Raw genomic sequence first — 57671 nt, forward strand, 5'->3', positions numbered from 1 at the left:
GACACGATTTTGCTCCCCGAACTCACGGCAGCATAATCAAATAACTGACCCGCACGGTGTCGAGGCAAACTCCACCACTCAGCGGGACGTAACCGGGCCTCCCGGGTTTCCGCGCTCAAAGCCGCTCCGCTTTTCATGCTCCCAGCCTATGACCGGGCACCGACAATTTAGACCAGCCAGCTGTCGCGTCGACGCCCATCCTGTTTTCGCCCGGTTCATCAGGACCCACAGCTTTCTGTTGGGCGGTCTTGGCAATAGTCCCAGTGCGCCCAAAGCCCCGTCGTTTGCAGGGCCGGAGCAGCTCAAGTCCATCCGGTAGCCGGGCCGAAGCCCCCATGGAATTGAGGGCCCGACCCCTCGCCGACAAACGGCGCTAACGGCTCCTCTGCTGCTCAGCAAACCGGGCGATCACCCTGGAATCAGTTTTATGGAACGTTCGCCAGTCGGTGTCGACGTCGACCCAGCGCGCGGGTTGGCCAACCTCCGGCACGAGTTCTGTGGCCGGGTCAGCGATCGCCCAATAGGACAGGTTCAGCGTCGCTGACCAGTCCTTTCGATACGAGCGGGCAGCCGCGAAAGCCGGGCGGTCGGCGGCAACGATTTCGACGCCGGTCTCTTCAGTAAGCTCGCGAAGTGCGCCCCCTCGTGGGGTCTCATCCGGTTCCACTTGTCCGCCTGGCGGTACGAGGCCTCGCCAGCGATGCTGAACAACGAGGATGTGCCTGAAGTCCGGCGTGAACACCCACACATCGGCTGCCAGCGGGCGCGGATCCCTATGCCAATCCGACTGGAACCAGCACTGGAGTCCCTCTTCTGCGATGTGCGCCATCGGCATGTCCCGGATGGCCGCGTCAACAGCTCGCTTGTCGTGCACTGGAACCTCCGTTTGGTTGTAACGAGCGGCAGTTACGGGCAACGCGACGTGCAGCCCCAACACCTACCCCCTACAGCACGTCGACGCCGTCAAGGCGCAGCTGCACCGGATCGTCGGTGCGCCTGGCTGCGGCCGCCGCCTTCACCGCGCGCATCGCTTTGGTCGTGTCGGTGGCCTGGGCATACGGAATGAACAGCAGGGTCCGGACGTCTTCGCCGCTGCGCCGGCCTGCGCCGTCCGGCGGTGACCCGATGCCGGCCGTCGGTGACCCGCCCCCGCCGCCACCTCCCAGCGGCGCCGGTCCGGCCGACCGCAGCACGATACCCTGATTCGCCAGCGCCAATTCGACGGCCCGGCTGAAATGTTCGACGGCGGTCCGGCCGCCGGTAACGGACGCAATCCTGACCGCCGGCGGCAGCGACAGCTCCTGCCGTAGCGCGAGTTCGCGTCCGGCGAACCCTGCGGGGTCCCAGCGCAGCAGCGCCCCGACACCGGCCGTGTCCTCGGCGGTGATGACCACCAGGCCACCTTCGGCCGCGGGACGGACCAGGGCGGCAGCGTTGAACCAGCGCCGCACGGCGTCCTCCCCCGCCCGCAAGTTTTCCCGGCGCAGCAGCGAGTCGCCGTCGAGCAACAGCGCTGCAGCGTAGCCGCCGGCAGCGACCGGCTCGGCCCCGACGGTGGCAACAACCAAAGCCTTTCCGTCGGGGACCGTGGCGAGGACGCGGTCCCCGGACGACGTAATGACGGGCTTGCCCGGAAACGCCCGGCCCAGCTCCTCGGCCGTCCGCAACGCTCCCGTGGCACCCCGGCGGAGCCGGTCTCCGTTGCAGTGCACGCAGCGCCACCCAGGAGCGGCCATCGAGCACCAGCGGCAGACCGGCAACGCGGCGCTGCCCGCCGGTCCGGCGATCGCCAGCGGCCCGTTACAAGCGGTACAGCGGACCGGTTCGCGGCAGCGTTCGCACGCCAGCGACGGGGCGTAGCCGGCCCGCGCCACCTGAACGAGGACAGGACCACGTTCCAGGCCCTCTTTTGCCGCCCGCCACGCGGCCCCGGGCAACCGCGCAATCCGGGCAAGCGGGTCGCGTTCCTGCTCAAAACTGTCAGCGGTGTTGAGCACGCGCGGCACGCTGCGGCGCAGCACGGCGCGCCCCGCCGTGACCGGGCTGGCCCAGCCGGACTCCACCAGCCGCTGCGTCTCGGTACTGCGGGTGTGACCGGCGAACAGGCAGGCGGCTCCTTCGTGCGCCGCCCGGAGCAGTAGCACTTCACGCGCGTGCGCGTAGGGGGAGCGCTGCTCGATGTGAAGGTCGTCGCCGTCATCCCAGCAGACCACAAGGCCCAGATTATGCACCGGGGCGTAGGCGGCGGAGCGGGTGCCCACTGCGACGCCGGCCGCCCCGCTGAGCACCCGCAGGAAACTGCGGTACCGCGGGGTCTGGCCGTCGTCGGCGGTGAGCCGGGCGACGTCCCCGGCCGGAAGGCGCTCCAGAAGGGCCGCCTCGGCCCGGTCTAGATCACGGTAGTCCGGCACCACGACGACGGCGCCGCGCCCGGAGCGGCGGACGGCGGCGACCGCCTCGGCAACCAGCCGGGGCCAGCCGCGGGCACCGAACCCCTGCAGGGCGCTCAGTACGGCGCGCGGGGACTCCCCCGCAGCCAGGTGCTGCAGGAACGCCGGCCCGTTGTGGTAGTCCGCCCAGCAGGACGCTGTGGCATCCGCTATTGCTGCAGGCGCGGTGACGGTCCGGTCGCTGGCGGCGTCGAAGAGCGCAGGGTCCAACAGTCCGCCGGGCGCGAAGTCCTTTTCCAGTCGCGCCATGCGGGGCGGGACGGCGACGCGCAGCACGTCGCTGACGGTTCCGGCGTAGCGGGCTGCGACCCTCCCCGCCAGTTCGGCCACCGCGGGCGTGAGTACCGGGACCGGGGACAGGACCTTGTACAGCGGCACCAGGGCGTGGCCCGCGTCGGAGTCCGCTGTCCGTTCGAGCAGGTAGCCGCCCAGTTCCTGGCCGCTGAATTTCACCTTGACCCGGACGCCTGGCCGGGCAGCTGCGTCGAGCCCGGCCGGCACGCTGTAGTCGAACGGCCGGTCCAGGTGCGGGAGGGACGATTCCAGCAGCACCCGTGCCACCGGCAGTTCCGCGGCCAGGGGCGGCCCCGCGGCAGCCGCGGAGGCGGGGAACCCGTGCAGCAGTGAGAGCTGGAGCGGTTCATCCGCCGCCGACGCGCCGCCATGGGATGCAGTCATGGCGTCTGCCTCCCTTCAGCGGCTGGTCGGGTATTTCAGTGCGCGGGCACGTGGTCGATCGACGCAACGGGCAGTTTGCACGAGCGGTTAAGACTGTAGCCAGGCCGCCGTTCAGCGGTCTGGCTACAGCACATCACAGGGCAGCGACATTTTAGGGCAGTGACATTTTACGGCAGTGACATTTGGCATCACGGCCGGCACCTACGCGTTGAAGTAGGCCTTCAGCGCGTCGACCCGGTCGAGGCGTTCCCAGGTGAAGTCGGGATCATCGCGGCCGAAGTGGCCATGCGCGGCCGTCTTGGCGTAGATCGGCCGCTTGAGGTCAAGCGCGTCTATGATGGCGCGGGGACGCAGGTCGAAGATCTCGGCGATCGCCGCACTGATCCTGGCCGGGTCGACGGTTTCGGTGCCGAAGGTCTCCACGTACGTGCCCACCGGGCGGGCCTGCCCGATCGCGTACGCAATCTGGATTTCGGCGCGCTTGGCGAGGCCGGCGGCCACCACGTTCTTGGCAACCCAGCGCATCGCGTACGCGGCCGAGCGGTCCACCTTCGACGGGTCCTTGCCGGAGAAGGCACCGCCGCCGTGCCGGGCCATGCCGCCGTAAGTGTCGACGATGATCTTGCGGCCGGTCAGGCCGGCGTCGCCCACCGGGCCGCCGATCACAAAGGCGCCCGCCGGGTTGAGGATGTTCCGGGACCGGGAGATGTCCAGGTTTGACAGTGCCATGACCGGGTTGACCACGTGTTCGGCGAGGTCCGCGCGCAGCTGGTCGAGGCTGGCGCCTTCGGCGTGCTGGCTGGAAATCACGACGGTCTCGACCGAGACCGGACGGTCTCCGTCATAGCCCACGGTCACCTGCGTCTTGCCGTCGGGCCGCAGGTAGTCCAACATCCCGGACTTGCGGACCTCGGTGAGCCGCTCGGACAGCCGGTGCGCGAGCCAGATCGGGACCGGCATGTAGGACGGGTTTTCGTCGCTGGCGTAGCCGAACATGAGGCCCTGGTCGCCGGCGCCCTGGAGGTCGTAGTCATCCTCCTGGCGGCCTTCACGGGCTTCGAGCGAGTTGAATACGCCGCCGGCGATGTCGTTGGACTGCTGGCCGATGGAGACCGAGACACCGCATCGGGCCCCGTCGAAGCCGTTCGCGGAGGAGTCGTAGCCGATCCCGAGGATGGTCTCGCGGACAATCTGCGGGATCTCGACGTAGGCGTCCGTGGTGACCTCGCCGGCCACATGGACCAGGCCGGTCGTCGCGAGGGTCTCCACGGCAACGCGGGACTCCGGGTCCTTGGCCAGGAGGGCGTCGAGGATTGAGTCGCTGATCTGGTCACAGATCTTGTCGGGGTGTCCTTCCGTCACCGACTCGGAGGTGAAGAGCCGAAGAGCGGCGGGCGTGGACCCGTGGAGGTCTGGGATGTGCAGCGGTAAAGTCACTCAACTACCTTACTGGTTGGAAAACGGGCGTCCGGCGGCGTGTGTCCCCCTGCTAAGGAGACCTTGATTACGGCAGCGCTCAAGCAGGCCGGATAAACCGGCTCAACTCGGCGCTGATCCGGTCAATCACGGCAGCGGCGACGTCGGACTTGGAACCCGACGCCTGTTGGGGTTCGGAGCCGGACCGCGAAAGGATGACCACCTCGTTGCTGTCCTGGCCGAAGACCCGGTCCATCCCCACTTGGTTGACCACCAGCAGGTCGCAGGCCTTGCGGCGCAGCTTGGCCGCGGCGTATTCGAGGACGTCCCCGTCGGCGTCGCCGGTCTCGGCCGCGAACCCGACGATCAACTGGTTCCGGGACGCGGCGTCACGGACCTCGACGAGTTCACGCAGGATGTCCGGGTTGCGGACCAGCGAAATCACGGGGTCGGCGGCGTCGTCACGTTTCTTGATCTTGGTGCCGGAGACGTCGGCCGGCCGGAAGTCCGCCACCGCGGCGGCCATGATGACGACGTCGGAATCCGCGGCGGCGTGCAGGGCGGCCTTCCGCAGTTCCAGCGCGGTCTCGACCTGCACCAGTTCGACGCCGGCGGGTGCCGGGACGTCCATGTGCGCTGCCAGCAGCCGGACCCGGGCGCCGGCCGCACGGGCGGCAACAGCCAGCGCAACCCCCTGCTTGCCGGAGGACCGGTTGCCCAGGAACCGGACCGGGTCCAGGGGTTCGCGGGTGCCGCCGGCGCTGATCGTCACGGTGAGCCCGGCCAGCGGCCCGGCCCCGGAGGCAGAGGGTGAAACGGATTCCAACGCCGACAGGTCCGGTGAGGCGGGGACCGCGGAAGCGCCGGCCAGGGCCAGCGCGGCGGCGAATATCGCCGCGGGTTCGGGCAGCCGGCCCGGACCGGAATCCTCCCCGGTCAGCCGTCCGGTGGCGGGCTCAAGCACGGTGACACCCCGGCTGCGCAGGGTTTCCACGTTGGCCTGGGTGGCCGGATGGCGCCACATTTCGGTGTGCATGGCCGGTGCCATCAGCACCGGGCCGCCCGCCATCAGCAGCGTGTTGGTGAGCAGGTCGTTGGCCTGGCCGGTGGCGGCGCGCGCCAGCAGATCGGCCGTAGCCGGCGCGACGACGATCAGATCCGCCTCATGGCCGAGCCGGACATGGTTGACGGTGTGCACCTCGTCGAAGACGCTGTTGCTGACCGGGTGCCCGGAGAGGGCCTCCCACGTGGCAACACCGACGAACCGGGTGGAGGCGTCGGTGGGTATGACGGTGACGTCATGGCCGGCTTCAGTAAAAAGCCGGAGGAGCGACGCCACCTTGTAGGCGGCAATCCCTCCCCCGACTCCGAGGACTATGCGCACGTGACCTCCGTCAGGCAGCGGAGTTATTACTCTGCTGCGGGTTCGATCGGCGTGGAAACGAGCTTGCCTTCGTTGATTTCGCGCAGCGCGATCGAAAGCGACTTCTCGTTCAGCTTGGTGTCGACCAGCGGGCCGACGTACTCGAACAGGCCCTCGTGCAGCTGGGCGTAGTAGGCGTTGATCTGCCGGGCGCGCTTGGCACCGAAAATCACCAGTCCGTACTTCGAATCGGCAGCCTTCAGCAGCTCGTCGATCGGCGGGTTGATGATGCCTTCAAGGTTCGTGGACACGAATTCTCCAAATTCTAACGGGCCGATCCGACCCGGCGGTTAGTGCGGGTGCGGGGTCAGCCCCATGAGTGAAACAAGCTCATCCGCTGCCCGGCGAACGTCATCATTGATGACGGTGTGATCGAACTCCGGTTCAGCGGCTAGTTCTACTTTACCGGTTTCCAGTCGACGTTGCTGTTCCTCGGCCGATTCCGTGCCACGGCCCACTAGACGGCGCACCAATTCTTCCCAGCTGGGCGGGGCGAGGAAGACGAACTGCGCGTCCGGGACGGCCTGCTTCACCTGGCGTGCGCCCTGCAGGTCAATCTCCAAAAGCACCGAGCGGCCCTCGGCAATGGCCGCATCCACAGTGCTCTTGAGGGTGCCATACGTATTCTGCCCGTGCACCACGGCCCATTCCAGGAGTTCCCCGGCTGCCACGAGGGATTCAAACGCGTCCTTGGACTTGAAGTAGTAATGCACCCCATCGACCTCCCCAGGCCGCGGCGGGCGGGTAGTGGCCGACACCGAAAGCCAGACTTCGGGATAGTTGTCCCGAATATAGGTGGATACGGTGCCTTTGCCGACAGCCGTCGGACCGGCGAGGACTGTCAGTCCCGGTTTCTTGCTCACGTATTCCTTTGGGCGGTGGGGGGAGCTCGGCGGACCAAGCTATTTCTCGTCTATAAAATCTACCAGCGCCCGGCGCTGGTGTATTCCCAGGCCCCGGAGCCGCCGTGAGGCGGCGATGCCAAGCCGGTTCATGATGGCCGCTGCACGCACCTGGCCGATCCCCGGCAACGCCTCCAGCAGTTCAACCACCCGCATCCGCGCGATCGCCTCCTCCGTCTCCCCGGCGCTGAGCAGCTCCGCGACGGACAGTTCCCCGGACTTCAGCCGCTCCTTGGCCGTCGCCCGGGCTGCCCGGGCCGCGACGGCCTTGTGCAGGGCATCGGCACGCTCCTGCGGTGTGAGGGATCGTAAGCTCACTGAGGTCCTCCCTGCGTAGCTGTCCCGAACCTACCGTCTGGCGCCCCCGGAAATCAATCGAACGACGACGGCGCCGACGCCCGGCTACGCGGCGCGGAGTGCGTCGAGTGTGCGTTTCGCCGCGGCGCGCAGGCCCGGCAGCTGCGGGCCGGCGCCGAGGATGTCACGGCTGGAGGTACCCAGGACCTGGCCGTAGGCACTGCCGAAGGTGCGCCGCAGGTCGGCCGCCGTGCCGCCCTGCGCGCCGAGACCCGGCGCCAGGATGGGGCCGCGGACAGCGGCGAGGTCCAGGTCGAGGTCCGCCAGCGCGGAGCCGACGGTCGCGCCGACGACGAGTCCCACCGACCCCAGTTCACCGGCATACCTCAGGTTCTCGGCGGCCGCGGCCCGGGTGATGCGCCGGGCCACCGAGTCGGCGCCGCCGGCGTGCTGCACGGACGCGCCCTCGGGGTTGGAGGTCAGTGCCAGGACGAAGACGCCGCGGCCGGTCTGCGCCGCGAGGTCCAGGGCCGGCCGGAGCGATTCGAAGCCCAGGTACGGGCTCAGCGTGACCGAGTCCGCGGCCAGGGCCGAGCCGTCGCGCAGCCACGCATCCGCATAGGCGGCCATGGTGGAGCCGATATCGCCGCGTTTGGCGTCGGCGATGCTGAGCACCCCGGCGTCCGCGGAGGCGGCCAGGACGCGTTCCAGCACGGCCATGCCGGCCGAGCCGTGGCGTTCGTAAAGTGCCACCTGCGGTTTCACTGCGGCAGCCAGGGATGCCACGGCGTCGAGCACGGTCAGCGAGAAGCGTTCCAGCCCCGCGGCGTCGTCGTTCAGGCCCCACCGCTGCAGCAGCGCCGGGTGCGGGTCAATCCCTACGCAGAGCGGGCCCCGCTCCGCCATGGCCCGGCCCAGCCGGGAGCCGAAGGGCTCCCGGCCGGCAGACGCGGCGCTGCCGGCCTCAGGCATGCTGAGGCACTCCGTCCGCGGCGGCGGCGGCCTGCGCGACCCGCTCCTGGGATGAAGCCAGGGCGGCAGCGTGCTCCTGCAGGCTGGTGACCGACCATTCGTAGGTCCGCATCGCCTCAATGGCCTGGACGGCTGCGTTGAACTCGGCGACCGTCGTGATGCACGGGATGCCGATCGAGGTCGCGGCGGCGCGGATTTCGTACCCGTCGCCGCGTGCTTCGCCGCCGGAAGGGGTGTTGAAGACCATATCGATCTCGCCGGCGACGATCAGGTCTGCGATGGTGCCTTCACCCTCCGCGCTGGAGCCTTCGGCGACCTTGCGGACCGTGCTGGCCTGCAGGCCGTTGCGGCGCAGCACATCGGCTGTCCCGCCGGTGGAGACGATCTCAAACCCGAGGTCCGAGAGGCGCTTGACGGCCATAATGATGGCCCGCTTGTCCCGGTTGGCGACGGAGACGAAGATCTTGCCCTCGGTCGGCAACGCGTTGTTGGCCGCCGCCTGGCTCTTGGCGAAGGCGGTGTCGAAGTGCTTGTCGATGCCCATGACCTCGCCGGTGGAGCGCATTTCCGGGCCCAGCAGGGAGTCCACAACCTTACCCTCAGGGGTGCGGAAGCGGCTGAACGGCAGCACCGCTTCCTTGACCGCCACCGGGGCGTCCAGCGGCAGCGTGGAGCCGTCGCCGGATTCGGGCAGCACCTTGTAGGCGCTGCGCAGCTGGTTGATGGTGACGCCGGTGCCGATCAGGGCCGCCGCCTTGGCCATCTGCACGCCGGTCGCTTTGGACACGAACGGCACGGTCCGGGAGGCGCGCGGGTTGGCTTCGAGCACGTAGAGCACATCGGAGGCGAGGGCGAACTGGATGTTGATCAGGCCGCGGACGCCGACGCCTTCGGCGATGGCTAGCGTGGCCGTCCGGACCCGGTCGATCACGTTGTTGCCCAGGGTGATCGGGGGCAGCACACAGGCCGAGTCGCCGGAGTGGATCCCGGCTTCCTCGATGTGTTCCATGATGCCGCCGAGGTACAGGTCCTTGCCGTCGTAGAGGGCGTCGACGTCGATCTCGATAGCGTCCTCGAGGAACCGGTCGATCAGCACCGGGTGGTCGGGCGTGATCTCGGTGGCGTTGGCGATGTAGCGGGAGAGGTTCGGCTCGTCGTAGACGATCTCCATGCCGCGTCCGCCCAGGACGTAGGAGGGGCGGACCAGCACCGGGTAGCCGATCTCGTCCGCGATCTTCTTGGCGTCCTCGAAGGAGACGGCGGTGCCGTTTTTCGGGGCGACCAGCCCGGCCTTGTCCAGGACACGAGAGAAGGCGCCGCGGTGCTCGGCCAGGTCGATCGCCTCCGGGGACGTGCCGAGGATCGGCACGCCGGCGTCGGCGAGCTGCTGCGCGAGCTTGAGCGGGGTCTGGCCGCCGAGCTGAACGAACACGCCCATCACGCCGCCGGTGCGCTCCTCGGCCGCGATGACCTCCAGCACGTCCTCGAGCGTGAGCGGTTCGAAGTACAGCCGGGTGGAGACGTCGTAGTCGGTGGAGACGGTTTCCGGGTTGCAGTTGACCATCACGGTCTCGTAACCGGCCTTGCGCAGCGCCATCGAAGCGTGCACGCAGGAGTAGTCGAACTCGATCCCCTGGCCGATCCGGTTCGGTCCGGAGCCGAGGATGATGATGGACGGCTTGGCGTGCAGCGCCACCTCGTCCTCCTGGTCGTAGGAGGAATAGTGGTACGGCGTGTACGCAGCGAATTCGGCGGCGCAGGTGTCCACGGTCTTGTAAACCGGGCGGATGCCCAGGGCCTGCCGGACGCCGCGGACGACGTCCTCCGAGTGGTGCGTCAGGGCGCCGATCTGCTCGTCGGAGAAGCCATGCCGCTTGGCGCGCTGCAGGATCTCAGCGCTCAGGGCACTGGAGCGGCGGATCTCCTGGGAGATCTCATTCAGGAGCTGGAGCTGGTCCAGGTACCACGGGTCGATCTTGGTGGCCTCGAACAGCTGCTCCACGGTGGCGCCGCCTAACAGGGCCCGCTGGACCTGGTGCAGGCGGTCCGTCGTCGGACGTTTGGCCTTTTCGATCAGCTCGGGGACTTCCCATTCCGGGACCGGGCCGAAGTCCAACTGCGAGCCCTTCTGTTCCAGCGACCGCAAAGCCTTCTGTAGCGCCTCGGTGAAGTTCCGGCCAATCGCCATGGCCTCGCCCACCGACTTCATAGTGGTGGTCAGGGTGGGGTCCGCTGCCGGGAACTTCTCGAAGGCGAAGCGCGGGACCTTGACGACGACGTAGTCGAGGGTCGGCTCGAAAGAGGCCGGCGTCTTCTGCGTGATGTCGTTCGGGATCTCGTCCAGGGTGTAGCCGAGCGAGAGCTTGGTCGCGATCTTGGCGATTGCAAAGCCGGTGGCCTTGGAGGCCAGGGCCGAGGACCGGGAGACGCGGGGGTTCATTTCGATCACGACGACGCGGCCGGTGTCCGGTTCGACGGCGAACTGGATGTTGCAGCCACCGGTGTCAACGCCGACTTCACGGATGACGGCGATCGAGATGTCGCGCAGCCGCTGGTACTCGCGGTCCGTCAGGGTCAGGGCCGGGGCGACCGTGATCGAGTCGCCGGTGTGAACGCCGACCGGGTCGAAGTTCTCGATCGAGCAGACCACCACGACGTTGTCGTTCTTGTCCCGCATCATCTCAAGCTCGTACTCCTTCCAGCCGAGGATGCTCTCTTCGAGCAGCACCTCGGACGTGGGGCTGTACTGCAGGCCCTGGCCGACGATCCGGCGCAGGTCGTTTTCGTCATAGGCCAGGCCGGAGCCAAGGCCGCCCATCGTGAAGGAGGGCCGGACTACCATCGGGTAGCCCAGGTCTTCGGCCGCGGTGAGGGCCTCCTCGATGGTGTGGATGATGTGGCTGCGGGCGGATTCGGCGCCGCAGCGTTCCACGACTCCCTTGAACTTCTCGCGGTCTTCGCCGAGCTCGATCGCGGCGATGTTGGCCCCGATGAGCTCCACGTTGTACTTCTCCAGCACGCCGTTCTTGTCCAGGGCGATCGCAGTGTTGAGCGCGGTCTGGCCGCCCAGGGTGGGCAGGATCGCGTCGGGGCGTTCCTTGGCGATGATCTTCTCGACGACCTCGGGGGTGATCGGTTCGATGTACGTGGCGTCGGCGAACTCCGGGTCGGTCATGATGGTGGCCGGGTTGGAGTTGACCAGGATGACGCGCAGGCCTTCGTCCTTGAGGACACGCAGTGCCTGGGTGCCGGAATAGTCGAATTCGGCCGCCTGGCCGATCACGATCGGGCCGGAACCGATGACCAGGACGCTCTTAAGGTCAGTTCTCTTGGGCATTACTTCTTGTCCTCAGTCTGGGATTCGGTGGCAGTCTTTGGGTTTGTCTCGGTCTTTGAAGAGGTGCCCTCCATCAGCTCGATGAAGCGGTCGAAGAGGTACGCGGCGTCGTGCGGGCCGGCGGCTGCTTCGGGGTGGTACTGGACCGAGAAGGCGGGGATGTCCAGGCAGTACAGGCCCTCGACGACGTCGTCGTTGAGGCTGACGTGGCTGACCTCAACCCGGCCGAAGCGCTCCTCCGGCGCCTGCGTGGCGCCCTCGAGCGGTGCGTCGACAGCGAAGCCGTGGTTCTGCGAGGTGATTTCGACCTTGCCGGTGCGGCGGTCCATGACCGGCTGGTTGATGCCGCGGTGGCCGTAGCGGAGCTTGTAGGTGCCGAATCCCAGGGCGCGGCCCAGGATCTGGTTGCCGAAGCAGATGCCGAAGTAGGGCAGCTTGGCGTCCAGTACGGAGCGCAGCAGGTTGACCTGGTTGTCGGCGGTGGCGGGGTCGCCGGGGCCGTTGGACATGAACACGCCGTCTGGGTTGACTGCCTGGACGTCGGCCAGGGTGGCGGTGGCCGGCAGGACGTGGACCCGGACGCCGCGTTCCGCGAAGCGGATCGGGGTCATCCGCTTGATCCCGAGGTCGATCGCGGCGATGCTGAACCGCGGTTCGCCGTCCCAGCCCCAATCGCCGGGCTCGACCGTGTACGCCGTTTCGACGCTGACTTCCTCGGCGAGCCGGGAGCCTTCCATCGGCGCGCTGGCCAGCACGGCCGCCACGAGTTCCTTGTCCGTGGAAGCTGCGGCCTCGCCGGAGAAGATGCCGGCGCGCATGGTCTTGTGTTCGCGCAGGTGCCGGGTGATGGCGCGGGTGTCGACGCCTTGGATGCCGACGATGCCCTGGTCGACGAGTTCCTCATCGAGGCTGCGTTCCGAGCGCCAGTTGGACGGCCGTCGGGCGGCGTCGCGGACGATGTAGCCGGCCACCCAGATACGGCGGGATTCGGCGTCGTCCTTGTTCACTCCGGTGTTGCCGATGTGCGGCGCGGTCTGCACCACGAGCTGGCGGGCGTAGGAGGGGTCCGTGATGGTCTCCTGGTAGCCGGTCATGCCGGTGGCGAAAACCGCTTCGCCCAGCGCGGTGCCGGTGGCGCCGTAGCTGCTGCCGCGGAAGATCCGCCCATCTTCGAGGACGAGCACGGCGGGGGTGGATGCTGCTGCCGCGGGTGGCGCGTCTGTCACTGCTTCTTCTGTCACTGCTTCTTCTGTCACTGCTTCTTCTGTCACTGCTTCTTCTGTCACTGCTTTGGCTATCACTTCGTTGGATTCCGTCACGTCGTTACTTTCCACTATCGGCTTCTGCCCGAGGGGCTGCGGAGATCAATTCTTGGAGGGCGGTCAGGAGCACGGTCTTGTCCTCGGCCCGGCGGGTGCGGAAGCCGGTGTCCAGCTCCTTAGCTCCGAGCATCCAGCTGACCACCAGGAGTCCGTCCTTTTCGACGAATTTTCCGGCCATGCCGCTTTCCTGCCGGACTCCGGTGAGCCGGCCGGCCGGGATGAAGACCGGGCCTGCGCCCGAACGGTCGAACAGCACGCCTTCGGGATGGACGCTGAGTTCGGCATTGCTGCGCAGGCCGAGCCGGTGGACAGCGATCCGGTCCAGCCAGTCGCCGGCCGTGGTCGAGGCGACATACTGGCCGTCGGCGCCGGCCAACGGGGCGCCCAGCTCGTCGGGCACCGGGGGCAGCGGCTCGACGTCGCCCTGGCGGCGCAGCCGGTTCCGCCAGCCGATCCCGATCAGGGCCAGCACGACGGCGATCCCAACCAGCGTCAGGACGAGGGAGAGTTCCTTGACCATCAGGGCCGGCCCGCCGCTGCGGTGGCAGTGTTCCCGGCGGAGTCCGCGGTCTCCGGGAGCCACCGGTACGGGGTGTTGAGTTTGCCGTCCAGGACGGTCGGATGACCCTTGAAGAAGGTGGCCATCACCTTGCCCGGGAGTTCCCGGCCGGCAAACGGAGAGTTACGGCCCATGGTTGCCATCTTAGAAGGGTCTACCGTCCAGCGCGCAGCCGGATCCACGAGTATGACGTTGGCGGGTTCGCCGGATTCCAGCGGCCGGCCCTGGTCCGCCAGCCGGCCGATGGCGGCGGGGGTGGTGGAGGTCACGCGGGCAAAGCCGTCCCAGTCCATCAGCCCGGTGTCGATCATGGTGTGCTGCACCACCGAGAGGGCGGTTTCCAGTCCGGTCATGCCCATCGCGGCCTGCGCCCATTCGCATTCCTTGTGTTCGCTGGGGTGCGGGGCGTGGTCAGTGCCGACGACGTCGATCGTGCCGTCCGCCAGCGCGGAGCGGAGGGCCTGGACGTCCTGGTCGGTGCGCAGCGGCGGGTTGACCTTGTAGACCGGGTCGTAGCTGCGGACCAGTTCGTCGGTCAGCCAGAGATGGTGCGGCGTGACCTCTGCCGTGACGTTGATGCCGCGCGACTTGGCCCAGCGGACAATCTCCACGGAGCCGGCCGTGGAGACGTGGCAGACGTGCAGCCGGGATCCCACGTGCTGGGCGAGCAGCACGTCCCGGGCGATGATGCTTTCCTCCGCGACGGCGGGCCAGCCCGTCAGGCCGAGCACCGCAGAGACGACGCCCTCGTTCATTTGCGCCCCGGCGGTCAGGCGGGGTTCCTGCGCGTGCTGGGCGACGACGCCGTCGAACGCCTTGACGTATTCCAGGGCGCGGCGCATCAGGACCGGGTCGCTGACGCAGACGCCGTCGTCGGAGAAGACCCGGACCCGGGCGCGGGAATCGGCCATGGCGCCGAGCTCGGCGAGCTGTTCCCCTGCGAGGCCCACGGTGACGGCACCGACCGGGCGGACGTCCACCCAGCCGGCGGCGCGGCCCAGGCTCAGGACCTGCTCGACGACGCCGGCGGTGTCCGCCACCGGGGTGCTGTTGGCCATGGCGTGCACGGCGGTGTAGCCGCCCAGGGCCGCCGCGCGGGTGCCGGTCTCGACCGTTTCGGCGTCCTCGCGGCCGGGTTCGCGCAGGTGCGTGTGGATGTCCACCATGCCGGGCAGAGCCACTAGCCCTGCTGCCTCAATGACAGTGGCGCCCTCGGCGGGCAGGTTCTGGCCGCGGCCGGCGATCAGGCCGTCGCGGATCAGCAGGTCTTCGGCGGCGCCGCCGAGGATCGAGACTCCCCGGATGAGGTAGGTGCCGGTGCTGCCGGTGTCCTGGTGCTGTGATGCCATCAGTGGCTCTCCTTGGAGTCGGCGAAGGTCGGGGTGGCTGGTCCGCGGGTATCCCCGGAGAGCAGCAGGTAGAGGGCGGCCATCCGGATGGACACGCCGTTGCGCACCTGGGCCAGGACGGTGGAACGGGGCGAGTCGGCGGCCGCCGAGGAAATTTCCAGCCCGCGGTTCATCGGGCCGGGATGCATGATGATGGTGTCCTTGAGGCCCAGACGGTCGAGGGAGCGGAGTCGGTTGTCGTCAAAGCCCCAACGGCGCGAGTACTCGCGGGTGCTCGGGAAGTAGGACGCGTTCATCCGTTCGCCCTGGACGCGGAGCATCATCATCGCGTCCACGCCCTGGGTGAGGGTCTCGTCGAGGTCGTAGCTGACGGTGCAGGGCCACTGTTCGACGCCGACCGGCAGCAGCGTGGGCGGCGCCACCAGAGTGACTTCCGCTCCCAGGGTGCGCAGCAGCCAGACGTTGGAGCGGGCCACCCGGGAGTGCAGCACATCTCCGGCGATCGCGACGCGCATGCCCTGCAGGTCAGCCCCGGCGGACGGGGCGCCGGCCAGTTTCGACCAGTGCCGCCGCATCGTGAACGCGTCCAGCAGGGCCTGGGTGGGGTGCTCGTGGGTGCCGTCGCCGGCGTTGATGACGGCGGCGTCGATCCAGTCGGTCGCGGCGAGCCGGTGCGGGGCCCCTGACGCCCAGTGCCGGATGACGACGGCGTCGGCCCCCATCGCGGCAAGCGTCTGTGCGGTGTCCTTGAGCGATTCGCCCTTGGAAACGGAGGACCCCTTGGCGGCGAAGTTGATGACGTCCGCGGAGAGCCGCTTGGCCGCGGCTTCGAAGGAGATCCGGGTCCGGGTGGAGTCCTCGAAGAACAGGTTCACGACCGTCCGGCCGCGCAGCGCGGGGAGCTTCTTGACCTCCCGCTCCCCCACCGCGGCCATCTCTTCCGCGGTATCGAGGATGCGGATGGCGTCCGCGTAGGGGAGGTCTTCGGTGCCGAGCAGGTGCTTCATGCGCTGGCCTCGATCACAACTTCGTTGACGGGGCCGTCGGCGGCGGAGTCGGTTTCCTCGAGCCGGACGCGGACTTTCTCGGCAGAGGAGGTGGGCAGGTTCTTGCCGACGTGGTCCGCGCGGATCGGCAGCTCACGGTGGCCCCGGTCGATCAGGACTGCGAGGCGGACGATCCGGGGGCGGCCCAGGTCGATGATCGCGTCCAGCGCGGCCCGGATGGTCCGGCCGGAGTAGAGCACGTCGTCGATCAGGACGACCACCTTGTTGTCGATCCCGGTGCGGGGCAACTGGGTGGGGTATGGCGGCCTGGTGGGCTGGCGGGAGAGGTCGTCGCGGAACATGGTGACATCCAGCTGGCCGACAATTGCGGCGGCGTCCACGGTGGGATCGGCGGCGGCGATCTTGGCGGCCAGGCGGACCGCGAGCGGATAGCCGCGCCGCGGAATACCAAGTAGGACAAGGTCCTGGGAGCCCTTGTTGGACTCGAGAATCTCATGGGCGATACGAGTGAGTGCACGGTCGATGTCAGCCTGGTTGAGCACAACCCTGCTGAGTTGGACCTTGGCCGGAACCGGTGCCTCTGGGACAGAAGTCAACGCTCGTCTCCCCTTTCCCCGCCTCTCGGGACGGAATTAAAAAAGGATTATTTGCGCCTCCAAATTACCACAGGCGCCGCCGCGCCCCCCGCCCGGGCCGGGGCGGCGTCCGTCACATCCGCGGGACGCCGGTCGCCGCAAACAACAAGGGCCGGCGGCCGCCGCGGGGCGGGGCACCGGCCCTGTGATGCACAGCGTTTCAGGCCAGCAGCGAGGGCTTCAGCTGCTGCAGGCGGCCCAGCAGGCCGTTGATGAACGACGGCGACTCATCCGTGGAGAGCGTTTTGGCCAACGCGACGGCCTCGCTCACAGCGACGCCGTCCGGGACGTCGTCGTTGTAGAGCAGTTCCCAGGTGCCGATCCGAAGGATGATCCGGTCCACCGAAGGCATCCGTTCCAGCGACCAGCCCTGCGAATAGGTTTCCAGGAACTCGTCGATCGCCGCCTGGTAGGACACGACTCCCTCGACGATCTCCAGGGTGTAGGGGTTAATGATCTGGTCCGTCTGTTCGCGACGGAAACGCAGCACATCGAAGGCTGAGATGGAACGCTGCTCCGCCTCAAAAAGAACATCCAGTGCCCGGTTTCGGGCCTTACCGCGGGCGCTCACTAGTCGGTGACCCGGCCAAGGTAGCTGCCGTCGCGGGTGTCGACCTTGACCCTGGTGTTGTTCTCGACGAACAGCGGCACCTGGATCTCGTAGCCGGTCTCCAAGGTGGCGGGCTTGGTGCCGGCGGAGGAACGGTCGCCTTGCAGGCCCGGTTCGGTGTAGGTGATTTCCAGCACCACGCTCGGCGGCAGTTCGATGTAGAGCGGGTTGCCTTCGTGGATGGCGATGTTCACCATCTGGTTCTCCAGCATGAAGTTGGTGGCGTCGCCGACGGTGGCGCCGGGGACCGTGAGCTGGTCGAAGTCCGAGGTGTCCATGAACACAAAGTCGGCGCCGTCCTGGTACAGGTACTGGTAGTCGCGGCGGTCAACCGTGGCGGTCTCGATCTTGAGGCCGGCGTTGAAGGTCTTGTCGACGACCTTGCCCGACATCACGTTGCGCATCTTGGTGCGGACAAACGCTCCACCCTTGCCGGGCTTGACGTGTTGGAACTCGATGATGTTCCACAGCTGGCCCTCGAGCTTCAGCACGGTTCCATTCTTGATGTCGTTAGTCGTTGCCACAATATCCTCTGGTTTCATTGTCCGCTGGTTTCAAGCCGCCAGCCGCTTATGCCAGGCAGGCATGCCGATCCGGCCTGCCAGCGCGTGTTTATCAAAAATCCAAAAACTATTCTACCGGTTCCGCCGGCCCGCCGGCGGACGGGCTGCCGGGCGGGCCGGCGGGCGCGCATTCAGCAGGCGTGGTCCAGCACGTCCCGTGCGCGCTGCAGCGCCACGGTCGAGGAGTAGATGAGGGCGGCGTCCGCGGACTCCGCCACACGCAGATCCAGCGCCTTGGCGAAGGATTCGACGGCGGCCGCAGTGTGGCCGGCGGCGAAGTAGGACCGGCCGAGGTGTTGCCGGACTACGGCCTCCGCGGGCGTGCCGTGCGCTTCGGCCAGAAGCTGGCGGTAAAGCTCGACGGCTCGGTCGAAGCGGTGCGACACCCGCAGGACTTCCGCCTCGAACATCCGCAGCCGGAAGGAGTCAGGGTCCTTGTACCGGGCTTCGGCCAGCAGATCGGCGGCCTCACCCGGGTGGCCCTGCACGAGGCGCACGAAGATCAGGTCGGAGGGGTCGGTCGATGCGGCCAGGGCCTCCGTGCAGGCCTCCTCGTTGACAAGCTGGGGCATGAGGGTTACCGGATTGATCCGGATGCCGGGGAACCCGCCGTCCGGCCACTCGCTGGTGCCACCGGAATCGCTGATCATCAGGAGGCGATTTCCTGGTAGGCCGCGAAGAGCAGGGAGGTGTCCGGCACGTCCAGGATGCCCGGTCGTGCGACGCCGTCGAGCACCACGAAGCGGAGCAGGTCGCCGCGGGACTTTTTGTCCCGCCGCATGCCGTCCAACAACGCCTGCCAGCGGTCACGCCGGTAGGTTATAGGCAGCCCGAGGCTTTCCAGGATGTTCCGGTGCCGGTCGGCGTCGGCGTCGCTGAGCCGGCCGACGCTGCGGGCCAGTTCGGCGGCGAACATCATGCCCACCGAAACGGCGGCGCCGTGCCGCCAGGAGTAACGTTCCGCGAGTTCGATCGCGTGGCCCAGGGTGTGGCCGTAGTTGAGGATCTCGCGCTGTCCGGTTTCCTTCAGGTCCTCGGAAACGACCCGGGCCTTCACCGTAATGGCGCGTTCGATCAATTCGCGCAGGGTGTCCGCGCGGGGATCGGACACGGCGGAGGGGTCTTTCTCGATCAATTCGAGGATGGCCGGGTCCGCGATGAAACCGCACTTGATGACCTCGGCCATGCCGGAGATGAGCTCGTTTTTCGGCAGCGTGTCCAGTGTGTCCAGGTCCGCGAGCACGCCCGCCGGCGGGTGGAAGACTCCCACCAGATTCTTGCCTTCGGCGGTGTTAATGCCGGCCTTGCCGCCGACTGCTGCGTCCACCATGCCGAGCAGGCTGGTCGGCATGTGGATGACCTTGACTCCGCGCAACCAGGTCCCGGCGACGAAACCGGCGAGGTCGGTCACCGCTCCCCCGCCGACGGCGACGATCGCGTCGGAGCGGGTGAAGTCGTTCTGGCCCAGCACCTGCCAGCAGAACGAGGCCACCTCGATGTGCTTGCCTTCCTCGGCGTCCGGGATCTCGGCGGTGAGGGCGGTGAAGCCGGCGGTGGCCAGCTCTTCCCGGACCGCGTCGCCGGTGAGCCGCAGCGCGCGGGGGTGGATCACGAGGACGCGTTTGACACGCTCGCCCAGCAGGCCGGGAAGGCGGGCGAGCAGCCCGCGTCCCACGACGACGTCGTAGTTGTCCCCCGGTGCCTGGCCGGTGACTTTGATGACGGTTGATTCGGTGCTCACTTTTCAACTTTCTTTGTTGCCGCCGGGGTGGCGGCCTTCCCGGTGCGGACGGCGGCCTGTTGCTCCAGCGCATCCTGGAGCCGGTCCGCGAGGTCCGGAACGGAGCCGTTCCGGACATCGAGAATTACATCGGCGAGCCGTTCATACACTGGCTGCCGGGTAGCGAACAGCACCCGCCAGCGTTCCATCGCGTCACCGGCCAGGAGCGGGCGGCCGGAGTTCCGGGCAATCCGTTCGGAGACGGTATCAGCGTCGCATTCGAGGTAAACCACTGTGCACGTGGCCAGCAGCTGCTGGGTGCCGGAGTCAAGCACGGCACCTCCGCCGAGGGAGATCACCGTGGCGCTGCCGGCGGCCTCCTCCACGGCCTGGGCCACCGCCCGGGCCTCGAGTTCGCGGAACGCTGACTCCCCGCGGCCGGCGAAAATGTCCGCGATGCTGCCATGCCGGGCCACCACTTCGACGTCGGTGTCGACGAAGCGGACCCCGAGTTGCCTGGCGAGCTGCTGGCCGACCGCTGACTTACCGACCGCCATCGGCCCGATCAGGGCGACCGGCCGCTTCAGTGCTTCGAGCAGTTCCTTCCGCGGCTCTTTCCGCGGCGCCTCACGCGGCGTGCTACGGGCGTGCACTAGTGCCCGATCGAGTCCAGGGACGCCGGGATGTTGTCCAGGTAACCCTTGATGTTGCGCGCGGTCTCCTGCACGGAGTCGCCGCCGAACTTCTCCGTGACCGCCTCGGCCAGGACCAGGGCCACCATGGCCTCTGCCACGACGCCGGCCGCCGGGACCGCACAGACGTCCGAGCGCTGGTGGTGGGCCTTGGCCGGTTCGCCGGTGCTGACGTCCACGGTCCTGAGCGCGCGCGGCACCGTGGCGATGGGCTTCATGGCGGCGCGGACCCGGAGCACGTCGCCGATGCTCATGCCGCCTTCGACGCCGCCGGCACGGTTGGAAGTGCGGATGATCCGGCCGTCCGCGTCCTGGACGATCTCGTCGTGGGCTGCCGAGCCGCGGCGTGCGGCGGTGCGGAAGCCGTCCCCGACTTCGACGCCCTTGATCGCCTGGATCCCCATCAGGGCGGCGGCCAGGCGTGAGTCCAGGCGCCGGTCCCAGTGGACGTAGCTGCCCAGTCCCGGCGGGAGTCCGTAGGCGAGGACTTCGACGACGCCGCCGAGGGTCTCACCTTCCTTGTGCGCAGTGTCAACCTCGGCGACCATGGCGTCGGAAGTTTCGCGGTCGAAGCAGCGCAACGGATCCGCGTCGAGGGCCAGCACGTCGTCCGGGGCCGGCAGCGGCCGGCCTTCCGGAACGGACACACTGGCGATGGACACGGTGTGTGAGACCAGTTCGATGCCTAGCTGCTGAAGAAAGGCGGCCGCGACGGCGCCCAGGGCCACACGGGTGGCGGTTTCCCGGGCGCTCGCGCGTTCCAGGACCGGCCGGGCCTCGTCGAAGCCGTATTTCTGCATGCCGGTAAAATCTGCGTGGCCCGGACGGGGCCTGGTCAGCGGGGCGTTGCGGGCCTGGTCGGCGAGGACGTCGGGGTCCACCGGGTCAGCGGACATGATCTGCTCCCACTTGGGCCACTCCGTGTTGCCGACCTGGATGGCCACCGGTCCGCCCTGGGTCAGTCCGTGGCGGACACCGCCGAGGACCGTTACCGCGTCCTGCTCGAACTTCATCCGGGCGCCGCGGCCGTAGCCGAGCCGGCGCCGGGCCAGTGCCTCGACAATCCGGGCGCTGGTGAGTTCAACACCGGCGGGGACGCCTTCGATTATTCCGACCAGGGCCGGGCCATGGGATTCTCCGGCAGTCAACCAACGCAACATAAATTCCATCCTGCCATGCCTGGCACTTAGAACGCCCGTCGAGGTGCCCCGACTGCGTCACACATCACATCTATGACTTCCGCCGCTGCCGGGCCTTCGAGACCGGTGAAATACCGTACCTGCTCGACCGCCTGGTAGAGCAGCATTTCAAGACCCGGGACCACCCGCCCGCCCGCGTCCGAGAAGACGGTGGCGATCCGGCTGGGCCACGGGTCGTAGGCGACATCGAGCAGCACGCCGTCCACTAGCGAACCGTGCCGGGCCAGTTCTTCCGCCACGCCGTCCGCGGCCCGCGGCGGCAGGGTGGAGATCACGACGTCGGCTGCGGCGACTGCCGGCGCTGCGCCGGTCAGGGGCAGCACCTGCAGGGAAAGGCCGACGGCGGCGGCCGCAGCCCGCGCTTCGGCAGCCCGGGCAACATCGCGGACGTAGACGGCCACGGATGCTGCGCCGAACTCCTTCATCGCGGCGATGGCGGCCGCAGCCGTGCCGCCGCCCCCGAGGACGACGGCGACGGGCTTGGCGGTTGCGCCGGCGTAGCGGAGGGCGTTGACGATGCCGGCGACGTCGGTGTTGTAACCGACAAGCCGGGCCGGGGACCCGTCATGGGGGCCGCTTTCGAAGGCGACGGTGTTAATAACTCCCAGCTGTCGGGCCACCCCGCGGATGTCGTCCACCTCCGCGGCCATGGCGGCCTTGAGCGGCATGGTCACGGACAGTCCGCGCCAGCGCCCGTCCCCGCGCACCCCGGCCATGAAGACCGGCAACGCGTCCACCGTCACGTCGATGGCCTCATAGGCCAGGTCGGCACCCAGTTGCGCGTATGCGGCACGGTGCAGCGCCGGGGACTTCGAGTGACCGATCGGGTGGCCGAGGACTGCGGCCCGCAGCGTCACACGCAACGGTTCGGGTTGGAGTCGCACCAGGCGTTGTACTTGGCGACGTTGACGTTGTGCTCCGCCAGAGTCTTGGCGAACTTGGTCTCCTTGGTGTCCAGGTTGATGGTCACCCAGTACAAATAGTCATTGGTCTTGGGCTTGGCGGCCGCGTCGATGGCAGTCTTGCCCGGGGAACCGATCGGACCGGCCGGCAATCCGGCGTTGGCATAGGTGTTGTACGGGTTGGACTTGTCCGCCTTCTGCTGCTCGTCAATGTGGAAGCTCCGGATTCCGAGCCCGTAGGTCACCGTGGCGTCGGATTGGATCAGGCCGTTCGTCTCGGTGTTGTTGGGTTTGAGCCGGTTGTAGATGGCGCCGGCCACGTCGCCGTACTCGGCCTGGCCGCCCTCGGCCTGCACAATGCTGGCGACGGTGACGGCGTCGTACTGTTTTGCGGGATCGGTGACCCCCTGGGCCTTGAGCTCGTCCAGGGCGCTTCCGACGAGCTTAGTCAGCACGTCCTTGGCCGGGGTGCCGACCGGGAAACGGTATTCGCCGGGGAACAGGAAGCCTTCGAGGTTCTTGGCCTTGGCCGGAAGGCCGAACTGGGCCGGGGCGTCACTGAGCGCCTTCAGTTCCGAAGCAGGGACGCCGGTGCCCTGGGAGATGGCCTGCAGTGACTCTCCGATCCGCATGCCGGCGCTCAGCGCGAAGTACATGACCTTGGCCTGGTCCTTGTTCAGGAGCACGGCCACCGCGTCGGAGTTGTTCATTTCCTTGCGCATGGTGAAGCTGCCCGGGCTGAGCGCGCCTCCGGAGGCGGTGAACTGCTTGAGGAACGAATCCGCGTTGGCGATGACCTGCTTGGACTGCATGTCACTGGCCACGGACTTGGGACCGGCGCCCGGCGGCACGGTGATGGTCACCTGGCCTGTTCCCGGGCCCGGATAGTCGGCCGCAACGTCGCCGCCGAGCAGGGGTTTGATGAACTGTGCTCCGGCGACGATCGCGAGGACGAAGACGGCCAGCGTCACCACCAGGGCGAGGAAGCGGCGGCGGCGGACTTTCTTGGACGGACCCTTGGCGGTGGGAATGGCGGCGGCTCCTGCCATCAGGCCGTCGCCGGCGTCGTCGTTGTCGTCGTCGTCGTCGGCATGGTGGCCCTCATCTTCGGGGTATGCCGGGGCGAAGCCAGCGTGCTGGGCGTCAAAGTCGTGCTGGGATTCGTGGCCGTGCTGGGATTCGTGGCCGTGCTGCAGTTCGTCGGCGCGGCGCAGGGTCTCCTCGCGCGACATCCCCGCGTACTCGTGCCGGTCGCTTTCGGGGAATGGTTCCTCGTACGCGGGCTCGTCGTGTACAGGTTCTTCGTCAACTGGCACCTCGACCGCGGGCGCGTCATGGAAGGGTTCAGGGGCCCCCACGTCGTGAACGGGCTCGTCGGGGACCGGCGCTTCGTGCGCCGGGGCGGCGGCCGGAGCATCCGGCGACGCGGCCGGCTCACGGGGAGCCGCCGGCGCAGAGACCGGGGTTTCGCGCCCAGTCTCGAAGGCCTGGGGCGGGATGGTGCTATGACCCTGCGTCGCCAGGAACTTTTCCCGGGCCCTGATCTCTTTGCGCGTCAGCGGGCGGCCTGCGCCGCTGTTGGCAGCACCAGAGGAGTCGTCATTGTTGACCGGGCTCACTGTAGCCTTCCATTTTGTGCAGAATGCGTTGTGCAGAATGCGTGTCTACTACCGGGACGGCCTGAGCGCCGTCGCCGGGTGGCCCCGGAGGAAAGTCAGCGCTGACGCGTCTTCCCACATCCGTTCCCCTGGCCTTTTGCATATCGATGGCATGCTGCAGGATACCTGCGGCCGCAACCTGATCCACTACTTTACGGTGGTCCCGGCTGCTCATGCCAGCTTGGTGCAGGCTGCGGTGGGCTGTCACCGTGCTCAGCCGCTCGTCAACCAACCTCACCGGCAGGCCGGACCCGGCCTCCAATAGTGTACTGACCAGTAGCTGTGCATACTCGGTAGCCATCCGCGCGGAGGCGTGCTCCTCGCCCTTCATGGTGCGCGGCAGGCCAACGAAAATCTGCACCGCATCCAGCTCCAGCGCGAGCTTCGCGAGGATCCGAACGTCGGTGTTCTTCTTCGTGTTCCGGGCCAGCGTCCGCAGGGGCGTGGCCAGGATGCCGTCGCGGTCGGACACGGCGACGCCCACCCGCACGGTGCCGACGTCTACCCCCAGTTTTACGCCCCGGGGGTAGCCGTCGGGCCCGGCAGATTCACTCATTGCGGAACCGGGCTAGCGCCTCGTAATGGCGTCGACGACGGCGGCGAGGGCCGCGCCGACCTGGGACGCGTCGGTACCGCCGCCCTGGGCAACGTCGTCCTTGCCGCCGCCGCCGCCGCCGAGGATTCCGGCGGCCAGGCGCACGAGCGCGCCGGCCTTGACGCCGGCCGCGCGGGCGGCGTCGTTGGTGGCGACCAGAATGACGGGCCGGTCGTTGCTGACCCCGGCGACAGCGACGGCGGCGGCCTCGGAACCGAGCCGGGTCCGCAGGTCCAGGGCCAGGCTGCGGAGGTCGTCTGCGCCGCTGACCAGGCCGGCGTCATGCGCGATGACCTTGACGCCGGCGGCATCGTTGAAGGTGCCTGCCAGATTGGCGGCCGCAGCCGTGAGCTGCTCCTTGCGCAGCCGTTCGAGTTCCTTCTCGGTTGCCTTCAGCTTGGCCAGCGTGTTGCCGATCCGTTCCGTGAGCAGACCGGAGGGGACCTTCAGCATCTCGGTAAGTTCCGTCACGAGGGCCCGCTCAGCTGCGAGGTGACGGAACGCGTCCATGCCGACGAAGGCCTCGACACGACGGTTTCCCGAACCGACGGACTGCTCGCCGAGCAGGGACAAACTGCCGATCAGGGAGGTGTTGGACACGTGCGTGCCGCCGCACAGCTCACGCGACCAGGCGCCGTCGATCTCCACGACGCGGACCTCGTTGCCGTAGTTCTCACCGAACAGGGCCATGGCGCCGAGCGCTTTGGCCTCAGCGAGACCCATCACCTTGGTCTGCACCTGGAAGTTGTTCCGGATGGCGATGTTGGAGACTTCCTCGATTTCGGAGCGGGTGGCGGCGCTGAGGCCCTCGCCCCAGGAAAAGTCGAAGCGCAGGTAGCCGGCCTTGTTGAAGGAACCGCGCTGCAGGGCTTCCGGGCCGAGGATCTGGTGCAGCGCCGCATGCACGATGTGCGTGCCGGTGTGCGCCTGCTCGGCGGCGTGCCGGCGCTCCCGGTCCACGGCAGCAAGGACCTGCGAGTCGGCGCCGATTTCGCCTTCGCGGACGATGGCCTTGTGCACGCTCAGTCCCTTGATCGGGCGCTGCACGTCCAGGACCTCGACGACGAAGCCGTCGCCGGTGATCAGTCCGGTGTCGGCGGCCTGGCCGCCGGCCTCGGCGTAGAACGGGGTCTCGGCCAGGACGAGTTCGATTTCATCGCCGGTGGATGCCTGGGCTACCTTCCGTCCGGCCGAGAGAATGCCCCGGACCTTGGACTCCCCGGCGAGCTCGGTGTAACCGGTGAAGACCGTCTCCCCCGCGGCGAGGAGCTCCTGGAAGGCGCTGAGGTCCGCGTGGCCGCCCTTCTTGCCCTTGGCGTCCGCCTGGGCCCGCTGGCGCTGCTCCAGCATGAGCTTGCGGAACTCGGGCTCGTCGACGTTGAGCCCGGCTTCCTCGGCCATTTCCAGCGTGAGGTCGATCGGGAATCCATAGGTGTCGTGGAGGGCGAAGGCGTCCGCGCCGGAGAGCGGCTGGCCGGCGGCCTTGGATTCCTTCACAGCGTCCTCGAGGCGCGCGGTGCCGGAGGCGATGGTCCGCAGGAACGCCCTCTCCTCCGCGTAGGCGATCCGGCTGATCCGGTCAAAGTCGGTCTCCACGATCGGGTAGACGCCCTTCATGGCGTCCCGGGAAGCCGGCAGCAGCTCGGGCAGGCAGGCCTGCTCGACGCCCAGAAGGCGCATCGAACGCACGGCACGGCGGATCAGGCGGCGCAGCACGTAGCCACGGCCCTCATTGGAGGGGGTCACACCGTCGGCGATCAGCATCAGGGCCGAACGGATGTGGTCGGCCACCACGCGCATCCGGACGTCGTCCGTGTGGTGCGGGTCCTCGGGGGTCTCTGCGGAGGTGTAGTCCTTGCCGGACAGGGCCGCGGCCTTGTCGATCACGGGCCGGACCTGGTCGGTCTCGTACATGTTCTCGACGCCTTGGAGGATCATCGCGAGGCGTTCCATGCCGAGGCCGGTATCGATGTTCTTCTTGGGCAGCTCGCCGGTGATGTCGAAGTCCACCTTCGAGCGGACGTTGTCGATCTGGTATTGCATGAAAACGAGGTTCCAGATCTCGATGTACCGGGTTTCGTCAGCGATCGGGCCGCCCTCGATGCCGTACGCGGGACCGCGGTCATAGTAGATCTCCGAGCAGGGACCGGCCGGGCCGGGCTGGCCGGTGGACCAGTAGTTGTCCGCCTTGCCCATCCGCTGGATCCGCTCGGCCGGAACCCCGGTGTTCTTCAGCCAGAGTTCCTTGGCTTCGTCGTCCTCTTCGTAGACGGTGACCCACAGCCGCTCGGGCGGCAGCCCGTACCCGCCGTCGTCCACGCCGGTGGTGAGCAGTTCCCACGCGAACTTGATGGCGTCTTCCTTGAAGTAGTCGCCGAAGGAGAAGTTGCCGCACATCTGGAAGAAAGTGCCGTGCCGGGCGGTCTTGCCGACTTCCTCGATATCGCCGGTGCGGATGCACTTCTGCACGCTGGTGGCCCTGGCGTAGGGGGCTTCCTCACGCGCGGTCAGGTACGGGATGAACGGCACCATGCCGGCCACCGTGAAAAGCAGGGACGGGTCGCTGGAGACCAGGGAGGCGGAGGGGACGGCCGTGTGGCCCTTGCTGACAAAAAAGTCGATCCAGCGCTTAGTGATCTCCTGCGACTTCATAACCTGGTTACTTACCCTTCAATATTCATTGCGTCGGTGGTTCCGGGCTGGTGGACGCAGGGCGCCATGCTGCCAGCCTTCGGTAATAATTTGATGCGCCAGCCCGGTACCTTCAGGTACCAAGGGGGCGCCGTCGCGCTTAATTCTCTCCCGGCTAGCGCCGGAGCGCATCCCGGCCGGCGGCGCTGCTGCCGTCCGCGTCCACGCCGAGGGCGGACCGGAGCTCAGTTTCGCGCTCGTGCATGCCGGCGCGGACGGCGTCGGCGAAGTCGTAGACGCCGTCGGCGAGCCGGCCGACGGCCCGGTTCAGGCCCTCGGGGCCGAGGGCGGACTGTGCCGCGGTGATTTTGCGAAAGGCGATGACGCCGATCGCGACGCCGATGCCCATCCAAATGATTCTGTTCATGTCAGCTCCTGTCAGCGTGGTCAGCGGCTGCGACGGCCGGTGGCGGGCTTCTGCCGGGCGGAGAGCGCGGAGCGCACGCCGTAGCTGAACGCCGCGACCTTGATCAGCGGCGAGCCGACCGTCGCGGCGACCAGCGAGGACAGCGCCGAGATGTTGGCCGAGGCATCGGAGACGTTGGATGCGATCCCGTCGACCTTCTTCAGCTGCTGGTTGGTGGTGGAGACGGTGGCGGTGACTTCATCCATGAGCGGGGTGGCGCCGTCGCTGATCGAGCGGATGCTGCTGCGCACTTCGTCGAACACGCCACCAAGCTTGAGGATGGGCACGGCGAGCAGCAGGACCAGCAGTGCAAACACCCCGGCCGCGATCAGGCCGGCAATATCGCCACCAGACATAGACGTTCATCTCCTTGAAACTACGTGGATTCCTGCGGTCCTCCGGCAGCCGCGTACGGCTTGCGGAGAACTCCCCCAAGTACCTTACATACAAAGAAGCCCGCGGCGCTTGCCACGGGCTTCTTTGTATGGTGTCGCGTTGGATCTAGCGTGCGTAGAATTCCACGACGAGCTGCTCTTCGCAGGTCACGGGGACCTCCGAGCGCTTCGGGCGACGGACCAGGCGTGCCTGCAGGGCGTCAAGCTTGACGTCCAGGTAGGCCGGAACCATCGGCAGGACGTCGCGGTGGGCGCCGGCCGCTGCGACCTGGAAGGGAGGCATGGTCTCGCTGCGGCTGTGGACGTGGACCAGCTGGCCCTCTCCGACGCGGAACGAGGGGCGGTCAACGCGGATGCCGTCAACCAGGATGTGGCGGTGCACAACCAGCTGGCGGGCCTGGGCGATGGTGCGGGCGAAGCCGGCACGCAGCACGAGCGCGTCGAGACGCATTTCGAGCAGTTCGATCAGGTTCTCACCGGTCAGGCCCTTGGTCCGGCGCGCTTCTTCGAAGGCGCGGGTCATCTGGGCTTCGCGGATGCCGTACTGGGCGCGCAGACGCTGCTTTTCGCGCAGACGTACGGCGTAGTCGGAGTCCTGCTTCTTGCGGGCACGGCCGTGCTCACCGGGGCCGTACGGACGGCGCTCCATGTACTTGGCGGCCTTGGGGGTCAGAGCGATGCCGAGTGCACGCGAGAGGCGTGCGGTACGGCGAGCACGAGTGTTGTTAGCCACTTGTGTCCTTCCAATATCTGCGGTGTGTCAGTGTTACTGGCCTCCACGATGGAGAGCATCGGCCAACCGCTGCCTTTTGCTACTGGGCACAGGGCCAGTCCATCAAGAGAACATCGCGCAGCAGAAGCTGCTGATATCTTGAGGGATTGTGCGTCCGCGCCTTGCCAGACAACGAACAATCCTACCACGGACCGGACTTGCCTTAGTTGCCCCGGATGATCTTCCGCAGCCGCTCCAGCCGGGTGGTGATCTCGCGTTCGGCGCCGTTAGCGGTGGGCTGGTAGTAGTTCCGGCCCACCAGGTCATCCGGCGGGTACTGCTGGGTGGCCACTGAATGCGGGGCGTCGTGCGCGTATTTGTAGCCCTTGCCGTGGCCGAGCTGCTTCGAGCCTGGATAGTGGGCGTCCCGCAGATGTGCGGGGATGCCATTGCCGAGGCCGGCGCGGACATCGGCGATTGCCTGGTTGATGCCGAGGTACGAGGCATTGGACTTCGGCGCGGTGGCGAGGTGGACCACGGCCTCGGCCAGGATGATGCGGCCCTCCGGCATGCCGATCAGCTGCACCGCCTGGGCCGCCGCAACCGCGGTCTGCAGCGCGGTGGGGTCGGCCATGCCGACGTCTTCGGCCGCGGAGATCACGATCCGCCGCGCCACGAACCGGGGGTCCTCCCCGGCCTCGAGCATCCGGGCCAGATAGTGCAGCGCGGCATCGACGTCGGATCCGCGGATGGACTTGATGAAGGCGCTGGCCACGTCGTAGTGCTGGTCGCCGGCGCGGTCGTAGCGCACCGAGGCCACGTCGAGGGCCCGTTCGGTGTGTTTCAGTTCGATCTTCAGCGGCGCTTCGCGGACGACGCCGGCCGGACTGCCGGCGTCGCCAGTGTCACCGTCGGCGTCGCCAAACGCGACGCCGGCAGCGGCCTCCAGGGCGGTCAGGGCCCGGCGCGCGTCCCCGCCGGAGAGCCGGACCAGGTGGGCCAGAGCTTCCTCGCCGAGCTCCACCGTGCCGTTCAGGCCGCGGACGTCGGTGGCTGCTTTCCGGAGCAGTCCTTCGACGTCGGCGTCGGTGAGCGGCTTGAGTGTCAGCAGCAGCGAGCGGGACAGCAGCGGAGACACCACGGAGAACGAGGGGTTTTCCGTGGTGGCCGCGACGAGTACCACCCAGCGGTTCTCGACGCCGGGCAACAGGGCGTCCTGCTGGGCCTTGTTGAAGCGGTGGATTTCGTCCAGGAACAGCACGGTGGTGGTCTTGAACAAGTCCCGCGCAGTGAGGGCCTCCTCCATGACACGCCGGACATCCTTCACCCCGGCGGTGATGGCGGAGAGCTCAACGAATTTGCGGCCCGGGCCCTTGGCGATCACGTGCGCGAGGGTGGTCTTACCGGTCCCCGGCGGTCCCCAAAGAATCAGAGAACTGGGTCCTGCCGGCCCGGTGGCGTCACTGCCGGCCGCGAGCTGGCGCAGCGGCGAACCATGGCCCAGGAGATGCTGCTGGCCCACGACGTCGTCGAGGCTGCGCGGCCGCATCCGGACGGCGAGCGGGCTGCGTGGCGCGGCGCGGGCTGATGTGCCGCTCGGGGAGCTGCCGCCGTCGGACTCGTCGGCGTCGACGTCGTCGTTTGCGGACGCGTCGTCCTGCCCTGCGCCAAAGAGATCATCCACATAGATAGGCTACTTCTAGTTCACGGCCGTCCTGACACGGCCACCGCCCCTGCAGTCTTGACGACGGAGATCCGTACCATGGCCAGCCCCGACACCCGTGTGGCGTTCGTCTCCGGCGGCCGGCTGCCCGGCTGGGTGGACCGGTTCACCGCGAGCCACGGCGAAGTGCGTCAGGACCCTTACGACTCCGGTCTGAAGCTGGTGGCGGCCGACGGTGCCTCCGCCGTGCTGCTGCCGCCCTGGTCCGACGGTGGCCGCCCCGGCCGCGGCGCAGACCCGGTGGCGCGGCTGGAGTCCCTCGCCGCCCAGCCCCGGCAACTCGGCCTTATCCTGGTGCGCCGCGGCGGGTACTCGGTAGGTGTCGTGTCCGAGGGCCGGGTTCTCGCCGCCAAGACCGGAACCCGGCATGTGCAGTCCCGCACTGCGGCCGGGGGCTGGTCCCAGCAGCGCTTCGCCAGGCGCCGCGCCAACCAGGCCGACGCCCTGGTGGAGGCCGTCGCAGACCATGCCGCACGGATTTTCGCGGAGCACAGCCTCGAGTACATCGTCCCGGGCGGGGACCGCACCCTGGCCGGGCAGGTCCTGGCCGAGCCCGTGCTGAAGCGCTACGCGGCTCTGGTGCGGCTGGCGTTCCTGGATGTCCCGGATCCGCGGGCCGCAATCCTGAAGAGGGCCGCCGCCGACGCCTGCGCTGTGCGGATTGTCGTCACGGACCCGCCTGCCTAGTAGCGGCATTCGCACCAGGGCTGGCCGCTTCGACGGTTCCCTGCGGATTCGACTCTCCCGCCCAACCGTCGAGTGGGCACGGAGCCGTCGAAACGGCGCACGAGGCAGCAACTGAACTCTGACGATGGCCGCCTACTTCGAACGCACAATGCGGACACGCACGCCCAAATCGGAATTGTTTGATCTCGCACTTCGGCGTCCCGTATTAGGTCGACGAGCCGGATCACGCAGATGCAGGCGCCAGACTGCTTGGTGAACGAGCAGGTCAAAGGCCCGTTCCAGAGCTTCCGGCACGTCCATGAGTTCCGTGCGGATTCAGACGGACCCACGATGGTCGACAGGACTGCGTTGATTCCCATCCGTGCCGTTTCGACCCTTCCCTGCCGTTTCGATGCTGCGAATCGTCTACCGGACACGGAACCGTCGAAACGGCGCAGGTACTCAAGGCATCCGGTCAACATCCGACGTCGTTGCAGAATGCCGCGGCTAGCTGACGGCACCGGGTCAGCAGCCGGTCAGGTGCCGCTTGGGACGTTCCTGCCGGTAAAGGTACCGGCCAGCAGTCTCGAAGCCGGCGCGGACATAGAGCTCCTGCGCACCGGTGTTGGCCGCCGTGACCAGTAACCAGTAACCGGCCAGGCCCCGGCGTGTCCCCTCGCCGAGCAGGGACCGCAGGACAACGCCGGCGTAGCCCTCGCGGCGGGCGTCCGTGCGGGTCGCCATGCAGTACAGGCCGCCCCGGCGTGGACTGCCGGGGTCGGTCACGGGCAGGGCAAGGCGCCCGACGGCGGCGGGTACACCGTCGTCGTCCCGCACCAGGGCGTACAACGATGGGCATCCCGCCAAAATGCCGCGGGCGACCGCAAGGGCGGTCTCGTCGCCCCGGCCGTCCACGCTCCACCAAAGCTGCAACCACTCCGGGGAGGGTTCGGCGGACATTTCAACGCCGACGTCAGCCGCCGCAAAGTCCATCCCGCCCTCCCGGGCCAGTACCAGGGTTTCGGACTGGCGGGTGAATCCCTCCGCATCCAGAACGGCGTTGAGCGGAGCGTGGCGCGGGTCCTCGAATACCTGGAAGATCAGCGGCTGGCGTCGGGCCCGGTACCAGAGCCGGGCTTCCCGGACCGCGGCCAGCAGCCGGCGCGGATCCTCACCGGGTTCCCGAACCCAGACCGAGTTCGCCCGCTGCGTCACGCCGGAGGAGGCCCGCAGGACCCACCCGCCGGATTCCTCCCGTTCCGCGGCGGCCCACGCCGCATCCATCACCGCCTCAAGCCCGGGTACCGCTACTGCTCGCATGATTTGTCCTCCGCAAGAAACCCTCTAAAACACCAGAGGCCCCCGGTTTCCCGAGGGGCCTCATGGCCGTCAGCCGCTATTGGGCCTTCTTGGCTTCCGGCTTGAAGTCGACGCCGGCTTCCTTGCGCTGCTGCGCCGTGATCGGCGCGGGCGCCTGGGTCAACGGGTCATAGCCGTTGCCCGTTTTCGGGAACGCGATGACGTCGCGGATCGACTCCACGCCGGCCAGCAGGGCGACCACGCGGTCCCAGCCGAAGGCGATACCGCCGTGCGGGGGCGCACCGAACTTGAAGCCCTCAAGGAGGAAGCCGAACTTCGTCTGGGCGTCTTCCTTATCCAGGCCCATCAGCTCGAAGACCCGTTCCTGGACATCGCTCTGGTGGATACGGATCGATCCGCCGCCGATTTCGTTGCCGTTGCAGACGATGTCGTAGGCGTAGGACAGCGCCGATTCGGGATCCTTGTCGAAGCTGTCCATGAATTCGGGCTTGGGCGAGGTGAAGGCATGGTGCACGGCCGTCCACTGGCCGCCGCCGACGGCGACGTCACCGGACGCGACGGCTGCTGCGGCCGGTTCGAACATCGGCGCGTCGACCACCCAGCAGAAGGCCCAGTCGCTCGGATTGATCAGGCCGGTGCGGTGGCCGATCTCGACGCGGGCCGCGCCGAGCAGCGCACGGGACGGCGACTTCTCGCCGGCGGCGAAGAAGATGCAGTCGCCGGGCTTGGCGCCGACGGCGTCGGCGAGGCCGGCACGCTCGGTGTCGGTCAGGTTCTTGGCCACGGGGCCGGCGAGTTCGCCGTCTTCCTTGAACAGGACGTAGGCGAGGCCCTTGGCGCCGCGCTGTTTGGCCCATTCCTGCCAGGCATCGAGGGCTCGGCGGGCCTGCGAGGCGCCGCCGGGCATCACGACAGCGCCGACGTAGGGGGCCTTGAAGACTCCAAAGTTGGTGTCCTTGAAGAACCCGGTGAGCTCGGCCAGTTCGAGGCCGAAACGCAGGTCCGGCTTGTCGGAGCCGTACCGGGCCATCGCGTCGCTGTACGTGATGCGATGGATCGGGGTGGGGATCTCGACGTCGATCAGCTTCCACAACGCCTTGACGATGCTTTCGCCGAGCCGGATGATGTCATCCTGCTCGACGAAGCTGGCTTCGATGTCGAGCTGGGTGAACTCCGGCTGACGGTCCGCGCGGAAGTCCTCGTCGCGGTAGCAGCGGGCGATCTGGTAGTACTTTTCGAAGCCGCCGACCTGCAGGAGCTGTTTGAACAGCTGCGGCGACTGCGGCAGCGCGTACCAGGAACCCGGCGCCAGGCGGGCGGGGACGACGAAGTCACGGGCGCCTTCCGGCGTCGAACGCGTCAGGGTGGGCGTTTCGATTTCGACGAAGCCGTCCTGGTGCAGCAGCTCGCGGGCCACCCGGTTGGCTTCCGAGCGCAGACGCAGGTTGCGGGCAGGCCCGGGCCGGCGCAGGTCCAGGTAGCGGTGCTTGAGGCGGGCTTCCTCGCCCACTTCAACGTGCTCATCGATCTGGAACGGCAGGGCTTCGGAGGTGTTGAGGATGGTGACCTTCTCGGCCATGACCTCGATCTCCCCGGTGGCCAGCGAGGGATTCTCATTGCCCGCAGGCCGCTGGGAGACGGTGCCGGTCACCTGCAGCACGTATTCGTTGCGGAGGCCGTGGAAGACCTCTTCCTCGCGGACGACCACCTGGGCGATGCCCGAAGCGTCGCGCAGATCAACGAATGCGACACCACCGTGGTCACGACGCCGGCCGACCCAGCCGGCGAGGGTTACGGTTTGTCCAATGTGCTCGGAACGGAGGGATCCGAGGTCATGTGTGCGCAGCACAGCATTCCTTTCAGCGGAAAATCAAAGTCAGGTCCAACAGGTACAGAGATGGGGACCGCTACTGGAACGGTCCCGTTCGAGTTTACCCGCTGGATCAGCCGCGCCGGCCCGAAGCAGAACAGCCGGCCTCCACGGGCGTTGCATGCATCCGGCCCGGCCGCCGGGCTCGAACATCAGCTTCTCGAGGTGTCCGGGAGGCGTGCTCTGCTAGCCCTTGACGATCCGGACGTGCAGGTCCTCCGCGGCGGGCACCCAGCCTGCCGGATCGGCGTCGTCCTGCTCGCCGGTGCGGATGTCCTTGACTTGGTGTTTACCGTCCTCGTCGGTGAACCAGACGAAGGGGATGCCGCGGCGGTCGGCAAACTTGATCTGCTTGCCGAACTTCTCGGCCTTCGCCGCGACCTCGGTGGCGATCCCGCGGGAACGCAGCTGCGCCGCGACGTCCTGCGCCGCGCCCCAGCTTTCGTCGTTGCTCAGCGCGACCAGCACGGCGGTCGGCACCGCGCGGGACGCCTTGGCCAGGTCCTGACTGAGGATCCGGGACACCAGCCGGGTCACGCCGATCGAGAGTCCGACGCCGGGAAACGTGCGGTTGCCCTTGCTGGCCAGCGCGTCGTAGCGGCCGCCGGAGCAGATCGAGCCGAGCTGTTCGTGCCCCACGAGGACGGTTTCCACAACGGTGCCCGTGTAGTAGTCGAGTCCGCGGGCGATGCTGAGGTCCGCGACCACCTTGCCCGGGGCGCGCTGCACGGCGGCAGCAATAACCTGCTCCAGCTCGTTCAGGCCTTCTTCCAGCAGCTCGTTGCTCACGCCAAGCCCCCTGACCTGTTGCACAAAGGAGGTATCCGAAGTCCGGATGCCGGCCAGCTGGAGCGCGGCCTGCGCCTGGACCGCGGTGGCACCGAGCTCGGACATCAGCAGCTCGGCCACCCTGGCCGGGCCGATCTTCTCGAGCTTGTCGATGCTGCGCAACACGCCGGCTGTGTCGGTCAGGCCGATGCCGTTGTAGAAGCCTTCGGCCAGTTTCCGGTTGTTGATCCGGAGCAGGAAGTCCGGAATCGGCAGGGCTCCGAGTGCTTCCGCGATGACCAGCGCGATCTCGACGTCGTAGCGGAACGGAAGTTCGCCGTCCCCCACGATGTCGATGTCCGCCTGGGTGAATTCGCGGGCGCGTCCCTCCTGCGGACGCTCGCCGCGCCAGACCTTCTGGATCTGGTAGCGGCGGAACGGGAACGCGAGGTAGCCGGCGTTCTCTACCACGTAGCGCGCGAAGGGCACTGTCAGGTCGAAGTGCAGGGCCAGCGCATGCGGGTCGCCCTTGGCCGCGGTTGCGGTCTGCGCCCCGGCTGCGCCGTCGCCGTCGTCGTCCTGCAGCCGGCTCAGGCCGTAGACCTCTTTGTCGATGTCGCCCTTGCGCAACAGCTGCCCCACCGTCTCCACTGCGCGTGTCTCGATCGACGAAAATCCGTGCAGTTCAAAGGTGCGCCGCAGGGTGTCCAGCACATGCAGCTCCACCAGCCGCTCCTCGGGAAGCCACTCGGGGAATCCGGACAGGGAGGCGGTGCGTGCCATGGTGGAATTTTCTCCTTTGATTACGACGGCGGGTCCAACGGCCGCGGCGTCGCGCGCAGACCGGCCGGTCGTGCATAAACTGTGTGCGGCAGTCAGTTTATGCTTTCGGCGCGCGCATCTCTAATGCGCATCTCTAAGGCGACCGCCGCCGGCAGCGCTGCCGGCAGCTTGCCCGCTGTACCCAGGATCGGCGCCCATGGCACGGCCCAGAGTGCGGCCTTAAACTCAGGAGGACTTTTGGCGGCCAGTTCACGGAGCGCCCGCGAAGCGAAGCGGCGCGTCCAGCAGATGGAGGCAAAGCGGGAGTTGCGCCGCGAGCAGGACAAACGCCGTAAGCGCGACAATATCCTGGCCACCGCTGGCGGTGGCGCCGCCCTGGTCCTCGCCGTCGTGCTGCAGCTGACGGTGTTTGCCGGCAACCCGAGCGAGGCCGAATTCAAGGCCGCGGAAGCCGGGCTTGCCAGCCCGTCGGCGTCCGCCACGCCGTTGCCCAGCGCGAGCAACGGAGCGAATATTCCGAAGCCCGAGACCGCTGCAGGCAAGACCTTCACCGGCGACCTTGCCCTCAACCGCGGCACCCTCGGGATCGAACTGGACGGGACCAAGGCCCCCCAGGCGGCCGCCGTGATCAAGTCGCTCGCGGACCAGAATTTCTATAGGGGCCTCACGTGCCACCGGCTCACCACCGCCGACTCCTTCGGCGTACTGCAGTGCGGCTCCAAATCCGGCGACGGCAAAAGTGATCCCGCATACAACTGGGGTCCGCTGGAAAACACCCCCGCAGACAACATGTACCCGGCAGGCACCATCGCCGTGGCACGGACCGGCGGAAACGCCTACGGCAACGGCACACAGTTCTTCATCGTCTATAAGGACACCATGATCCCGGCGGACGCCGCGGGCGGCTACACCGTCGTAGGTAAGGTCACGTCCGGGCTGGACGTCGTGACTAAGATCGCGGCGGCCGGCGTCACACCGGGAACCAGCGCCACAGACGGCGCCCCGGTGGAACCAGTCACGATAGACTCGTTCTCTCTGAAGTAGCCAGCCGGGGCCCTCGTGGCCGCGGTGCCGGTATTTCCCTCCAAGCGAAAGACTTCTAGCGGTGACAGACAGTCAGCAATCCGACGAAACAGTGGCAGCAGCTGCCAACGAAACCGAAGCCGAGGTCAAGGTGACCGGCGCGGTCAACGACCCTCGCCCGGCCACCGAAACTTCGGCGGCACAGCCGGCCGGGTCTGAGGCTCCCGCGGCACAGCCGGCCGGGCCTGAGGCTCCCGCGGCACAGCCCGCCGGGACTGAGGCTCCCGCGGCACAGCCGGCCGGGCCTGAGACCGGCGAAGCGGCCCCGGTTGAAGCCGAGCCCACTGCGGCTGCGCCCTCCCCCGCGCCGGCCGCTGTGCCACCACGGGCTGCCCCGTCGCCCGCCGCTTTGGCGGCCAGGCCGAAGTCGGCGCCGTCTGCCGCCGCGCCGGTCGCCACGCCGGCCTCCAGCGCAGCCTCGCTTGCCGAGGCCGCCCGCTGGGGCCGTGTGGAAGGCGACGGCCACGTGTTCCTCACCATCGACGGCGACGAACACCCCGTCGGCCAGTACCCGGACGTCAGCGACGACGAAGCCCTGGGCTACTTCGCCCGCAAGTACGACGACGTCGTGGCCCAAATTGTCCTGCTCGAGCAGCGCGTGGCCTCCAAGGCACCCGCCGCGGAGATGCAGAAGACCGTGACGCACCTCCGTGAGCAACTGGCCGAACGGAACATGGTGGGCGACCTCCGTGCCGCGGAAGCCCGCCTGGAGACGCTGTCCGGGCAGATCACCGAACTCGAAAAGACCGAGAAGGCCGAACATGACGCCGTCCGCGCCGCCGAGTTGGCGGCCCGCGAGGCGATCGTGGCCGAGGCTGAGGAGATCGCTGGGCACGACCCGGCCCAGATCCAGTGGAAGACCTCCAGCGCCCGGATGAACGAGCTCTTCGAGAGCTGGAAGACCGCGCAGAAGAGCGGCGTCCGGCTCGGCCGCAGCAACGAGGACGCACTCTGGAAGCGGTTCCGTGCCGCCCGCACAGTCTTCGACCGTCACCGCCGCGCCTACTTCTCCCAGTTGGACAGCAACAACTCTGCAGCCAAGGCCGCCAAGGAGACGCTGATCGCCGAGGCCGAGTCACTGTCCGCCTCGACCGACTGGGGCTTCGCCGCTGGCGAGTACCGGCGCCTGATGGATCAGTGGAAGGCTTCGCCGCGTGCCAGCCGCAAGGATGACGACGCCCTATGGGCGCGTTTCCGGGCCGCGCAGGACGTCTTCTTCACGAACCGGCAGGCCGCCAATGAGGAGATCGACCAGGAGTACGGCGCCAACCTCACGGTGAAGGAAGCCCTTCTGGTGGAAGCCAACGAGCTACTCCCGATCAAGGACCTCGCCGCCGCCACGAAGGCGCTGCAGTCCATCCGTGACCGCTGGGAGGAAGCCGGCAAGGTTCCCCGCGCGGACATGGGCAGGATCGAGGCCGGGCTGCGGAAGGTGGAGGACGCTGTCCGCCACGCCGAGGACGAAAACTGGAAGCGTTCCAACCCCGAGACAAAGGCACGCACCGACAGTGCCCTGTCGCAGTTGGAGTCCGCCATCGCCGGGCTTAAGGACGACCTGGCCAAAGCGGAGAAAGCCGGCGACCAGCGCAAGATCAAGACAGCCCAGGAGGCCCTTGCGGCGCGCCAGGCCTGGCTCGAGCAGCTGGAGCGTTCTGCCAGCGAGCTCGCCTAGCGGTCTCTGCCGCCGCTAATCGTCACCGGCCAGAACAGGCCCCGCCCGGTTATCCACATGACCGGTGCGGGGCCTTTTCCGTGCTCCGGGGAAAGCGTCACGATGGCAGCATGGTCATCCAGCCCGGCTACCCCGTCTCCGGTCACCCTTCCAGTCCGGCGGCCTGCCACCCGACCGGCGCAGCGCCGCCGGTGCTCTACTTCCCCGGCATGCCATTCTCCTGGGCGGAACTGCAGGCCATGGCGGCCGACGGCGTGCTGACGCGGCTCTCCCAGCGCGGGTACCTGCCGCCAGGCGCCGCCTCCACCCCGCAGCTGCGCGCGCGGGCGACGGCTTGCGCCATTCCGCCGCCCATCAGGCAAAGGGTGGTCGCGGGGCGGATGACGGCGGCCTGGATCTACGGCTGCGCCGGCGAACCGGACCGCATCGCCCTGCTGGTCGACGCCAGCCGCCGGGTATCGAGCCTCCGGGCCACCCGTGGCTGCAGTTTCCATGAGGTGCGGCTGGGGCCTTTCGACGTCGTGAGCCTCGGCGGGCTCATGGTGTCCAGCCCGCTGAGGACAGCGGTGGACATCGCCCTGCACGTGGAGCCCGAACGCGCGCTGCCCGCGCTGGGCGCCTTCCTGGCCGCACCCGCCCTGAACGTGCGGCTGCGGCTGCTGGTCCGGGCGGTGGAAGCGACCCCACGACTACCGCATAAGAAGGCAGCCCTGGCCAAGCTGGCCAGCCTGCTTGCGGAGGAGCGCGGCGACGTCGGTCCCGGCGCCTAACTGCGGCGGCGGTTCCCCGTGGTGCGGTAGACGTCGAACACGCCGTCGATGCGCCGTACGGCGCTCAGCACGTGGCTTAGGTATTTCGGATCGCCCATCTCGAAGGCGAACTTGGAGATCGCCACCCGGTCGGTGGAGGTATGCACGCTCGCGGCCAGGATGTTGACGTGGTTCTCGGACAAGATCCGGGTGACGTCGGAGAGCAGCGACTTGCGGTCCAGCGCTTCGACCTGAATTTCCACCAGGAACACGCTCGACTGCGTCGGCGCCCACTCCACCTCAACGATCCGGTCTGGCTGGTCCATCAGGCCGGACACGTTCGTACAGTCGGTCCGGTGCACCGAGACGCCCGAGCCGCGGGTAACGAAGCCCAGGATCGGGTCAGGCGGCACCGGTGTGCAGCAGCGTGCCAATTTGACCCAGACGTCGCCGACGCCGCGGACCACGACGCCGGAGTCGGAGTACCGGGTCTTGCTCACCTGGGCGGGGATCGAGACCTCGGTGAGGTCGTCCTCGGGAGTGTCGTTGCCCCCGAGGCTCACGACGAGCCGTTCCATCACGGACTGGGCCGAGGTGTGGCCGTCGCCTACCCCCGCGTACAGCCCCGAGATGTCCGCGTACTTGAAATCCTCAGCAATCGCGGCGAGGGCGTCGTGGGTCATCAGGCGCTGAAGCGGAAGGTTCTGCTTGCGCATGGCCTTGGTGAGCAGGTCCTTCCCCCGGTCGATTGCCTCTTCGCGGCGTTCCTTGCTGAACCACTGCCGGATCTTGTTGCGGGCACGGGCGCTCTTGACGAAGTGCTGCCAGTCCTGGCTGGGGCCGGCGCCCTCGGCTTTGGACGTGAAGATCTCCACCCAGTCGCCGTGGTTCAGTTCGCTGTTCAGCGGAACGAGTTTGCCGTTGACCCGGGCGCCGATGGTCCGGTGCCCCACCTCGGTGTGGACCGCGTAGGCGAAGTCCACCGGCGTCGATCCGGCCGGAAGAGCCATGACCTCGCCCTTTGGCGTGAAGACAAACACCTCGCGGGCGTTGATCTCGAAGCGCAGGGAGTCGAGGAACTCGCCAGGATCGGACGTTTCCTGCTGCCAGTCGACGAGCGATCGGAGCCAGCCCATGTCCCCGTCGCGCGGACTGCCCGGGCCGGCCGCCGCCCGGTTCGGCTGGTCCTTGTACTTCCAGTGCGCCGCGACGCCATATTCGGCCCGCCGGTGCATCTCGTGGGTCCGGATCTGGATCTCCACGGGTTTGCCGCCGGGGCCAATCACGGTGGTATGCAGCGACTGGTACATGTTGAACTTGGGCATCGCGATGTAATCTTTGAACCGGCCGGGAAGCGGGTTCCAGCGCGAGTGCATGGCCCCCAGCGCCGCGTAGCAGTCCCGCACCGAGTCGACCAGGACGCGGACGCCCATCAGGTCGTTGATGTCGTCGAAGTCCTTATCGCGGACGATCATCTTCTGGTAGATCGAGTAGTAATGCTTGGGCCGGCCGGTGATCGTGGCCTTGATCTTCGCCAGACGCAGGTCCTCGGTGATCTGGTTGCGGATGACGCCAAGGTTCTTTTCCCGCTCCGGGGTCCGGTCCCCCACCATCCGCACGATTTCCTCGTAGACCTTGGGGTACAACGCGGCGAAGGACAGGTCCTCCAGTTCCCACTTGATGGTGTTCATGCCGAGGCGGTGCGCCAGCGGCGCGAAGATCTCCAGGGTTTCGCGCGCCTTGCGCGCCGAGGATTCAGCGGAGACGAAGCGCCACGTGCGGGCGTTGTGCAACCGGTCGGCAAGCTTGATCATGAGCACACGGATGTCCTTGGCCATGGCCACAACCATCTTGCGCACGGTTTCGGACTGGGCGGCCTCGCCGAAACTGACCTTGTCCAGCTTGGTGACCCCGTCCACCAGCATCGCCACTTCCGGCCCGAACTCGCCTTTCAGGTCCTCTAGCGTGTACGAGGTGTCCTCGACGGTGTCATGCAGCAGGGCGGCGGCCAGCGTCGACCCGCTCAATCCCAGCTCGGCCAGGATCGTCGCTACCGCCACCGGGTGGGTAATGTACGGGTCGCCACTCTTGCGTTTTTGTCCGCGGTGGCAGCGCTCCGCCACTACAAACGCACGCTGGATAAGCTCGAAGTCGTCCTTCGGGTTGTTGGCGCGCACAGTGCGCAGGAGCGGCTCGAGGATCGGGGAATAGGCGGGCGTGCCGCGGCCGGTCAGCCGGGCCAGACGTGAGCGTGTGCGTTCGCGGCGTCCGGGGAAGGTCGGACGCGTTCCGGAGTTGTCCACGGGCACGGCCGCGTCCGGGCGTCCGGGCGCTACCAGACCGGTCTGCGACCCCTGGGCGGCGGCCGTATCCGCCGGAACCGCAGGCGCCGGTGTCGAACGTTCTTCCAATGAAGCACCCCTCACAACCCGTTAATTGTTCAATTCTATTCCCCGCCGGGAGACTTCGATAACCGGCGTCCAACGGCGACGGGCCGGAGACCGTCGCGGGGACGGTCTCCGGCCCGTCGGGCGGATCTCGGCTAGGCGGTGGCCGGGGCCGCCTTGGCAGTGTTTTCGGCGCGGCGTTGCTGCACACGTCGGGCCTGTTTGACCAAATCCGGCTCGCGCTGACGCAAGGCTGCGTACAACGGGGCGGCAATGAAGATAGTCGCCGCCGTGCCGATCAGGATCCCCACGAACAGCGCCAGCGAGAGGTCGCGCAGGGTTCCCGCGCCCAGCAGCCCGGCCCCGATGAACAGGATGGCGCCCACCGGCAGGATGGCCACCATCATGGTGTTGATGGAGCGAACCAGGGTCTGGTTGACGGCAAGATTGACCTCTTCACCGAATGTGCGCCGGGTGGACGCCTGCAGATCGGACGTATTTTCGCGGATCTTGTCGAAGACCACCACGGTGTCGTAGAGCGAGTAACTGAGCACCGTCAGGAAGCCGATGATGGCCGACGGCGTCACCTCGAAATCGCTGAGCGAGTAGACGCCGGCCGTGATGAACATCGTCACCAGCATGCCGGCCAGCGCCGAGACTGACATCTTCCAGGTCCGGAAGTAGAGCGCCATCAGGACCGCTGCGAGGGCCACGAAGATCAGCAGACCGAGCAGCGCCTGCTTGGTCACGTCCGCGCCCCACGTCGGCCCCACGAAGGTCGAGGTGACCTCGTTGTCCGTCACGCCGTAGGCCTTGGTGAGGCCGTCCTTGATCCGTAGCGTCTCGTCGTCGCTAAGCTTGTCAGTCTGGATGCGCATGGTGTTGCCGGCAACGTTGGCGACGCGCGGCTGACTGCCGGCCACAACATCCTGCACGGCCTTCTCGCCGAGGCCCGGGTCCCTGTCCTTGACGTTGGACACGGTGAACTCGGACCCGCCGCGGAACTCGATGCCGAGGTTGAAGCCACCCTTGGCGATCGGCAGGAGGATGGACAGCACGACGGCAACCACGGCGACCAGGAACCAGATCTTCTTGGAATCGACGAAGTCGTACGAGCGCTTGCCCGTGTAAAGCTCATTACCGAACGTAGCGAAACTGGCCATTTACTTGCCCTCCTTGGACGTGCTCTTGGGGGAACCGGCAAGCTGTCCTTGTTGACCTTGTTGACCTTGATGACCTTGTTGTGCTGGTTGTCCAGGTTTAGCTTGCTCCCGCTTTTCCGCGAGGCGTCGTTCTGCAATCGTCATCCGGCGTTCAGCTTCGGCCACGGCACCGGTGTTCTTGGCGCGCGGCGTGGGAACCGGCTTGTCCTGCGGCGTACGGATCCGGCCGGCGCCCCGGTACAGGGGCACAGCACCGAGGCGCTTCGGATCGAGGCCCGAGAACTTGTGGCCTTCGCCGAAGAACTTGGTGCGGGCCAGGACCTGCAGGGTCGGGTGGGTAAACATAAAGACGACGATCAGGTCGGCGATTGCGGTCAGGCCCAGGGTGAAGGCGAAGCCGCGGACGTTGCCCACAGCCACGAAGTACAGCACCAGCGCTGCCAGCAGGTTGACGGCCTTGGAGGCCAGGACGGTGCGCTTGGCGCGTTTCCAGCCGTTCTCCACGGCCGAGACCAGGCCGCGTCCTTCCCGGAGTTCGTCACGGATGCGTTCGAAGTACACGATGAAGGAGTCAGCCGTCTGGCCGATCGCCACAATGATGCCGGCCACACCGGCCAGCGAAAGGCGGTAGTTCTCCGTCCAGCCCAAAATTGCGATGGCCAGGTACGTGAGCGCACCGGCGACGACGAGCGACGCGACGGTCACGAACCCCAGGGCCCGGTACTGGAAGAGCGAGTAGACCACGACCAGCAGCAGCCCGATCAGACCGGCGAGCATGCCCATCCGGAGCTGTTCTCCGCCGAGGGTGGCCGAAATCTGCTGTTCGCTTTGGATCTCGAAGCTGATCGGCAACGCACCGAAGCGCAACTGGTCGGAGAGGGCCTTGGCGGACTGCTCAGTGAAGCCGCCCGTGATCTGCGGGCGGCCATCGGTGATGACTGCCTGGGCACGCGGGGCCGAAATGACCTGGTCGTCCAGGACAATGGCGAACTGGGACTTCGGATCCGACCCGGTCTCGCCGCCGGCAGCAACGTAGAACTGGTTCAGCCGCTCGGTGATCGTCTTGAACTTGGTCGTGCCTTCGGCGTCAAACTGGATGTCGACGGCCCACTGGTTGGTGACCGCACCCTGCGCGCCGCGCTGCAGCTGGAACGAGGACGTGGTGATGTTCGATCCCTTGACCTCGACCGGTCCCAGGATGTACTTGATGGCAGGTTTGCCGGCGGCCGCGGGCTCGCAGGTGACCAGCGGCTTGGCCGGATCGGAGCGCTCCTGCTTGTCCTGGGCCGGGTTGACGCAGTCGAGGGCCTCGAACTTCTTGTAGACGTCCGCCGTCACCCAGTTCTGGTCGCTGCTGTTCGCGGGCGCGGCGGTCGGCTGGGGCAGCTTGTCGACCGGGGTCCGGGCCTCAACGGGGACCGCTGCGCCGGCGCCGGCCTGGATGACCGGGCGGAAGTTCATGTCGGCGGACGCCTGGATCAGCGCGCGGGTTTCCTTGGACGGAGTGCCCGGAAGGCTGACCACTACGTTGCGGCCGGACTGCGTGCTGATCTCGGCCTCGGCGACGCCGGAGCCGTCCACGCGCTGGCGGATGATCGCCACGGCCTGGTTGAGCTGCTCTTCGTTGATGCCCGAGCCGCCCGCCACCTTCGGCGCCAGGATCATCTGGGTGCCGCCTTCAAGGTCCAGGGCCAGCTTCGGAGCCCAGCTCGCATGCCCGGTCATGATGCCACCGGCCAGGACGGCGGTCAGGACGGCGAGCGTCACGCCAAGCCAGACCAGCACCCTGCGGGCTGAGTTTTTAGGGCCAGTTCGTGCCATTGTCGATCTTTCTATTGGTTACGGAAGAACCGCCGGTGCGCCCTGACGGGCGTGCACCGGCGGATGCCCGCGCACCGTAGCTTTGCGGGATAGCTCAGAGGGCAGACTAGCTGTCTTTCTTGCCTTCATCGTTCAAGCGGCGCAGGGTTTCGTCAGCCGTTTCGTTGTGCGGCGCTTCGGCGACCGTAGCGGCGCTGTCCGCCTTGTCAAAGGTCAGCGAGGAAGCGTCATCGGGAACAACAGTCGGCTCCTCGACTGCCACCGCCGGCTCGACGATCTTGGTGACGGACTGGCGGTGCACGGTGGCGGTGTTGCCCGGGGAGATTTCCAGAAGGACCTTGTTCTCGGCGTCGTCGATCTCGACGATGCGGCCGAACAGGCCGAAGCTAGTCATGACCTCAACGCCGGGGCCGAACTTCGACTGGAGCTGGGCCTGCTGCTGCTGCGTCTTCTTGTTACGTCGGAACATCATGAAGACGAACACGGCGAGCATGACGAACAGGAGAATTGTCATTGGATCCAAGGGAAAGTTCCGTTCTGTACTTACAAGCTGGTTTCAGAGCAACGTCCGCTTCGCTCCGGGGCTGTGTGGAACCTGGCAGGATTTCCGGCAGGGAACCATGCTTGGCCAACGGCGGCCTAGCGGTAGCCGCGCACGGAAACAAAGGCCCGAACGTGCCGAGCGTAATTCCAGTCTAAAGGGAAAAGGTCATGGCCGGGTGCTATTGACCCTTCCGGATCCATTCGGGCTCAATTTCTGCGACGGCATCTTCACCGAATCCGGCCGGTTCCACGCCGGCGTCCCCCGCCGGGAACAGGTCCAGCGGGTCCTGTCCGAACGCACCGGCGGGCACCGCGAAGCCAAGGTGGGTCCAGGCCGGCGCCAGCGCGATCCGCCCGCGCGGCGTCCTGCCCAGCAGGCCCTCCCGGACCAGGTAGGGTTCGGCGACGGTTTCCACTGTTTCAGTTTCTTCGCCGACGGCGATGGCCAGCGTGGAAAGGCCCACCGGGCCGCCGCCGAACTTGGTGATCAGTGCCTCCAGCACCGCGCGGTCCAGCCGGTCCAGGCCGCGCTTGTCCACCTCGTACATGTCCAGGGCGGCCGAGGCCGCGCGCGCGTCGATCTGCTCCACCCCGTGCACCAGCGCCCAGTCCCGGACGCGCCGCAACAGCCGGTTCGCGATGCGGGGGGTGCCCCGGGACCGGCCCGCGACCTCGCTGAAGCCGGCCGAGTTCACCTTCAGGTCCAGCAGCCCGGCCGAACGACGGAGCACGAGCTCGAGCTCCTCCACGGAGTAGAACTCGAGGTGGCCGGTGAAACCGAACCTGTCCCGCAGCGGCCCGGGCAGCAGCCCGGCGCGGGTGGTGGCGCCGACCAGGGTGAACGGCGGCAACTCCAGCGGGATCGCAGTGGCGCCGGCGCCTTTGCCGACGACGATGTCGACGCGGAAGTCCTCCATGGCCATGTAAAGCATTTCCTCCGCCGGCCGGGACATCCGGTGGATCTCATCGAGGAACAGGACCTCGCCCTCGGAGAGCGAGGACAGGATCGCCGCCAGGTCACCGGCGTGCTGGATGGCCGGGCCGCTACTGATCCGCAACGGGGCGTTCATCTCGGCGGCGATGATCATGGACAGGGTGGTTTTGCCGAGCCCGGGCGGGCCGGACAGCAACACGTGGTCGGCGCTGCGGCCACGCATCCGGGAGGCCTCCAGGACGAGCGAAAGTTGTTTGCGGACCCGGTGCTGGCCGACGAAATCGTGCAGGTTCTTCGGCCGGAGGGCGGCCTCGATAACTCGCTCCTCCGGTTCCTCTCCCCCGCCGACGAGGGTGGGCTCAGCCACGGGCGCCTACCCGGTTCCCGGCGCGGGCGCCGTCCTGGCCCAGCCAGCGCAGCGTGGCGCGAAGGATCTCCGCGACGTTGCCCTGCTCGGCGAGCTCCGGGGAATCGGCCAGCGACTTGTCAATGCTTGATGTGGCATCCTTCTCGGACCAGCCCAGGCTCATCATTGCGGCCACCACCTGCGGCTTCCAGACGGCTTCGGCGGACACGGCCGGAACGGATCTGCCCGGAGTGCCGTGCGGGACCAGCTTGCCAGCCAGTTCCAGCACAATCCGGCCCGCGACCTTGGGGCCGATGCCGGGCACCTTGGTAAAGGCCTTGCCGTCGCCGGAGTGCGCGGCGACCCGGATCGCCTCGGGTTCGTGAACGGCAAGGACGGCCAGCGCCAGGCGCGGTCCGACGCCGCTGACGCTCAGCAGCACATCGAACACCTCGCGTTCATCGTCGCTGCCGAAACCGAAAAGCGTCAGCGAGTCTTCCCGCACGATCAGGGAGGTGAACAGCTTGCCCTCGTCTCCGACGCGGAGCCCGCTGAGGGTCTGGGGCGTGGCGTTGACGCTCATGCCGGCACCGTTGAGGTCGATCACCGCCGAGGACAGGCCGACGTGCGCAACGGTTCCGCGAAGAAAACTGATCAAGGCCTGGCTCCTGGTGTACAGCCGATGCACGTTTCGCATCGGCGAGCCGGCACGTACCGGCTATCCGAACATATCTACGAATACCTTACCAAGTTGTTCGCTGACAAAGTCGGACATTCAACGCGCACGGCGCGCTTTTGCCTCCGCGTCAGCCCAGGCGCGCTGGGCGGGGGTGAGGGACTGGCTGCCGGGTCCCGTGGTGGCTGCGCCCCCGTTGGAGTTACCGGTGCCGGCCCGCCAGGCATGCGTGATGGCCAGCGCCAGCGCGTCGGCGGCGTCGGCGGGCCGCGGAGGGGCGTCAAGCCGGAGAATCTTGGTGACTAACTTGGTGACGGCGTCCTTGTTGGAGGTACCGCTGCCGGTCACGGCGGCCTTGACCTCCGAGGGGGTATGCAGCGCAACCGGGATGCCGCGGCGCGCTGCGGCGGCAATCACGACGCCGGAGGCCTGGGCCACGCCCATCACAGTGCTGACGTTGAGCTGCGAAAAGACCCGTTCAACGGCGAGGACATGCGGCTGGTACTTGTCCAGCCAGTCATCGATCGAGGTGGCAATGACGAGCAGCCGCTGGTCGAGACTCTCGTCCGGGGAGGTACCGACGACGCCGAACGCCACCATGGTGGCGCGCCGGTTTTTCTCGACGTCCACGACGCCGATCCCGCAGCGGGTGAGGCCCGGATCGACGCCGAGGACGCGAAGGGTCACTCTGCTTCCAGTGCGGCCTGCACTTCGTCGCTGAGGTCTGCGTTGCTGTAGACGTTCTGCACGTCGTCGAGCTCTTCCAGGGCGTCCACGAGCTTCATGAACTTCTTGGCGGCATCGAGGTCCAGCGGCACCTGCATGGAGGGAACAAACTCGGCCTCGTCGGTGTCGTAATCGATCCCGGCTTCCTTGAGCGCAGCGCGGATGGCCTGCAGGTCGGTCGGTTCGGAATGGATCTCGAAGCTGTCGCCGTGGTCCTTGACTTCCTCGGCACCGGCGTCGAGGACCGCCATCAGCACGTCGTCCTCGCTCAGGCCGTTCTTCGGCAGCGAGACGACGCCCTTGCGGGAGAAGAGATAGCTGACCGATCCGGGGTCGGCGATGCTGCCGCCGTTGCGGGAAATGGCGAGCCGGACCTCGGAGGCCGCGCGGTTCTTGTTGTCCGTCAGGCACTCGATGAGCAGCGCCGAGCCCTGCGGACCGCGGCACTCGTACATGATCTCGGTGTAGTCCACGACCTCGCCGGTGAGGCCGGCGCCGCGCTTGATGGCGCGGTCGATGTTATCTGCGGGGACCGAGGTCTTTTTGGCCTTGGTCACGGCAAGTTCCAGGCCCGGGTTGCCGGCGAGGTCGGGGCCGCCCATCCGCGCGGCGACTTCGATGTTCTTGATCAGCTTGGCGAACGACTTGGCCCGGCGGCTGTCCAGGATAGCCTTCTTGTGCTTGGTCGTCGCCCATTTGGAGTGGCCTGACATGCTTACGCTTCTCCTCTGATCATTCGAATAAACAATTCATGCACGCGCTTCTCGCCCGTAACTTCCGGGTGGAAAGAGGTGGCCAGCAGCTTGCCGGAACGCACAGCAACAATTCTAGCGGTGCCGTCGAGGGATTCCGGGTGGCCCGCCTTGGACGGTTCCACCTGCGCCAGGACTTCGACGCAGGCGCCGACGCGTTCCACCCACGGCCCGCGGATGAACACTGCGTGCACCGGGGCCGCGCCGCCGTCGCCGGCGCTGAACTGGAGCCCCTTGAATTCGAGATCAGTCTCGAACGATTCGCGCTGCCGGCCGAAAGCGTTGCGCCGCACCGTGATGTCGAGGCCGCCGAAGGTCTGCTGCGGGTTGCCGGCAAGATCCGTGGCGGGGTCAGCGATGTCGTCGGCCAGCAGGATCATGCCGGCGCAGGAACCGTAGACGGGCAGCCCGGCCTGGATGCGTTCGCGCAGCGGATCCCGGAGTTCGAAGGCCCTTGCGAGCTTGTCGATGGTGGTCGATTCACCGCCGGGAATGATGAGGCCGTCAAGGCCGTCCAGCTCGGCGGGGCGGCGGACGCCGACGCCGACGGCCCCGGCTGATTCCACGACGTGCAGGTGTTCACGGAAGTCGCCCTGGAGAGCCAGGACGCCGATCCGGAGGCCGGACCCCACGCGGGAGCCAGACAGGGAAAGGGGGGTGGTCATCCTGCCAGCATAGTGCGCGGCTTTCCCGGAACCGCACCGGGGCGTGGCTGCGGGCCCGGTTCCCCGCGGCCACTGGGATATATTACAAGGCATGCTCTACATCAGCGTTCCGCTCGGCAAGCTCGTCCGCCGGGTCTCCCGGCTCCGGGGCGGAGGCTCTGCCCTGCCCGGCCTGGTGGTCGAAAAAATCGACCCCGGCTTCATGCGGCGGACGCTGTCCACGCTGCCGCTGGGCGTCGCCGTCGTCAGCGGCACGAACGGCAAGACCACCACCACCAAGATGGTGGTCGAACTGCTCGAAAGCCAGGGCCTGAAAGTCTTCACCAACCGCACCGGCAGCAACTTCACCCGCGGCGTCGCCGCTGCGCTGCTCGGTGAGGTGGATTGGCGCGGCCGGCTCGACGCCGACGTCGCCGTCCTGGAGCTGGACGAGGCCCACGCCGTGCACTTCGTCAACCAGGTCCCGCCGCGTTACTGCCTGCTGCTGAACGTCCTCCGCGACCAGCTGGACCGCTTCGGCGAGATCGACAAGACCGCCGAACTGCTGCAGCACATCGCCGCCAAGACCACCGGGACAGTGGTCCTGAACCGTGAAGATCCGCGCGTCGCGCGCATCGCCGGCACGCTTGAGTCAGTAACGCCGGGCGGCCCCGATGTCCGCTACTTCGGCCTCGACGATTCACTGCTGAGCACCTTTCCCAACGACGACGAAATGCGGGCCGCTCCGGGCAGCCCGGCGCCGCCGGCTCCCGCCAGGCCGCCGGCCGACGTCGTCCTCCGCCGGGTGGGCGCCGACGACGCCGGCTTTGAGTACGACGGCGCCACGGTCACCACCGGCATGAAACTTCGCGGCGTGTACAACATCTTTAATGCGGCGGCGGCGCTGACCCTGGCCCGGGCGGTCTCAGCTGCCCGGGGCCAGGCCACCGACCAGGCCGGACTGCTGAAGGCCCTCGCCAACGTGGCGCCCGCGTTCGGCCGGGGCGAGAGCCTCGTCGTCGACGGCCTGCCGCTCGAGCTCGTCCTGGTCAAGAACCCCAGCGGCTTCCGGCTGGGCCTGAAGTCCTTTCCCGCCGCCGGCTACGCCACCATGATCGCGATCAACGACAACTACGCCGACGGCCGGGACATGTCCTGGCTGTGGGACGTCGAATTCGACACCCTCCGTGACGGCGGCGTGGACCAGCTCACCGGCTCCCGCGCCTATGACATGGCGTTGCGGCTGCAGTACGACGACGTCGCGATCGGCGCCGTCGACCCGGAGATCACCCCGGCCCTGGCCGCCTTCATCCGCGGCGCTACGGGCAAGCCGAAGCGCATTTTCTGCACCTACACAGCCATGCTGGCGATCCGCCGCGAGCTGTCCAAAATCACCACAGTGGAGGTGGTCTCATGACCCCCGGCTCCCCCGGCAGCCCGCACGGGCTCTCCTTCGGGCATGAACTGCCGGGGGAGAACTCCGCCGCCACCGGCGACGGCACCATCCGCGTGCTGCAGCTCTACCCGCGCGACATGAACATCTACGGCGACTGGGGCAACGCCCTGGTCCTGGCCCAGCGGCTGCGCTGGCACGGCTACACCCCGGAACTGCTCGAGTACAACGTCGGCGATGATTTCCCGGCCAACGTCGACCTCGTGGTGGGCGGCGGCGGCCAGGACAGCGGCCAGCTCGTGATCCAGGATGACCTGCTGTCCCGGGAAACCATTCTCAAGGAGCTGGCCGAGGCCGGCACGCCCATGCTGGTGATCTGCGGGCTGTACCAGCTGTTCGGCAAGTTCTTCAAGACCAGGACCGGCTCGGTGATCCCCGGCATCGGGGTCCTGGATGTGGAGACCCACGGGACGGATGAGCGGCTGATCGGCAACGTCTCGGTCTCCTCCCCGGAGTTCGGCACCGTCCTGGGTTACGAAAACCACAGCGGCCAGACCACGCTGGGCCCGGGCGTCGCACCGCTGGGAACCACGGCCAAGGGCACCGGCAACAACAGCAGTGACGGCCAGGAAGGCGCCCGCTACCGCAACGTCGTGGCAAGCTACCTGCACGGTTCGCTGCTGCCCAAGAACCCGGCGCTGGCGGACTTCCTGATCAAGACCGCCGTGGAGCGCAAGTACAGCAGCTTCACACCCGGCACCCCGGACGACTCCTACGCCGTCTTGGCCCGGGACCACGCAGCCCGCAGGCCCCGCTGACGCCCGGGCCCGCGCCTGATCGAGGGCAGCGGCGCCGTGTCAATCCGCGGCCCCGCTGTTTCGGAGCAGCTGCACGAACTCTGCGGGCCGCGTCGCCGGCCACCAGTGGCCGCTGTCCACACGCACCACAGTCAGCCTGTCCACCCAGGCGTCGAGCCCCTCCACCAGATCCGGGGACAGGAAGGGATCCCGGGCCGGCACCACCACCTGCACCGGTATCGTCACGTGCGCGGCGGCCGGCCAGTTCCGGGCCGCGAGGATGTTGCTCCGGTAGAGTGCCAGCCCGCGGACCGGGTCGTTCCCGACGTCGCGTTTGGCGAGCTTTTCGTAGCGCCGGGTGAGGACCAGCCGCCAGGCGGCTTCCGGCAGCACCGGGAGCAGGAAGGCGCCGATGTACCAGCTGCGCAGCAACTGCCCGGCCAGCTGCCGCCAGGCCCGCGGGTTCCGGGACCGTGAGCGGATCCAGTGTGAGAAGTGGCGCAGGTCCGGGCCGGAGACGCTCGTGTACCGGCCGATCAGCCCGGCGGCACGCGGGTCCTGCACGGCGGCCCAGCCCTGGATCGATCCCCAGTCGTGCCCCACCAGATGGACCCCGGCGGCGCCGACGTCGGCCAGGACGGCAAACACGTCGTCCACCAGTGTTCCCAGGGTGAAGTCGCCGGGGCTTCCGACGACGGCGGACGCGCCGGCGTTGCGCGTGTCGTAGGCCACCAGATGGTGCGTCGTGGCGAGTTCCTCGATGGAGCGCAGGAACACCCGGTGGTCGTCGGGATAACCGTGCACCAGCAGCAGCGTCGGCACGCCGGGACCGGGCTGCCGGCCGAACTCGAACACGGCCAGTGTGGCACCGCGCACCGGGACGCTCCGCCGTCGTTCCCTCAATGTATCCATGGCTATGGCTCCTTGGTGATGAGCAGTTCGTGAGCGCCCGCCGTGGCGGCGCCCAGTGATTCGACGACGGTTTTGGTCCGTAGCCGGGTGGCCGCATCCGCGGCGGCCCCGGCACAGGAACCCTGCGGGGCATCGGAGGCCACCGAGCACCAGCGGTAGGGAGCGCGCACTATGACGGACGGCGCCCAGGCAAGGTCTGAGGAGGACCACTTGCCCGCGGCGTCCTGGCTGAACTGCGCGCGGACCAGCAGGCCCTCGTTGTTCACCACGTAGGCGGGCGAGAGTTCGGTGATCCCGTTGCCCAGTCCGTAGACAATCCAGGTGCCGTTATATTGTTCGATCGGGAGCACCGAGTGGGTATGGTGGCCGTAGATCATGGTGAACTGGCCGCTGTCCACCAGGGCATGCGCGACGGTTTGCTGCTCGGTGTTTGGCGCGCTTGAGTACTCGTCGCCGGCGTGCATGACGCCCAGGACGATGTCTGCTCCCAGGGCCCTCGCCTGCCGTGCCTTGGCGATCATCGCGGCGGGATCGAGCATGTCCACCTGCCAGGCTTGCTCCGGCGTCTGCCCGTTCAGCCCGTATGCTCCCTCGATCACGGCGATTTTCGCGGCGGGGGTCTGCAGGATCAGGACGCCCCGGGAGTCGGCTTCGCTGCGGTAGGAGCCGGTGTGCTGCAGCCCGGCGGCGTCGAGGGCGTCCAGCGTGCGGACCAGCCCGGCGGTGCCGAGGTCGATGGTGTGGTTGCTGGCGGTGGTGCAGGCCTGGTAGCCAACCCGCTGCGCGGCCGTGATGATCTGCGGCGGGACGTTGAACGACGGGTAGGCGGAGAACGGCCCGGTGGCTCCGGCCACCGGCGTTTCCTGGTGGCAGATGGCGAGGTCGCTCTTTTCGATGTATTTGCGCTGCCCCTCCAGCAGCGGTCCGAAGTCCAGGCCCTTGGCGCCGGTAGCGAGGGCGTCCGCGCGGGCCTGCTCCCAGAGCTGGGCGTGCACCAACATGTCGCCGGTGACCAGCACGGCGGCGCAACGGACGGCCGCGCAGGCCGGGCCCTTCCCGGGCGTCGGGGTCGGCGTTGGGGTGGGAGTCGGCGTTGCCGGCGGCTGCGAAGGAGTCGGATTGGCCTCCGAAGTTCCGGCCGGAGCGGGCCCCGACGCGGCGGCGTCGGGGCGGGCGACAAGGCCACAGGACGCCAGGGACGCCAGGGACGCCAGGGACGCCGCCAGGATTACTGCGGCTGAGCCGGCAAGGAGCCGGCCGGGCAGCACGGAGCTGATGATTCGCATGCGGTCATCGTACGATGGCGCGAAGCACAACACGCTTAGCGATTGATTATGAGCGCTTCATTGAGAACACCGGCCGTACATGAAAGAGTTATTTCATGATCAATCCTCTCTTGAGCCCCAGCACCCTGCCCTACGGGCTGCCGCCCTTCGCGGACATCGGGGTCCGGCATTACTCCGAAGCAGTGGAGGCAGGCCTGGCCGAACATCTGGCTGAGATCCAGGCCATCGTGGCGGACCCGGAGCTGGCGACCTTCGAGAACACGGCGTTGGCGATGGAGCGTTCCGGCCAGCTGCTGCAGCGGGCGTCGGCGCCGTTCTTTACGCTGGTGTCCGCGGACGCCTCGGAGCCGATCCGCGAGCTGGAGACCCGTCTCTCCCCTGCCTTCTCGGCCCATCAGGACGCCGTCTACCTGAACCGGGGACTGTTTGAGCGCTTCGCCGCCATCAACACCGACCGGCTCGACGCCGAATCCGGCCGACTCGTGCAGGAATACCTCAAAGAATTCCGCCAGTCCGGCATCCGGCTCGACCGAGCGGGCCAGGAGCGGCTCAAGGCAATCAACGCCGAATTGTCCAGCCGCGGCACCGAATTCGGCCAGCGCGTCAAGGAAGGCATGAAGTCTGCCTCTCTGCTCCTCGACGACGCCGCGCAGCTCGCCGGGCTTCCCGCGGACGACGTCGCCAGCGCCGCCGAAGCAGCGCGGACCGCCGGGTACGAGGGAAAATTCCTGCTCACCCTCATCCAACCCAGTAACCAGCCCGCGCTGGCCGCGCTGGAGAACCGCGAGGTGCGGCGCAGGCTCTACGAAGCGTCGATCGGCCGCGGGAGTGCCGGCGGCAGCCTCGAGGTGCTGGATTTGGTCAGGGACATGGTGCGGCTCCGCGCCGAGAAGGCGGGGCTGCTCGGCTTCGCCAACTTCGCCGAACTCAGCGTGGACCAGCAGACGGCCCCGGATTTCGAGGCAGTGCAGGCCATGCTGAACCGTCTGGCTCCGGCGGCCGTCCGGAATGCCGACGTCGAAGCGGACACCCTCGCGGAGGTCGCGGGACACCCATTGGAGGCGTGGGACTGGGCCTATTATTCGGCCCGGGTTAAGCGTGAACGGTACTCCGTGGACGAACAGGCCCTCCGGCCGTACTTCGAACTCGACCGGGTGCTGCAGGACGGCGTCTTCTTTGCCGCCAACGCCCTCTACGGAATCACTTTCCACGAGCGGACCGACCTTGCCGGCTACCACCCGGATGTTCGGGTCTGGGAGGTGAAGAACTCCGACGGTACCGGTCTGGGACTGTTCCTGGGCGATTACTACACCCGGGACTCGAAGCGGGGCGGTGCCTGGATGAACTCGCTGGTGGATCAGTCCGGCCTGTTCAACGCCCGGCCCGTGGTGATCAACAACCTCAACATTTCCAAGCCGCCGGCCGGCGAGCCGACCCTGCTGACGCTGGACGAGCTGCGGACTACGTTCCACGAGTTCGGCCACGCCCTGCACGGCCTCTTTTCCTCGGTCACCTACCCGCGGTTCGCCGGTACCTCAGTGCCGCGCGACTTCGTCGAGTACCCCTCGCAGGTGAACGAAATGTGGATCCTGTGGCCGGAGGTGCTCGCCAATTACGCCCGGCACCACGCCACCGGTGAGCCGCTGCCGCAGGAGTCGGTGGACAAACTCAACGAGGCCGCGCTCTGGGGCGAGGGCTTCGGCACCACCGAGTACCTTGGTGCGGCGTTGCTGGACGTCGCGTGGCACGTGCTGGACGGCACCGACATCCCGGACGACGTGCTGGCGTTCGAGGCAAAAGCCCTGGCCGCGGCCGGGGTGGCGCACAGCCTGATTCCGCCGCGGTACCGGACGGGCTACTTCCAGCACATCTTCGCGGGCGGCTGGTATGCGGCGGGCTACTACTCCTACATCTGGAGTGAGGTCCTCGACGCCGAAACCGTGGAATGGTTCAAGGAGAACGGCGGCCTGAGACGGGCGAACGGCGACTTTTTCCGGGCCGAACTGCTTTCCCGCGGCAACAGCCGCGACCCGCTTGCGTCCTTCCGCGCTTTCCGCGGCCGTGACGCCAGGCTCGAGCCGTTGCTCAAGCGCCGCGGCCTGGAGTGAGCCTGCGCCGGCTGCTCCGTAACCGCCGTTTTGCAGCCTCGTAGGGGCAGTTACGGAGCAACGGACGGGGAAACGACGACGGCGGCCGGTCACCTTTGGAAGGTGGCCGGCCGCCGTCGTGGTTAATGCCTGAGTTCAACTACCAGCCGCGCTCGGCGAGGCGGTGCGGCTGCGGGATCTCGTCGACGTTGATGCCCACCATGGCTTCGCCCAGTCCGCGGGAGGCCTTCGCGATGACGTCCGGGTCGTCGAAGAAGGTGGTCGCCTTCACGACGGCGGCCGCGCGCTGGGCCGGGTTGCCGGACTTGAAGATGCCGGAGCCGACGAAGACACCGTCGGCGCCGAGCTGCATCATCATCGCGGCGTCGGCCGGGGTGGCGATCCCGCCGGCGGTGAAGAGCACCACCGGGAGCTTGCCGGTGCCGGCAACTTCCTTGACCAGTTCGTACGGGGCCTGGAGTTCCTTGGCGGCGACGTACAGTTCGTCCTCGGGAAGGGCGGCCAGCTTGAGGATTTCGGCGCGGATCTGGCGCATGTGGGTGGTGGCGTTGGAGACGTCCCCGGTACCGGCTTCACCCTTGGAACGGATCATGGCCGCGCCCTCGTTGATGCGGCGGAGGGCTTCGCCGAGGTTCGTGGCGCCGCAGACGAAGGGAACGGTGAAGTTCCACTTGTCGATGTGGTTGGCGTAATCCGCAGGGGTGAGGACCTCGGACTCGTCGATGTAGTCCACGCCGAGGGACTGCAGGATCTGGGCCTCGACGAAGTGGCCGATCCGGGCCTTCGCCATGACCGGCACGGAAACGGCGTCGATGATCGCATCGATCATGTCCGGGTCGGACATGCGGGACACGCCGCCCTGGGCGCGGATGTCGGCGGGAACGCGTTCCAGCGCCATCACGGCCACGGCACCGGCGTCTTCGGCGATGCGGGCCTGCTCGACGTTGACGACGTCCATGATGACGCCGCCTTTGAGCATCTCCGCCATGCCGCGCTTGACGCGGCTGCTGCCCGTAACGTTCTTGGCGGACGCGCCGGCTTCGCTGCTTACATCAGGTGTAGACACAAAAACCCCTATGGGTAGATAGATGATCTCGCCGGGGCGCGGACGGCACGCGGATGACAATCTCGCATACACCGGCTCGCACACACCGGATTACCGGGAACCATTGGCCGGTAAGGCTAATACTAGTCCCCCTCCGCGGCCGGGCTGAATCCGGTTACGGCACCCGGATGGTGTGCAGGGACGGGAACCCGAGGCCACCCTCAGGCGGCTTGTTCGGTGGCCGTGCCCTTGGTCTCTTCGATGGACTGGCGGTGCACGGCGGAGATGCGCTGCACCACCGTCACGAAGCTGGCCAGGCCGAGCAGGCAGAGGGTTGCGAACAGGACCACTGTAGGCAGTCCGAGCCCGGTGAAGCCGGTGACCACCAGGACCGACACCAGACGTTCCGCCCGCTCCGCAACGCCCACGTTTGCGTGGTAGCCGAGCGCTTCGGCTTTGGCCCGCGCGTAGGACACGACCATGCCCAGCACGAGGCAGACGACGGCGGCGATGGCGATCGGGGCGTCGGTGCCGCCGGTGAAAAACCAGATGGCGACGCCCGCAAAGAGCGCCCCGTCCGCGACACGGTCCAGGGTGGAGTCCAGGAAGTTGCCCCAGGCTCCGCTGCGTTCCTGCATCCGGGCCATGATGCCGTCGATGACGTCGGAGAAGATGAAGGCAGTGATGAACAGCGTCCCCCACCAAAGCTGGCCCAGCGGGTAGAGCACGAGGGCGCCGACCACCACACCGGCGGTACCGACGATCGTGACCGCGTCCGGCGAGACACCCATCCGCAGCAGCCAGCGCGCCAGCGGCGAGAACAGGGCGGTAAAGAAGCCACGCGCGTGCTTATTCAGCATCCGTCGTCCCGGAAGGCATCTGCCCGTCGTTCTCCCCGGCACCGTTACCCTGGGGCCACGCCTCGGCGACCTGCTCGCGGACTTCGCCGAGGGTCTGGGTGACCGCCTTCGTCTGCGCGATGATCGGGAAGAAGTTGCCGTCCCCGCCCCAGCG

General features: G+C 67.6%; 52 protein-coding genes (1 of these 52 running past the window's edge). 7 read left to right on the top strand and 45 right to left on the bottom strand.

Annotated features, from left to right (window positions below):
• Positions 1–373: 373 nt before the first annotated feature.
• From ABIB14_RS13720 to ABIB14_RS13855, 28 genes are all read right to left on the bottom strand, one after another.
• The gene (locus tag ABIB14_RS13720; protein WP_354236461.1) at positions 374–874 is read right to left on the bottom strand and encodes an NUDIX domain-containing protein; all 501 of its coding nucleotides are present in this window, start codon (positions 872–874) and stop codon (positions 374–376) included.
• Positions 875–944: 70 nt separating this feature from the next.
• Complete coding sequence (locus tag ABIB14_RS13725) at positions 945–3128, bottom strand: primosomal protein N' (protein WP_354236462.1); 2184 nt, start codon at positions 3126–3128, stop codon at positions 945–947.
• A 201-nt stretch (positions 3129–3329) separates the two neighbouring features.
• Positions 3330–4565, bottom strand: a complete 1236-nt coding sequence (gene metK, locus ABIB14_RS13730) for a methionine adenosyltransferase (RefSeq protein ID WP_354236463.1) — start codon at positions 4563–4565, stop codon at positions 3330–3332.
• 79 nt (positions 4566–4644) lie between these two features.
• Positions 4645–5928, bottom strand: a complete 1284-nt coding sequence (locus ABIB14_RS13735; protein ID WP_354236464.1) for a bifunctional phosphopantothenoylcysteine decarboxylase/phosphopantothenate synthase — start codon at positions 5926–5928, stop codon at positions 4645–4647.
• A gap of 26 nt (positions 5929–5954) precedes the next feature.
• Complete coding sequence (rpoZ, locus tag ABIB14_RS13740) at positions 5955–6218, bottom strand: DNA-directed RNA polymerase subunit omega (protein WP_354236466.1); 264 nt, start codon at positions 6216–6218, stop codon at positions 5955–5957.
• Positions 6219–6257: 39 nt separating this feature from the next.
• Positions 6258–6830, bottom strand: coding sequence for a guanylate kinase (gmk, locus tag ABIB14_RS13745; RefSeq protein ID WP_354236467.1), 573 nt, complete (start codon positions 6828–6830; stop codon positions 6258–6260).
• A 39-nt stretch (positions 6831–6869) separates the two neighbouring features.
• On the bottom strand, positions 6870–7187 hold the full coding sequence (gene mihF, locus ABIB14_RS13750; RefSeq protein ID WP_354236468.1) for an integration host factor, actinobacterial type: 318 nt from the start codon (positions 7185–7187) through the stop codon (positions 6870–6872).
• 84 nt (positions 7188–7271) lie between these two features.
• A complete protein-coding gene (gene pyrF / locus ABIB14_RS13755) occupies positions 7272–8138 on the bottom strand; it encodes an orotidine-5'-phosphate decarboxylase (protein WP_354236469.1) in 867 nt (288 codons plus the stop codon).
• Complete coding sequence (gene carB, locus ABIB14_RS13760; RefSeq protein ID WP_354236470.1) at positions 8131–11475, bottom strand: carbamoyl-phosphate synthase large subunit; 3345 nt, start codon at positions 11473–11475, stop codon at positions 8131–8133. The genes pyrF and carB overlap by 8 nt, the downstream gene beginning before the upstream one ends.
• Entirely contained in the window at positions 11475–12716 is a 1242-nt protein-coding gene (gene carA, locus ABIB14_RS13765) for a glutamine-hydrolyzing carbamoyl-phosphate synthase small subunit (protein WP_502909670.1), read from the bottom strand. Before carA ends, carB begins: the two co-directional genes overlap by 1 nt.
• Before the next feature lie 82 nt (positions 12717–12798).
• Positions 12799–13317: a PH-like domain-containing protein gene (locus tag ABIB14_RS13770; RefSeq protein WP_354236472.1), complete on the bottom strand. Its 519-nt coding sequence runs from the start codon at positions 13315–13317 to the stop codon at positions 12799–12801.
• Positions 13317–14705 (bottom strand): dihydroorotase, encoded by a 1389-nt coding sequence (locus ABIB14_RS13775; protein WP_354236473.1) that lies wholly within the window; start codon positions 14703–14705, stop codon positions 13317–13319. The genes ABIB14_RS13770 and ABIB14_RS13775 overlap by 1 nt, the downstream gene beginning before the upstream one ends.
• A complete protein-coding gene (locus ABIB14_RS13780) occupies positions 14705–15712 on the bottom strand; it encodes an aspartate carbamoyltransferase catalytic subunit (protein ID WP_354236474.1) in 1008 nt (335 codons plus the stop codon). Before ABIB14_RS13780 ends, ABIB14_RS13775 begins: the two co-directional genes overlap by 1 nt.
• On the bottom strand, positions 15709–16308 hold the full coding sequence (gene pyrR, locus ABIB14_RS13785) for a bifunctional pyr operon transcriptional regulator/uracil phosphoribosyltransferase PyrR (protein ID WP_354236475.1): 600 nt from the start codon (positions 16306–16308) through the stop codon (positions 15709–15711). The genes ABIB14_RS13780 and pyrR overlap by 4 nt, the downstream gene beginning before the upstream one ends.
• A gap of 199 nt (positions 16309–16507) precedes the next feature.
• Positions 16508–16918, bottom strand: coding sequence for a transcription antitermination factor NusB (gene nusB, locus ABIB14_RS13790; protein WP_354236477.1), 411 nt, complete (start codon positions 16916–16918; stop codon positions 16508–16510).
• Positions 16918–17481, bottom strand: a complete 564-nt coding sequence (gene efp / locus ABIB14_RS13795) for an elongation factor P (protein WP_354236478.1) — start codon at positions 17479–17481, stop codon at positions 16918–16920. Before efp ends, nusB begins: the two co-directional genes overlap by 1 nt.
• Positions 17482–17651: 170 nt before the next feature.
• Positions 17652–18170, bottom strand: a complete 519-nt coding sequence (locus ABIB14_RS13800; protein ID WP_354236480.1) for a tetratricopeptide repeat protein — start codon at positions 18168–18170, stop codon at positions 17652–17654.
• Positions 18170–19261, bottom strand: a complete 1092-nt coding sequence (aroB, locus tag ABIB14_RS13805; protein ID WP_354236482.1) for a 3-dehydroquinate synthase — start codon at positions 19259–19261, stop codon at positions 18170–18172. Before aroB ends, ABIB14_RS13800 begins: the two co-directional genes overlap by 1 nt.
• Complete coding sequence (locus ABIB14_RS13810; RefSeq protein WP_354236525.1) at positions 19258–19839, bottom strand: shikimate kinase; 582 nt, start codon at positions 19837–19839, stop codon at positions 19258–19260. The genes aroB and ABIB14_RS13810 overlap by 4 nt, the downstream gene beginning before the upstream one ends.
• A gap of 53 nt (positions 19840–19892) precedes the next feature.
• Complete coding sequence (aroC, locus tag ABIB14_RS13815) at positions 19893–21092, bottom strand: chorismate synthase (RefSeq protein ID WP_354236484.1); 1200 nt, start codon at positions 21090–21092, stop codon at positions 19893–19895.
• Positions 21093–21118: 26 nt separating this feature from the next.
• Positions 21119–21988 carry a shikimate dehydrogenase gene (locus ABIB14_RS13820; protein ID WP_354236526.1) on the bottom strand — a complete coding sequence of 290 codons (870 nt, stop codon included), beginning with the start codon at positions 21986–21988 and terminating at the stop codon, positions 21119–21121.
• Positions 21985–23652: an endolytic transglycosylase MltG gene (gene mltG / locus ABIB14_RS13825; protein WP_354236486.1), complete on the bottom strand. Its 1668-nt coding sequence runs from the start codon at positions 23650–23652 to the stop codon at positions 21985–21987. Before mltG ends, ABIB14_RS13820 begins: the two co-directional genes overlap by 4 nt.
• Positions 23633–24247 carry a Holliday junction resolvase RuvX gene (gene ruvX / locus ABIB14_RS13830; protein WP_354236487.1) on the bottom strand — a complete coding sequence of 205 codons (615 nt, stop codon included), beginning with the start codon at positions 24245–24247 and terminating at the stop codon, positions 23633–23635. The genes mltG and ruvX overlap by 20 nt, the downstream gene beginning before the upstream one ends.
• 12 nt (positions 24248–24259) lie before the next feature.
• The gene (gene alaS / locus ABIB14_RS13835) at positions 24260–26938 is read right to left on the bottom strand and encodes an alanine--tRNA ligase (protein WP_354236488.1); all 2679 of its coding nucleotides are present in this window, start codon (positions 26936–26938) and stop codon (positions 24260–24262) included.
• A 154-nt stretch (positions 26939–27092) separates the two neighbouring features.
• Positions 27093–27344 (bottom strand): DUF6167 family protein, encoded by a 252-nt coding sequence (locus ABIB14_RS13840; protein WP_354236489.1) that lies wholly within the window; start codon positions 27342–27344, stop codon positions 27093–27095.
• 20 nt (positions 27345–27364) lie between these two features.
• Positions 27365–27739, bottom strand: a complete 375-nt coding sequence (locus tag ABIB14_RS13845) for a DUF948 domain-containing protein (protein WP_354236490.1) — start codon at positions 27737–27739, stop codon at positions 27365–27367.
• Between the two features lie 145 nt (positions 27740–27884).
• Entirely contained in the window at positions 27885–28511 is a 627-nt protein-coding gene (gene rpsD, locus ABIB14_RS13850; RefSeq protein ID WP_354236491.1) for a 30S ribosomal protein S4, read from the bottom strand.
• Between the two features lie 202 nt (positions 28512–28713).
• The gene (locus ABIB14_RS13855) at positions 28714–30174 is read right to left on the bottom strand and encodes a replication-associated recombination protein A (RefSeq protein WP_354236492.1); all 1461 of its coding nucleotides are present in this window, start codon (positions 30172–30174) and stop codon (positions 28714–28716) included.
• A gap of 78 nt (positions 30175–30252) precedes the next feature.
• Between ABIB14_RS13855 and ABIB14_RS13860 the strand changes: the two genes are divergently transcribed.
• Positions 30253–30900 (top strand): acVLRF1 family peptidyl-tRNA hydrolase, encoded by a 648-nt coding sequence (locus tag ABIB14_RS13860; RefSeq protein WP_354236493.1) that lies wholly within the window; start codon positions 30253–30255, stop codon positions 30898–30900.
• A 504-nt stretch (positions 30901–31404) separates the two neighbouring features.
• Here the strand turns inward: ABIB14_RS13860 and ABIB14_RS13865 are convergent.
• From ABIB14_RS13865 to hisS, 3 genes are all read right to left on the bottom strand, one after another.
• Positions 31405–32199: a GNAT family N-acetyltransferase gene (locus tag ABIB14_RS13865; protein ID WP_354236494.1), complete on the bottom strand. Its 795-nt coding sequence runs from the start codon at positions 32197–32199 to the stop codon at positions 31405–31407.
• Between the two features lie 76 nt (positions 32200–32275).
• Complete coding sequence (aspS, locus tag ABIB14_RS13870) at positions 32276–34048, bottom strand: aspartate--tRNA ligase (protein ID WP_354236495.1); 1773 nt, start codon at positions 34046–34048, stop codon at positions 32276–32278.
• Positions 34049–34255: 207 nt separating this feature from the next.
• Positions 34256–35620, bottom strand: a complete 1365-nt coding sequence (gene hisS, locus ABIB14_RS13875; RefSeq protein WP_354236496.1) for a histidine--tRNA ligase — start codon at positions 35618–35620, stop codon at positions 34256–34258.
• A gap of 237 nt (positions 35621–35857) precedes the next feature.
• Here hisS and ABIB14_RS13880 point away from each other — a divergent pair, with 237 nt between their 5' ends.
• The 3 genes from ABIB14_RS13880 to ABIB14_RS13890 all read left to right on the top strand — a co-directional run bounded on the left by ABIB14_RS13880 (position 35858) and on the right by ABIB14_RS13890 (position 39145).
• Positions 35858–36664 carry a peptidylprolyl isomerase gene (locus ABIB14_RS13880; protein ID WP_354236497.1) on the top strand — a complete coding sequence of 269 codons (807 nt, stop codon included), beginning with the start codon at positions 35858–35860 and terminating at the stop codon, positions 36662–36664.
• Between the two features lie 61 nt (positions 36665–36725).
• Positions 36726–38375, top strand: a complete 1650-nt coding sequence (locus ABIB14_RS13885; protein WP_354236498.1) for a DUF349 domain-containing protein — start codon at positions 36726–36728, stop codon at positions 38373–38375.
• 110 nt (positions 38376–38485) lie between these two features.
• Positions 38486–39145 carry a type IV toxin-antitoxin system AbiEi family antitoxin gene (locus ABIB14_RS13890; protein ID WP_354236499.1) on the top strand — a complete coding sequence of 220 codons (660 nt, stop codon included), beginning with the start codon at positions 38486–38488 and terminating at the stop codon, positions 39143–39145.
• Here ABIB14_RS13890 and ABIB14_RS13895 read toward each other — a convergent pair.
• The 9 genes from ABIB14_RS13895 to pdxT form a co-directional block, all read right to left on the bottom strand.
• Complete coding sequence (locus tag ABIB14_RS13895; protein ID WP_354236527.1) at positions 39142–41433, bottom strand: RelA/SpoT family protein; 2292 nt, start codon at positions 41431–41433, stop codon at positions 39142–39144. The genes ABIB14_RS13890 and ABIB14_RS13895 overlap by 4 nt on opposite strands.
• A gap of 233 nt (positions 41434–41666) precedes the next feature.
• On the bottom strand, positions 41667–42674 hold the full coding sequence (gene secF, locus ABIB14_RS13900; RefSeq protein ID WP_354236500.1) for a protein translocase subunit SecF: 1008 nt from the start codon (positions 42672–42674) through the stop codon (positions 41667–41669).
• Positions 42675–44495 (bottom strand): protein translocase subunit SecD, encoded by a 1821-nt coding sequence (secD, locus tag ABIB14_RS13905; protein ID WP_354236501.1) that lies wholly within the window; start codon positions 44493–44495, stop codon positions 42675–42677. It abuts the gene before it with no gap.
• A 106-nt stretch (positions 44496–44601) separates the two neighbouring features.
• Positions 44602–45009, bottom strand: a complete 408-nt coding sequence (gene yajC, locus ABIB14_RS13910) for a preprotein translocase subunit YajC (protein WP_354236502.1) — start codon at positions 45007–45009, stop codon at positions 44602–44604.
• 208 nt (positions 45010–45217) lie between these two features.
• Positions 45218–46339 carry a Holliday junction branch migration DNA helicase RuvB gene (gene ruvB, locus ABIB14_RS13915; protein ID WP_354236503.1) on the bottom strand — a complete coding sequence of 374 codons (1122 nt, stop codon included), beginning with the start codon at positions 46337–46339 and terminating at the stop codon, positions 45218–45220.
• Positions 46332–46976, bottom strand: a complete 645-nt coding sequence (gene ruvA, locus ABIB14_RS13920; protein WP_354236504.1) for a Holliday junction branch migration protein RuvA — start codon at positions 46974–46976, stop codon at positions 46332–46334. Before ruvA ends, ruvB begins: the two co-directional genes overlap by 8 nt.
• A gap of 117 nt (positions 46977–47093) precedes the next feature.
• A complete protein-coding gene (gene ruvC, locus ABIB14_RS13925; protein ID WP_354236505.1) occupies positions 47094–47681 on the bottom strand; it encodes a crossover junction endodeoxyribonuclease RuvC in 588 nt (195 codons plus the stop codon).
• Positions 47678–48433: a YebC/PmpR family DNA-binding transcriptional regulator gene (locus ABIB14_RS13930; RefSeq protein WP_354236506.1), complete on the bottom strand. Its 756-nt coding sequence runs from the start codon at positions 48431–48433 to the stop codon at positions 47678–47680. Before ABIB14_RS13930 ends, ruvC begins: the two co-directional genes overlap by 4 nt.
• A gap of 2 nt (positions 48434–48435) precedes the next feature.
• On the bottom strand, positions 48436–49137 hold the full coding sequence (gene pdxT, locus ABIB14_RS13935) for a pyridoxal 5'-phosphate synthase glutaminase subunit PdxT (RefSeq protein WP_354236507.1): 702 nt from the start codon (positions 49135–49137) through the stop codon (positions 48436–48438).
• 91 nt (positions 49138–49228) lie between these two features.
• On the opposite strand from pdxT, the gene ABIB14_RS13940 reads away from it, so the two are divergent.
• On the top strand, positions 49229–50533 hold the full coding sequence (locus ABIB14_RS13940; RefSeq protein WP_354236508.1) for a MurT ligase domain-containing protein: 1305 nt from the start codon (positions 49229–49231) through the stop codon (positions 50531–50533).
• On the top strand, positions 50530–51327 hold the full coding sequence (locus ABIB14_RS13945; RefSeq protein ID WP_354236509.1) for a type 1 glutamine amidotransferase: 798 nt from the start codon (positions 50530–50532) through the stop codon (positions 51325–51327). Before ABIB14_RS13940 ends, ABIB14_RS13945 begins: the two co-directional genes overlap by 4 nt.
• Positions 51328–51366: 39 nt before the next feature.
• On the opposite strand, the gene ABIB14_RS13950 is transcribed toward ABIB14_RS13945, so the two are convergent.
• The gene (locus ABIB14_RS13950; RefSeq protein WP_354236510.1) at positions 51367–52218 is read right to left on the bottom strand and encodes an alpha/beta fold hydrolase; all 852 of its coding nucleotides are present in this window, start codon (positions 52216–52218) and stop codon (positions 51367–51369) included.
• Positions 52219–52220: 2 nt separating this feature from the next.
• Positions 52221–53504: a CapA family protein gene (locus tag ABIB14_RS13955; RefSeq protein WP_354236511.1), complete on the bottom strand. Its 1284-nt coding sequence runs from the start codon at positions 53502–53504 to the stop codon at positions 52221–52223.
• Positions 53505–53599: 95 nt separating this feature from the next.
• On the opposite strand from ABIB14_RS13955, the gene ABIB14_RS13960 reads away from it, so the two are divergent.
• Positions 53600–55612 (top strand): M3 family metallopeptidase, encoded by a 2013-nt coding sequence (locus ABIB14_RS13960; protein ID WP_354236513.1) that lies wholly within the window; start codon positions 53600–53602, stop codon positions 55610–55612.
• A gap of 139 nt (positions 55613–55751) precedes the next feature.
• Here ABIB14_RS13960 and pdxS read toward each other — a convergent pair whose 3' ends face one another.
• The 3 genes from pdxS to ABIB14_RS13975 all read right to left on the bottom strand — a co-directional run.
• Complete coding sequence (gene pdxS / locus ABIB14_RS13965) at positions 55752–56678, bottom strand: pyridoxal 5'-phosphate synthase lyase subunit PdxS (RefSeq protein WP_354236514.1); 927 nt, start codon at positions 56676–56678, stop codon at positions 55752–55754.
• Between the two features lie 200 nt (positions 56679–56878).
• Positions 56879–57517 carry a phosphatidylinositol phosphate synthase gene (pgsA, locus tag ABIB14_RS13970; RefSeq protein ID WP_354236515.1) on the bottom strand — a complete coding sequence of 213 codons (639 nt, stop codon included), beginning with the start codon at positions 57515–57517 and terminating at the stop codon, positions 56879–56881.
• Positions 57507–57671, bottom strand: the 3' portion of a protein-coding gene (locus ABIB14_RS13975; RefSeq protein ID WP_354236516.1) for an HIT family protein. Its footprint extends 471 nt past the window's final position; the window shows 165 of its 636 coding nt (coding positions 472–636); its start codon lies beyond the right edge, outside the window — the gene reads right to left on this strand; its stop codon occupies positions 57507–57509. Before ABIB14_RS13975 ends, pgsA begins: the two co-directional genes overlap by 11 nt.

The sequence above is a fragment of the Arthrobacter sp. UYEF3 genome, from assembly GCF_040546245.1.
In the GTDB taxonomy this organism is placed as follows: domain Bacteria; phylum Actinomycetota; class Actinomycetes; order Actinomycetales; family Micrococcaceae; genus Arthrobacter.

Excerpts from the sequence above, each read along its gene's own strand:
- ruvX (WP_354236487.1), bottom strand. The coding sequence starts at position 24,247 with ATGAGTGAATCTGCCGGGCCCGACGGCTACCCCCGGGGCGTAAAACTG.
- ABIB14_RS13890 (WP_354236499.1), top strand. The coding sequence starts at position 38,486 with ATGGTCATCCAGCCCGGCTACCCCGTCTCCGGTCACCCTTCCAGTCCG.
- ABIB14_RS13960 (WP_354236513.1), top strand. The coding sequence starts at position 53,600 with ATGATCAATCCTCTCTTGAGCCCCAGCACCCTGCCCTACGGGCTGCCG.
- ABIB14_RS13860 (WP_354236493.1), top strand. The coding sequence starts at position 30,253 with ATGGCCAGCCCCGACACCCGTGTGGCGTTCGTCTCCGGCGGCCGGCTG.
- ABIB14_RS13930 (WP_354236506.1), bottom strand. The coding sequence starts at position 48,433 with ATGTCAGGCCACTCCAAATGGGCGACGACCAAGCACAAGAAGGCTATC.
- ABIB14_RS13845 (WP_354236490.1), bottom strand. The coding sequence starts at position 27,739 with ATGTCTGGTGGCGATATTGCCGGCCTGATCGCGGCCGGGGTGTTTGCA.
- ABIB14_RS13800 (WP_354236480.1), bottom strand. The coding sequence starts at position 18,170 with ATGATCAGCGATTCCGGTGGCACCAGCGAGTGGCCGGACGGCGGGTTC.
- ABIB14_RS13780 (WP_354236474.1), bottom strand. The coding sequence starts at position 15,712 with ATGAAGCACCTGCTCGGCACCGAAGACCTCCCCTACGCGGACGCCATC.
- alaS (WP_354236488.1), bottom strand. The coding sequence starts at position 26,938 with ATGAAGTCGCAGGAGATCACTAAGCGCTGGATCGACTTTTTTGTCAGC.
- ABIB14_RS13945 (WP_354236509.1), top strand. The coding sequence starts at position 50,530 with ATGACCCCCGGCTCCCCCGGCAGCCCGCACGGGCTCTCCTTCGGGCAT.
- pyrF (WP_354236469.1), bottom strand. The coding sequence starts at position 8,138 with ATGCCTGAGGCCGGCAGCGCCGCGTCTGCCGGCCGGGAGCCCTTCGGC.
- ABIB14_RS13955 (WP_354236511.1), bottom strand. The coding sequence starts at position 53,504 with ATGCGAATCATCAGCTCCGTGCTGCCCGGCCGGCTCCTTGCCGGCTCA.
- carB (WP_354236470.1), bottom strand. The coding sequence starts at position 11,475 with ATGCCCAAGAGAACTGACCTTAAGAGCGTCCTGGTCATCGGTTCCGGC.
- ABIB14_RS13775 (WP_354236473.1), bottom strand. The coding sequence starts at position 14,705 with ATGGCATCACAGCACCAGGACACCGGCAGCACCGGCACCTACCTCATC.
- secF (WP_354236500.1), bottom strand. The coding sequence starts at position 42,674 with ATGGCCAGTTTCGCTACGTTCGGTAATGAGCTTTACACGGGCAAGCGC.
- aroC (WP_354236484.1), bottom strand. The coding sequence starts at position 21,092 with ATGTTGCGTTGGTTGACTGCCGGAGAATCCCATGGCCCGGCCCTGGTC.
- ABIB14_RS13950 (WP_354236510.1), bottom strand. The coding sequence starts at position 52,218 with ATGGATACATTGAGGGAACGACGGCGGAGCGTCCCGGTGCGCGGTGCC.
- ABIB14_RS13865 (WP_354236494.1), bottom strand. The coding sequence starts at position 32,199 with ATGCGAGCAGTAGCGGTACCCGGGCTTGAGGCGGTGATGGATGCGGCG.
- yajC (WP_354236502.1), bottom strand. The coding sequence starts at position 45,009 with ATGACAATTCTCCTGTTCGTCATGCTCGCCGTGTTCGTCTTCATGATG.
- ABIB14_RS13840 (WP_354236489.1), bottom strand. The coding sequence starts at position 27,344 with ATGAACAGAATCATTTGGATGGGCATCGGCGTCGCGATCGGCGTCATC.
- secD (WP_354236501.1), bottom strand. The coding sequence starts at position 44,495 with ATGGCACGAACTGGCCCTAAAAACTCAGCCCGCAGGGTGCTGGTCTGG.
- pgsA (WP_354236515.1), bottom strand. The coding sequence starts at position 57,517 with ATGCTGAATAAGCACGCGCGTGGCTTCTTTACCGCCCTGTTCTCGCCG.
- ABIB14_RS13940 (WP_354236508.1), top strand. The coding sequence starts at position 49,229 with ATGCTCTACATCAGCGTTCCGCTCGGCAAGCTCGTCCGCCGGGTCTCC.
- pdxT (WP_354236507.1), bottom strand. The coding sequence starts at position 49,137 with ATGACCACCCCCCTTTCCCTGTCTGGCTCCCGCGTGGGGTCCGGCCTC.
- hisS (WP_354236496.1), bottom strand. The coding sequence starts at position 35,620 with ATGGCACGCACCGCCTCCCTGTCCGGATTCCCCGAGTGGCTTCCCGAG.
- ABIB14_RS13725 (WP_354236462.1), bottom strand. The coding sequence starts at position 3,128 with ATGACTGCATCCCATGGCGGCGCGTCGGCGGCGGATGAACCGCTCCAG.
- ABIB14_RS13770 (WP_354236472.1), bottom strand. The coding sequence starts at position 13,317 with ATGGTCAAGGAACTCTCCCTCGTCCTGACGCTGGTTGGGATCGCCGTC.